50 protein-coding genes (1 of these 50 only partly in view) are annotated in these 57,671 nt (G+C 32.0%); 18 read left to right on the forward strand and 32 right to left on the reverse strand.

Going from position 1 to position 57,671, the window contains the following annotated elements; all coding sequences use genetic code 11:
• The first annotated feature begins 156 nt into the window (after positions 1 to 156).
• Complete coding sequence (gene trpS / locus CD116_RS03320) at positions 157 to 1,146, forward strand: tryptophan--tRNA ligase (RefSeq protein ID WP_047531310.1); 990 nt, start codon at positions 157 to 159, stop codon at positions 1,144 to 1,146.
• Positions 1,147 to 1,263: 117 nt separating this feature from the next.
• Here the strand turns inward: trpS and CD116_RS03325 are convergent, their stop codons facing one another.
• From CD116_RS03325 to opp3b (CD116_RS03370), 10 genes are all read right to left on the reverse strand, one after another.
• The gene (locus tag CD116_RS03325; RefSeq protein WP_047551217.1) at positions 1,264 to 2,886 is read right to left on the reverse strand and encodes a peptide ABC transporter substrate-binding protein; all 1,623 of its coding nucleotides are present in this window, start codon (positions 2,884 to 2,886) and stop codon (positions 1,264 to 1,266) included.
• A gap of 28 nt (positions 2,887 to 2,914) precedes the next feature.
• On the reverse strand, positions 2,915 to 3,844 hold the full coding sequence (locus CD116_RS03330) for an ABC transporter ATP-binding protein (protein WP_269320008.1): 930 nt from the start codon (positions 3,842 to 3,844) through the stop codon (positions 2,915 to 2,917).
• Positions 3,831 to 4,913, reverse strand: coding sequence for an ABC transporter ATP-binding protein (locus CD116_RS03335; RefSeq protein ID WP_047551214.1), 1,083 nt, complete (start codon positions 4,911 to 4,913; stop codon positions 3,831 to 3,833). The genes CD116_RS03330 and CD116_RS03335 overlap by 14 nt, the downstream gene beginning before the upstream one ends.
• Before the next feature lie 12 nt (positions 4,914 to 4,925).
• The gene (gene opp3C / locus CD116_RS03340) at positions 4,926 to 5,945 is read right to left on the reverse strand and encodes an oligopeptide ABC transporter permease (protein ID WP_051981584.1); all 1,020 of its coding nucleotides are present in this window, start codon (positions 5,943 to 5,945) and stop codon (positions 4,926 to 4,928) included.
• On the reverse strand, positions 5,935 to 6,870 hold the full coding sequence (gene opp3b / locus CD116_RS03345) for an oligopeptide ABC transporter permease (RefSeq protein WP_047551211.1): 936 nt from the start codon (positions 6,868 to 6,870) through the stop codon (positions 5,935 to 5,937). The genes opp3C (CD116_RS03340) and opp3b (CD116_RS03345) overlap by 11 nt, the downstream gene beginning before the upstream one ends.
• Before the next feature lie 180 nt (positions 6,871 to 7,050).
• Entirely contained in the window at positions 7,051 to 8,706 is a 1,656-nt protein-coding gene (locus CD116_RS03350) for a peptide ABC transporter substrate-binding protein (RefSeq protein WP_047551208.1), read from the reverse strand.
• A gap of 18 nt (positions 8,707 to 8,724) precedes the next feature.
• Positions 8,725 to 9,666 carry an ABC transporter ATP-binding protein gene (locus CD116_RS03355; RefSeq protein ID WP_047424684.1) on the reverse strand — a complete coding sequence of 314 codons (942 nt, stop codon included), beginning with the start codon at positions 9,664 to 9,666 and terminating at the stop codon, positions 8,725 to 8,727.
• Entirely contained in the window at positions 9,656 to 10,738 is a 1,083-nt protein-coding gene (locus CD116_RS03360) for an ABC transporter ATP-binding protein (RefSeq protein ID WP_047551205.1), read from the reverse strand. The genes CD116_RS03355 and CD116_RS03360 overlap by 11 nt, the downstream gene beginning before the upstream one ends.
• Before the next feature lie 15 nt (positions 10,739 to 10,753).
• Entirely contained in the window at positions 10,754 to 11,824 is a 1,071-nt protein-coding gene (opp3C, locus tag CD116_RS03365) for an oligopeptide ABC transporter permease (protein WP_047551202.1), read from the reverse strand.
• Positions 11,824 to 12,750 carry an oligopeptide ABC transporter permease gene (opp3b, locus tag CD116_RS03370; RefSeq protein ID WP_000521533.1) on the reverse strand — a complete coding sequence of 309 codons (927 nt, stop codon included), beginning with the start codon at positions 12,748 to 12,750 and terminating at the stop codon, positions 11,824 to 11,826. The genes opp3C (CD116_RS03365) and opp3b (CD116_RS03370) overlap by 1 nt, the downstream gene beginning before the upstream one ends.
• 244 nt (positions 12,751 to 12,994) lie before the next feature.
• Here opp3b (CD116_RS03370) and CD116_RS03375 point away from each other — a divergent pair, with 244 nt between their 5' ends.
• Positions 12,995 to 13,366, forward strand: coding sequence for a DUF3899 domain-containing protein (locus CD116_RS03375; protein WP_047531292.1), 372 nt, complete (start codon positions 12,995 to 12,997; stop codon positions 13,364 to 13,366).
• Positions 13,367 to 13,420: 54 nt separating this feature from the next.
• Here the strand turns inward: CD116_RS03375 and fabF are convergent, their stop codons facing one another.
• Together fabF and CD116_RS03385 are read right to left on the reverse strand one after the other, a co-directional pair.
• Positions 13,421 to 14,665, reverse strand: coding sequence for a beta-ketoacyl-ACP synthase II (gene fabF / locus CD116_RS03380; RefSeq protein WP_047424677.1), 1,245 nt, complete (start codon positions 14,663 to 14,665; stop codon positions 13,421 to 13,423).
• Positions 14,666 to 14,676: 11 nt separating this feature from the next.
• Positions 14,677 to 15,618: a beta-ketoacyl-ACP synthase III gene (locus tag CD116_RS03385; RefSeq protein ID WP_047551199.1), complete on the reverse strand. Its 942-nt coding sequence runs from the start codon at positions 15,616 to 15,618 to the stop codon at positions 14,677 to 14,679.
• A 293-nt stretch (positions 15,619 to 15,911) separates the two neighbouring features.
• On the opposite strand from CD116_RS03385, the gene CD116_RS03390 reads away from it, so the two are divergent.
• Positions 15,912 to 16,097 carry a YjzD family protein gene (locus CD116_RS03390; RefSeq protein WP_047424673.1) on the forward strand — a complete coding sequence of 62 codons (186 nt, stop codon included), beginning with the start codon at positions 15,912 to 15,914 and terminating at the stop codon, positions 16,095 to 16,097.
• Between the two features lie 257 nt (positions 16,098 to 16,354).
• Here the strand turns inward: CD116_RS03390 and CD116_RS03395 are convergent, their stop codons facing one another.
• Positions 16,355 to 16,789, reverse strand: coding sequence for an MAP domain-containing protein (locus CD116_RS03395; RefSeq protein ID WP_047551196.1), 435 nt, complete (start codon positions 16,787 to 16,789; stop codon positions 16,355 to 16,357).
• A gap of 312 nt (positions 16,790 to 17,101) precedes the next feature.
• Complete coding sequence (locus CD116_RS03400; protein ID WP_047531286.1) at positions 17,102 to 17,617, reverse strand: YbhB/YbcL family Raf kinase inhibitor-like protein; 516 nt, start codon at positions 17,615 to 17,617, stop codon at positions 17,102 to 17,104.
• Between the two features lie 141 nt (positions 17,618 to 17,758).
• On the opposite strand from CD116_RS03400, the gene CD116_RS03405 reads away from it, so the two are divergent.
• The gene (locus tag CD116_RS03405; RefSeq protein ID WP_047551193.1) at positions 17,759 to 18,628 is read left to right on the forward strand and encodes a LysR family transcriptional regulator; all 870 of its coding nucleotides are present in this window, start codon (positions 17,759 to 17,761) and stop codon (positions 18,626 to 18,628) included.
• A 58-nt stretch (positions 18,629 to 18,686) separates the two neighbouring features.
• Here the strand turns inward: CD116_RS03405 and clpB are convergent, their stop codons facing one another.
• The 3 genes from clpB to CD116_RS03425 form a co-directional block, all read right to left on the reverse strand.
• Entirely contained in the window at positions 18,687 to 21,296 is a 2,610-nt protein-coding gene (clpB, locus tag CD116_RS03410; protein ID WP_047551190.1) for an ATP-dependent chaperone ClpB, read from the reverse strand.
• 203 nt (positions 21,297 to 21,499) lie between these two features.
• Positions 21,500 to 23,314 (reverse strand): acyltransferase family protein, encoded by a 1,815-nt coding sequence (locus tag CD116_RS03420; protein WP_047551187.1) that lies wholly within the window; start codon positions 23,312 to 23,314, stop codon positions 21,500 to 21,502.
• A 546-nt stretch (positions 23,315 to 23,860) separates the two neighbouring features.
• Positions 23,861 to 24,169, reverse strand: coding sequence for a metal-sulfur cluster assembly factor (locus tag CD116_RS03425; RefSeq protein ID WP_031787316.1), 309 nt, complete (start codon positions 24,167 to 24,169; stop codon positions 23,861 to 23,863).
• A gap of 112 nt (positions 24,170 to 24,281) precedes the next feature.
• On the opposite strand from CD116_RS03425, the gene CD116_RS03430 reads away from it, so the two are divergent.
• Positions 24,282 to 25,106: a Cof-type HAD-IIB family hydrolase gene (locus CD116_RS03430; protein WP_047531277.1), complete on the forward strand. Its 825-nt coding sequence runs from the start codon at positions 24,282 to 24,284 to the stop codon at positions 25,104 to 25,106.
• A gap of 51 nt (positions 25,107 to 25,157) precedes the next feature.
• On the forward strand, positions 25,158 to 26,474 hold the full coding sequence (locus CD116_RS03435) for a CoA-disulfide reductase (protein WP_047551184.1): 1,317 nt from the start codon (positions 25,158 to 25,160) through the stop codon (positions 26,472 to 26,474).
• Positions 26,475 to 26,645: 171 nt separating this feature from the next.
• On the opposite strand, the gene CD116_RS03440 is transcribed toward CD116_RS03435, so the two are convergent.
• From CD116_RS03440 to CD116_RS03475, 8 genes are all read right to left on the reverse strand, one after another.
• On the reverse strand, positions 26,646 to 27,035 hold the full coding sequence (locus CD116_RS03440; protein WP_047532351.1) for a YisL family protein: 390 nt from the start codon (positions 27,033 to 27,035) through the stop codon (positions 26,646 to 26,648).
• A 304-nt stretch (positions 27,036 to 27,339) separates the two neighbouring features.
• Complete coding sequence (locus tag CD116_RS03445) at positions 27,340 to 28,242, reverse strand: fumarylacetoacetate hydrolase family protein (protein ID WP_047424645.1); 903 nt, start codon at positions 28,240 to 28,242, stop codon at positions 27,340 to 27,342.
• A gap of 164 nt (positions 28,243 to 28,406) precedes the next feature.
• Complete coding sequence (gene addA / locus CD116_RS03450) at positions 28,407 to 32,060, reverse strand: helicase-exonuclease AddAB subunit AddA (RefSeq protein WP_047551181.1); 3,654 nt, start codon at positions 32,058 to 32,060, stop codon at positions 28,407 to 28,409.
• Complete coding sequence (gene addB, locus CD116_RS03455) at positions 32,061 to 35,534, reverse strand: helicase-exonuclease AddAB subunit AddB (protein ID WP_047551178.1); 3,474 nt, start codon at positions 35,532 to 35,534, stop codon at positions 32,061 to 32,063. It lies immediately after the preceding gene.
• Between the two features lie 164 nt (positions 35,535 to 35,698).
• Positions 35,699 to 36,274, reverse strand: a complete 576-nt coding sequence (lepB, locus tag CD116_RS03460) for a signal peptidase I (protein WP_047551175.1) — start codon at positions 36,272 to 36,274, stop codon at positions 35,699 to 35,701.
• Positions 36,275 to 36,289: 15 nt separating this feature from the next.
• On the reverse strand, positions 36,290 to 36,814 hold the full coding sequence (gene lepB, locus CD116_RS03465) for a signal peptidase I (RefSeq protein WP_047531914.1): 525 nt from the start codon (positions 36,812 to 36,814) through the stop codon (positions 36,290 to 36,292).
• A 4-nt stretch (positions 36,815 to 36,818) separates the two neighbouring features.
• The gene (locus CD116_RS03470; protein ID WP_047551172.1) at positions 36,819 to 37,394 is read right to left on the reverse strand and encodes a TVP38/TMEM64 family protein; all 576 of its coding nucleotides are present in this window, start codon (positions 37,392 to 37,394) and stop codon (positions 36,819 to 36,821) included.
• A gap of 325 nt (positions 37,395 to 37,719) precedes the next feature.
• The gene (locus tag CD116_RS03475) at positions 37,720 to 39,051 is read right to left on the reverse strand and encodes a glucose-6-phosphate isomerase (RefSeq protein WP_047551170.1); all 1,332 of its coding nucleotides are present in this window, start codon (positions 39,049 to 39,051) and stop codon (positions 37,720 to 37,722) included.
• 350 nt (positions 39,052 to 39,401) lie between these two features.
• On the opposite strand from CD116_RS03475, the gene CD116_RS03480 reads away from it, so the two are divergent.
• From CD116_RS03480 to CD116_RS03490, 3 genes are all read left to right on the forward strand, one after another.
• Positions 39,402 to 40,607: an argininosuccinate synthase gene (locus CD116_RS03480; RefSeq protein WP_047424631.1), complete on the forward strand. Its 1,206-nt coding sequence runs from the start codon at positions 39,402 to 39,404 to the stop codon at positions 40,605 to 40,607.
• The gene (gene argH, locus CD116_RS03485; RefSeq protein WP_047531908.1) at positions 40,597 to 41,976 is read left to right on the forward strand and encodes an argininosuccinate lyase; all 1,380 of its coding nucleotides are present in this window, start codon (positions 40,597 to 40,599) and stop codon (positions 41,974 to 41,976) included. Before CD116_RS03480 ends, argH begins: the two co-directional genes overlap by 11 nt.
• A 241-nt stretch (positions 41,977 to 42,217) precedes the next feature.
• The gene (locus CD116_RS03490; RefSeq protein WP_047425362.1) at positions 42,218 to 43,147 is read left to right on the forward strand and encodes a glycerophosphodiester phosphodiesterase; all 930 of its coding nucleotides are present in this window, start codon (positions 42,218 to 42,220) and stop codon (positions 43,145 to 43,147) included.
• A 140-nt stretch (positions 43,148 to 43,287) separates the two neighbouring features.
• Here the strand turns inward: CD116_RS03490 and CD116_RS03495 are convergent, their stop codons facing one another.
• From CD116_RS03495 to CD116_RS03515, 5 genes are all read right to left on the reverse strand, one after another.
• Positions 43,288 to 44,532 carry a Glu/Leu/Phe/Val family dehydrogenase gene (locus tag CD116_RS03495; RefSeq protein WP_047531906.1) on the reverse strand — a complete coding sequence of 415 codons (1,245 nt, stop codon included), beginning with the start codon at positions 44,530 to 44,532 and terminating at the stop codon, positions 43,288 to 43,290.
• Positions 44,533 to 44,640: 108 nt separating this feature from the next.
• Positions 44,641 to 45,831: an ornithine--oxo-acid transaminase gene (locus CD116_RS03500; RefSeq protein ID WP_029549771.1), complete on the reverse strand. Its 1,191-nt coding sequence runs from the start codon at positions 45,829 to 45,831 to the stop codon at positions 44,641 to 44,643.
• 307 nt (positions 45,832 to 46,138) lie between these two features.
• On the reverse strand, positions 46,139 to 47,266 hold the full coding sequence (locus CD116_RS03505) for an NADH-dependent flavin oxidoreductase (RefSeq protein WP_047531902.1): 1,128 nt from the start codon (positions 47,264 to 47,266) through the stop codon (positions 46,139 to 46,141).
• A 344-nt stretch (positions 47,267 to 47,610) separates the two neighbouring features.
• Positions 47,611 to 47,988, reverse strand: coding sequence for a S1 domain-containing post-transcriptional regulator Ygs (ygs, locus tag CD116_RS03510; protein WP_001067295.1), 378 nt, complete (start codon positions 47,986 to 47,988; stop codon positions 47,611 to 47,613).
• A 387-nt stretch (positions 47,989 to 48,375) separates the two neighbouring features.
• Complete coding sequence (locus tag CD116_RS03515) at positions 48,376 to 48,969, reverse strand: peptidylprolyl isomerase (protein WP_047447691.1); 594 nt, start codon at positions 48,967 to 48,969, stop codon at positions 48,376 to 48,378.
• A 63-nt stretch (positions 48,970 to 49,032) separates the two neighbouring features.
• On the opposite strand from CD116_RS03515, the gene CD116_RS03520 reads away from it, so the two are divergent.
• From CD116_RS03520 to CD116_RS03560, 9 genes are all read left to right on the forward strand, one after another.
• The gene (locus tag CD116_RS03520) at positions 49,033 to 49,416 is read left to right on the forward strand and encodes a kinase-associated lipoprotein B (RefSeq protein ID WP_047447693.1); all 384 of its coding nucleotides are present in this window, start codon (positions 49,033 to 49,035) and stop codon (positions 49,414 to 49,416) included.
• Positions 49,417 to 49,546: 130 nt separating this feature from the next.
• On the forward strand, positions 49,547 to 51,952 hold the full coding sequence (gene mnhA1, locus CD116_RS03525) for a Na+/H+ antiporter Mnh1 subunit A (protein WP_047531900.1): 2,406 nt from the start codon (positions 49,547 to 49,549) through the stop codon (positions 51,950 to 51,952).
• Complete coding sequence (mnhB1, locus tag CD116_RS03530; protein WP_047531898.1) at positions 51,945 to 52,373, forward strand: Na+/H+ antiporter Mnh1 subunit B; 429 nt, start codon at positions 51,945 to 51,947, stop codon at positions 52,371 to 52,373. Before mnhA1 ends, mnhB1 begins: the two co-directional genes overlap by 8 nt.
• Complete coding sequence (gene mnhC1, locus CD116_RS03535; RefSeq protein WP_000402803.1) at positions 52,373 to 52,714, forward strand: Na+/H+ antiporter Mnh1 subunit C; 342 nt, start codon at positions 52,373 to 52,375, stop codon at positions 52,712 to 52,714. The genes mnhB1 and mnhC1 overlap by 1 nt, the downstream gene beginning before the upstream one ends.
• Positions 52,707 to 54,203, forward strand: coding sequence for a Na+/H+ antiporter Mnh1 subunit D (gene mnhD1, locus CD116_RS03540; protein WP_047531896.1), 1,497 nt, complete (start codon positions 52,707 to 52,709; stop codon positions 54,201 to 54,203). The genes mnhC1 and mnhD1 overlap by 8 nt, the downstream gene beginning before the upstream one ends.
• Before the next feature lies 1 nt (position 54,204).
• Entirely contained in the window at positions 54,205 to 54,684 is a 480-nt protein-coding gene (gene mnhE1, locus CD116_RS03545; protein WP_047424608.1) for a Na+/H+ antiporter Mnh1 subunit E, read from the forward strand.
• On the forward strand, positions 54,684 to 54,977 hold the full coding sequence (gene mnhF1, locus CD116_RS03550) for a Na+/H+ antiporter Mnh1 subunit F (RefSeq protein WP_001016282.1): 294 nt from the start codon (positions 54,684 to 54,686) through the stop codon (positions 54,975 to 54,977). Before mnhE1 ends, mnhF1 begins: the two co-directional genes overlap by 1 nt.
• The gene (gene mnhG1 / locus CD116_RS03555) at positions 54,955 to 55,311 is read left to right on the forward strand and encodes a Na+/H+ antiporter Mnh1 subunit G (protein WP_000590451.1); all 357 of its coding nucleotides are present in this window, start codon (positions 54,955 to 54,957) and stop codon (positions 55,309 to 55,311) included. Before mnhF1 ends, mnhG1 begins: the two co-directional genes overlap by 23 nt.
• A gap of 261 nt (positions 55,312 to 55,572) precedes the next feature.
• On the forward strand, positions 55,573 to 56,727 hold the full coding sequence (locus CD116_RS03560) for an FAD/NAD(P)-binding protein (RefSeq protein ID WP_047531894.1): 1,155 nt from the start codon (positions 55,573 to 55,575) through the stop codon (positions 56,725 to 56,727).
• A gap of 62 nt (positions 56,728 to 56,789) precedes the next feature.
• Here CD116_RS03560 and CD116_RS03565 read toward each other — a convergent pair whose 3' ends face one another.
• Together CD116_RS03565 and CD116_RS03570 are read right to left on the reverse strand one after the other, a co-directional pair.
• Positions 56,790 to 57,164, reverse strand: coding sequence for a PaaI family thioesterase (locus tag CD116_RS03565; RefSeq protein WP_047531892.1), 375 nt, complete (start codon positions 57,162 to 57,164; stop codon positions 56,790 to 56,792).
• Positions 57,165 to 57,182: 18 nt separating this feature from the next.
• Positions 57,183 to 57,671, reverse strand: partial view of a Na+/H+ antiporter family protein gene (locus CD116_RS03570; protein ID WP_047531890.1) — the 3' end only. Its footprint extends 828 nt past the window's final position; 489 of the gene's 1,317 nt are visible here — the last part of the coding sequence; the start codon falls outside the window, past its right edge — the gene reads right to left on this strand; the stop codon is at positions 57,183 to 57,185.

The following is a 57,671-nucleotide window of genomic DNA, read 5'->3' on the forward strand; positions in this document are numbered from 1 at the left end:
AACCTAATTTTTCAGATAAGTTTCTACACTTAATAAAAAGTTAAGAATCCCTCTGTTAGTAGCAAGTTATACATATATTCTAACACATCTTACATTTTTAAGAAATACTGTTATAATGATAATTATTAAATTATTACTAAGAAAGTAGGCATTTAAATGGAGACATTATTTTCAGGCATTCAACCTAGTGGAATTCCTACTATTGGAAATTATATTGGTGCATTAAAACAATTTGTTGACGTACAAAATGACTATGATTGTTATTTCTGTATCGTAGATCAACATGCAATTACAATGCCACAAGATCGCTTAAAATTACGTAAACAAACTAGACAATTAGCAGCGATTTATTTAGCTTCTGGTATAGATCCAGACAAAGCAACATTGTTCATACAATCTGAAGTCCCTGCACACGTACAAGCAGGATGGATGTTAACTACGATTGCTTCTGTTGGCGAATTAGAACGTATGACTCAATACAAAGATAAAGCTCAGAAAACAGTTGAAGGTATACCAGCTGGTCTATTAACATATCCACCTTTAATGGCAGCTGATATTGTTTTATATAATACAAATATCGTTCCAGTTGGCGACGACCAAAAACAGCATATAGAATTAACTCGTAATCTTGTAGATAGATTTAATAGTCGCTATAATGATGTACTTATTAAACCTGAAATTCGTATGCCTAAAGTTGGCGGCCGTGTAATGAGTTTACAAGACCCAACAAGAAAAATGAGTAAAAGTGATGACAACACTAAAAACTTTATTTCATTACTAGACGAACCTAACGTTGCTGCTAAAAAAATTAAAAGTGCCGTAACTGATTCAGACGGAATTATCAAATTCGATCGCGAAAATAAACCAGGTATTACGAATTTAATTTCAATATATGCTGGATTAACCGATATGCCTATCAAAGATATTGAAGCAAAATACGAAGGTGAAGGTTATGGAAAATTCAAGGGTGATCTTGCTGAGATTGTAAAAGCATTTTTAGTAGAATTCCAAGAAAAATACGAAAGTTTCTATAACTCAGATACACTTGATGATATTTTAGATCAAGGTAGAGACAAAGCCCACAAAGCTTCATTTAAAACAGTTAAGAAAATGGAAAAAGCTATGGGCTTAGGACGTAAGAGATAAAAAACACATAAATACAGAATAAAGCAGCAGTAAGATAACTTCTAATTGAAATTATCTTACTGCTGTTTTTCAAAGTATATACATTTTTAAACACATTTTATTAGTCTTTTCAATTTATTATTTATCTATATACACGTATTTTAAAGTTGTATCTGGACCTACAACATGGTACTGAAGACCTTTTACTTTAGGATTAGTTAAATGTGCCTCACCCTTTTGATAAATTGGAGCTAGGGGTACATCCTTTAACAATAACTCTTCATCTTCTTTCATTCTATTATTTCTCTTACTAACGTTCGCTAATAATTTCCCGTTTATTTCTCCTAAATAATCGTCATATTTTTTATTGCTCCAGTCTGTATTATTTTGGGGATTATCTTTTGTCATTGTCGACAAATAAGTTGTTGGATCAGGATAATCTGCTGCCCATCCGGTTAATGAAGCTTCATATGTCATTTTAAATTCTTCACTCAATCTCTGTTTGAACGGTAGTTGTCTAATTTTCATTTTTACACCAGGTAAATTTTTTTCTATTTGCGCCTTTATATATTCTGCTGATATTTTTGAATCTGGTGTGTCTTCAGTATTCATTGAAAATGTGAAGTTTTTTATATTTAGCTCTTTCTTTGCTTTTTCCCAATATTTCAGTGCTTCCTTCTTATTATACTTTAATGGTGAATTTATACTTGACACATAATCATCACCATTACCTAGTTTTGCGACACCTTTGGCTGTGAATGTATCACTGTATATAGAACCGTCATTTTTAACTGCTTCAACATATCCCTTTTTATCTATTGCTAATGCTATTGCCATACGTAGATCTCTATTTTTAAATTCTTTGACCTTTTTTTGGTTAAATTTTATGAAAAAATTACCTGAAGTTATACGCTTCTGTAAAGCCCTAGAACTCTCATATTTTTTGACTTGATCGGCTAAAATTAATGTATCATCAACAGATCCTGTTTCAAATAATGATGCACCCGCTTGTTTATCTTTCAATATTTTATAATTAACTTTATCTAATTTTACGTTCTTTTTATCCCAATAGAAATTATTCTTAGACAAAAGTATCTTATCTTCCGCTCTCCAAGTATCAACTTTAAACGGCCCATTATAAACTGTATTTTGTGGTTTCAAGCCGTACTTTTCTCCGAACTTTTTAGCAACTTTTTCATTTTGTGGATAAAAATTACTTAAAGCTAACAATTCATTTATGTATGGTATAGGTCTTTTCAACTTTATTTCAAGTTCATATTTACTTAATGCTTTAACGCCTAGCTTTTCAACTGGTAACTTTCCAGCGCTTATACTATCCGCATTTTCAATATCAGACATTATAAATGCATATTCAGAACCTGTTTTTGGATTAACTAATTTTCTCCAAGCATATACAAAATCAGCTGCTGTTACTGGATCTCCATTAGACCATTTAGCGTCATTTCTTAATTTAAAAGTTAAAGTTTTGCCACCATTACTTTTTTTAGGCAGTTCTTTTGCTAAAGCTAATTTCGCTTTATCATTTTTATCAAGTGTAAAAAGCCCCTCGAATACTTGGTTCGATATATCAGCTGAAACTGCATCTGTTATTAAAGTTGTATCTAAGGTACTCATATCTTGTGGTATTACTTTCCTAAAAACTTGTCCTGTATCTGAATATATACCTTCTTTACTACAACCAGAGAGTATCAATACAAAAATAAAAAATAAGAATAAATACTTTAATTTCGAGATCTTCATGATTTAGTTTTCCTCCTTTCTAAAAGCATTAAAGTTGTCGTTGTCTCAAAAGTTCTGCCTGATTTATACTTGTGAATACATAATGGTCTTTTTCTATTTTCCTTAGTTTGCAATCAGAAGTATTATCAAATGAATCCTCGTAAATTTCTCTAACTCTTTCTCTTTCAAACATTGGATCTGGTTGAGGTATTGCAGAAATTAGTGATTTTGTATAATTATGTAATGGATTTTGATATAGTATTTCAGAGCTAGCAATCTCGACTATTTTTCCTTTGTGCATGACTGCAATTCTATCTGAAACATATTTAACCATTGATAAATCATGTGCAATAAATAAAAGTGTGGTCTTTCTTTCTTTTTGTAATTTTTTAATGATATTTATTATTTGGGCTTGTATCGATACGTCCAGAGCTGATATAGGTTCATCTGCAATAATCAAATCTGGTTCCACAGATAGTGCTCTTGCAATTCCAATTCTTTGTCTTTGCCCACCTGAAAATTCATGTGGATAGCGATTTGCATGTTCTTTATTTAGACCCACTAATTCTAATAATTTATAAATTTTTTCATTTCTTTCCGCCTTATTTTCCGCTAATTTATGTATATCTATACCTTCACCTACAATATCCATAACTTTAAGTCTAGGATTTAATGAAGCATAAGGATCTTGAAAAATCATTTGAATCCGTTTGTTTAAGTCGAGGCTATCTCTTCTAGATGTAATTGTGTTAATATCCTTTCCATCAAAGAATATAGTTTCTTCTGGTACATCTAATAATCTAATAATGGACTTTCCAAATGTAGATTTACCACATCCAGATTCTCCTACTATCCCAAGCGCCTCACCTTTATTAATATTAATGCTTACGTCGTCAATTGCTTTTACTTCATTACTTTTATTTTTGTTAAAAATTTTGGTTAAATTTTTAACTTCAACTAGTACATTATTTTTCATCAAATGATACTCCTTCTACTTTTAGCGGTCTCTCAAAGTTATTAGGAAGCTCTTTAAATTTATCTTTAATTATTTTAGGTGGGACAACATTTGGGGCCCTACTATCTAGTAACCACGATTTGACAAAATGTGTTGGTGATATTTGAAACCATGGCGCTTCATATTTAAAATCAACGTATAGAGCATATGTACTCCTTCTAGCAAAAGCGTCACCAATAGGTGGCTTCAACAAATTAGGAGGTGCTCCTGGAATAGCAATCAGTTTTGACTTTGAATTAGACTTTAATGTTGGCATAGATGCAAGTAGTCCCCATGTATACGGATGTTTTGGATAATAAAACAATTCTTCTACTTTTCCTGTCTCTATAATTTCACCACAATACATAACCGATACTTTGTCAGCTATATTTGCAACTACTCCTAAATCATGAGTAATAAAAATAATTGCAGTATTCGTTTTCTTTTGTAGTTTTTTCATTAAATCTATAATTTGCGATTGCATAGTTACATCTAATGCAGTGGTTGGCTCATCTGCAATTAATAATTTTGGCTCGCAGGCTAATGCCATACCAATTATAATCCTTTGACGTTGTCCTCCAGAAAATTGATGTGGGTAATCTTTAAATCTTAATTCAGCATTTTTTATACCTACTAATTCTAAAATTTCTATAGCTTTTACTTTGGCATCCATTCTTTTCATATTTTTATGTATCATTAATGGTTCCATAATCTGTTTACCTACTTGCATAGTAGGATTTAATGATGTCATTGGGTCTTGAAAAATCATGGATATATCTTTCCCTCTAATCTTAGACAACTCTTTTTCATTCTTTTTTACTAAGTCTTCGCCATAAAACAACACTTTTCCGTTTGTGATTTTTCCATTTTCTCCTTGGAAAAGTTTAGTAATTGCTTTAGTTGCAACTGATTTACCTGAACCTGATTCTCCTACAATAGCCAATACTTCACCCTCGTAAATACAATAGTCGATTCCTCTTACTGCATTAACTATGCCATCTTCAACTTCAAATGAAACTTCTAACTTTTTAACTTCTAATACTTTTTTTACCATTGAATCACACCCTTATTTACGCATTTTAGGATCAAACGCATCACGCAAACCATCGCTAAATAAATAGAAGAATAAAATCAACAGGCTTAAAATTGTTGCAGGTATAAATAGTTCATGAGGATAAATCAACAGCATTGACTTACCATCATTAACTAATGATCCAAGTGATGTTTGTGGTGCAGGAACACCAATACCGATAAAACTTAAAAATGCTTCAAAGAATATTGCACTTGGAACTGTGAACATTGAAGTAACAATTATTGCACCTATTGTATTAGGTAATATGTGTTTGAAAATCAACCTTTTATTAGAAGCACCTAATGTTTTAGATGCTTGCACAAATTCTAAATTTTTAAATTTCAAAAATTCTCCTCTTACTACTCTACTCATTGAAATCCACCCAGTTATAGACATAGCTAATATAATCGTCCATATTGATGGTTCAAAAATTAATACGAATAAAATTACTATAATTAAATTAGGAATCGAAGCTATAATTTCAATGAGTCTTTGCATTACAGTATCTACCTTTCCTCCATAAAACCCTGAAATAGCACCAAATAAAACTCCTATAAAAACATCTAAAACCGCAGCAACCACACCAATAAACAAAGATATCCGTGCACCTTCCCAAGTCCTTGTCCATAAATCTCTCCCTAATTGATCTGTACCAAATAAGTAATATTCCTTTGAACCACTCTCTTTATAGGCATCTTTTCCATTAACATCATTACCATTAAAAGGCAGAAATTGAACTTTTTCTAATAAAGGTATTTTAGAAGGTAAATTTCTATCAGTAACATGTTGCTCAGTGCTATTATGTTGAGAAATTATAGGCCCAAATAAAGAAAATAAAATTATGATGATTAATCCAATCATACCTATGACAGCTAATCTATTTCTTCTTAATTGTGTCCAAGCATCTTGCCAAAAACTTTTCCTTTTAATGTTTACAAAATCTTGGTTCAGATTATCTTTTTTGAACTCAAAATCCAATGAAGTCAATTGTTTATTATTTTCATTAATCGGCATAATTATTTCCTCCTTGAATGCGTATTCTTGGATCAATGATTATGTATAATATATCGACTAAAAATATCGACACTATAAAAAAAGTACTGAATAATATAGTTGTAGCCATTATCACTGGAAAATCATTTGTGGCAATAGAACGTACAAATTGATCTCCTAACCCTGGAACTCCAAAAATATTTTCAATAGTTAAAGTACCAGTCAATATACTTGCCATCATTGGTACTATTACTGTTACTAGTGGAATAAGAGCGTTTCTTAAAGCATGTATAAATAACATCCTATTATTAGAGACACCTTTAGCCCTAGCTAATAATATATAATCACTTTTTAATACCTCTAAAAGTTCGGAACGAATATATCTAGTGACCGTTGCAATAACAATTGCAGATAACGAAACGGAAGGTAGAATAATAGTAGAAACCCCTTCCCAACCGGCTACAGGAAACCATCTTAATTTAACTGCAAAAACAAATTGTAATAAAACGGCAAGTACGAAAGAAGGAACAGACACTGCAAATACAGATATAATTGTAGCCAAATAATCTACCCAAGTATTCTGCTTCGCCGCTGAAGCAACTCCTAGAATTAAACCAATTGCTAGCCCTATTATCATTGCTGTAATGCCCATTTCCATAGAAGGGATTAACCTTGGCTTTATAATGTCCCATACTGGTTGATTATGATATTGAAATGAATAACCAAAATCACCTGTAAAAACATTTTTCATATAATTTAAATATTGTATTGGTATAGGAGCATTCAATCCATATTTCTCATTTAAAATAAATTTTTGATTCGGACTTAGTTTGGCATCATTAAAAGGTGAACCTGGCATTAATTTCATTAGAAAAAACGTTATTGTTGCAATAATAAATAATGAAATAATCATATAAAAAATTCTCTTTAAAATGTATTTAATCATCGTAATCTATCCACTCCACTCGACTAAATTTTCAGAATATTAACACTATTATATATCTTTTTTATTTAATATCAATATTTTTTTATTGCTATCCATTAAATACTCAACCATTAATTTCCAAAGTTTTTCTGCAACACAAAAAGACTGGAGATATGTCTCCAGCCTAATTTGTAAATCATATTATTTTTTCTTCTTACCTGTTTCTTTATCTATCGATTTATCTATATACACATTTTTAAGTGAGCTATTCGGTCCAAATTTATGATAAATTAGTCCTTTAACTTGAGGGTTGGTTAAATGTGCGGTACCTTTTTGATAAATCGGTGCAACTGGTGCATCATTTAGGAATATCTCCTCTGCTTTTTTTAAGCTTTCATATCGTTCTGTCGGTTGAAGCGCCAATTCGTTTCTTGCATCTTTTAGTAGTTGATCATACTCTTTACTACTCCAGTCCGTTTTATTTTGTGCATTGCCTGTAGTCATTGTTTCTAAATAAGCCATAGGATCTGGATAATCTGCTGACCATCCACTTAGTGATGCTTGATAATTACCACTTAACTCTAATGAAACTCTTTGCTTAAATGGCAATTGCTTAATTTTTAAAGTAACACCTGGTAAATTTTTCTCAACTTGCGATTTGATATATTCTGCAGATATTTTTGCATCTGGCGTATCTTCTGTGTTCATAGAAAATGTCACTTCATTTTTACCTAATTCTTTTTTAGCTTTTTCCCAATGTGCTCTTGCTTCTTTAGGGTTGTATTTTAACGGTGAATTCATGGTACTCGCATAATCTTTACCATTCGGTGCTTTCGCAATGCCTTTGGCTGTTAGTGTATCGGAAGGAATTGATCCATTGTTTTTAACTGAATCAACATAACCTTTTTTATCTATTGCTTGTGCAATTGCAAGTCTTAACTCTTTATTTTTAAAATCAGGATATTCTTTCTCATTCATTTTCACAAAAAATGTCCCAGAAGTTAACACAAAGTTTAATCCTTTGTTGTCTTTATACTTATTCACTTGATCGGCAGTAATGAGCGCATCATCTACTGATTCAGTATCATACAATGAAGCACCTGCCTGTAAGTCTTTGATAACCTTATAATTCACTTTATCTAACTTTACATTCTTTTTATCCCAATAATACTGATTTTTAGATAATAATATTTTATCTTCTTGTTTCCAATCGTCAACTTTAAACGGACCATTGTATACCGCTCTATCTGCTGCCGTACCATAATTTTCACCATATTTATTGGCAACTTTTTCATTTTGAGGTGCAAATGTATTGAGTGCTAATAATTGATTAATATACGGAACCGGCTTTTCTAATTCAATTTGTAATGTTTCATCATCTAATGCTTTGATACCTAATTGTTCAACAGGTTTCTTACCAGCATTTATATCACTCGCATTTTTAATGTCACCCATAATGTATGCAAATTCAGAACCTGTTTTAGGGTTAACTGTTTTTCTCCAAGCATAAACAAAGTCTTGCGCAGTAACTTTGTCACCATTACTCCATTTAGCATCGCCTCTTAATTTAACTTTTAACGTTTTACCGTCTTTACTTTTTTTCGGAAAAGCTTTCGCTACACCTAACACAGGTTTGTCATCTTTACCTAACGTGTATAATCCCTCAAAAGTTTGTGCTGTCACTTCAAAAGACATTTCTTCCGTTATTAACGATGTATCAAGGGATGTTAAATCTTGTGGTAAAATTTTTCTGAATACTTGACCTTTATCTGAATAAATTCCACCTTCATTAGCACAACCACTTAATGCAATTGTGGCAACCAATATTAAAATCAGCGCTTTCAACTTTCTTGTCATTTCATTTCCCCCTTCCCCTTAATCTTGTGTCACCAGCATATTTTTTCGGAGTCGTGCCGCTTCTTCTTCAGTACTAAAGACAAAATGCTGTGACCTTATTTCATGTAATTGTCTTAAATGATTATTTGCTTCATCATCAATATAACTAAATCGTTTGCGACTACGTTCCGATTCAGGATCTGGTTGAGGAATTGCCGACAATAAAGACTTAGTATAATCATGTAATGGACATTGATAAATATCGTCTGCTGGTCCGATTTCTACAATTTTCCCAAAATGCATGACTGCAATACGATCTGAAATATACTTCACCATTGATAAATCATGCGCTATAAATAAGAACGTAATACCTCTTTCACGCTGTAATTTTAATAACAAATTGACTACTTGAGCTTGAATTGAAACATCCAATGCTGAAATAGGTTCATCTGCTATAATAAATTCTGGTTCAACGGCTAATGCACGGGCAATTCCAATACGTTGGCGTTGTCCGCCTGAGAATTCATGCGGATAACGATTGGCATGTTCTTTACTTAATCCAACAGTTTCAAGTAAATCATAGACACGTTTTTTACGGTCACGCTTATCACTTGCTAAATGATGGATATCTATACCTTCAGCTACTATATCCATTACTTTTAACCTAGGATTTAAAGACGCATATGGGTCTTGAAAAATCATCTGTATCTTTTTATTAAATTTAAGCAAATCTTTACGTTTACGAATCTTTTGTATATCAATACCCTCATACAAAATTTCTCCACTTGTAATATCATTAAGTTTGATAATTGATTTACCAGTTGTAGATTTACCACACCCCGATTCTCCTACTAAACCTAATGTTTCCCCTTTGTATATATCAAACGAAATGTTTTCAATCGCTCTCACTTCGTTTTTCTTTCCTGCGTTAAAATATTGCTTTAAATTTTTAATAGATAATAGCACTTCATCATTTTTCATTGAACGACACCCTTTCTACCTTGAGTGGTTTTTCATAATTATTAGGCATCGGTTTCATACGTTGTTTTACCAGCTCGGGTAGTTCAACTTTAGGTGCACGTGCGTCTAATAACCAAGATTTCACAAAATGTGTCGGTGAAACCTTAAACCACGGTGGTTCTACTTTAAAATCAATATCTAATGCATATTGACTACGTCTTGCAAATGCATCACCTTTAGGTGGGTGTAATAAATCAGGTGGCGCTCCAGGAATCGCTAGTAATGGTGTGTCATTAGTCGTTGATAAATCAGGCATTGATGATAATAGTCCCCATGTGTATGGATGTTTAGGGTCATAAAATATCTCATTAACGTCCCCTGTTTCAACCATTTGACCGCCATACATAACTGCGACTCTATCAGCGATATTAGCAACAACCCCTAAATCATGCGTAATAAAAATAATCGCTGTATCAATTTTTTGTTGTAGTTCTTTCATTAAATCTAAAATTTGCGCCTGCATCGTTACGTCTAATGCAGTCGTTGGTTCATCAGCAATGAGCACTTTAGGTTCACAAGCTAATGCGGTTGCAATAACAATTCTTTGCCTTTGTCCACCAGAAAACTGATGAGGATATGCTTTAAATCGTTTTTCTGCATTTGGTAAACCTACAAGATTTAGTATTTCCAATGCACGCTTTTTTGCTTCTGCTTTACTATAATTTTTATGTTTTATGAGTGGTTCCATTACTTGCTTGCCAATTTGCATTGTTGGATTTAGCGATGTCATTGGATCTTGGAAAATCATAGAAATATCTCTACCACGTAATTTAATTAAGTCATTTTCAGGTTTTTTTGCTAAATCCTCCCCTAAAAATAAAATTTCTCCCTTTTTAATTCTTCCTGTGTCCCCTTGGAATAATTTTGTAATTGCTTTTGTTGTTACAGATTTACCTGAACCTGATTCACCAACAATTGCCAATGTTTCCCCTTTGTTTAAATAAAAATCTACACCTCTCACTGCCTGCACTTCCCCTGCTGTAATATCAAAGGAAACATGCAAATCATTTACTTCTAATATTCTTTCAGTCATATGCTATGCCCCCTTTTATTTACGCATTTTCGGATCAAATGCATCACGTAATCCATCACTAAATAAGTAAAAGAATAGAATTAATAAACTTAAAATCATTGCTGGTATAAATAATTCATGTGGATAAATTAATAACATTGCGCGCCCATCGTTTACTAATGACCCTAACGATGTTTGAGGTGCGGGTACACCTATACCAATGAAACTTAAAAATGCTTCGAAGAAAATAGCACTAGGTACTGTAAACATTGATGTAACCACGATAGCACCTAACGTATTAGGTAAAATATGCTTAAATATCAATTTGAATTTTGAAGCCCCCAATGTTTTCGAAGCCATGACAAACTCTTGATTTTTCAATTTTAAAAATTCTCCACGAACAACTCTGCTCATGCCTAACCAGCCTGTGATAGACATAGCCAATATAATTGTCCAAATGGATGGTTCAAAAATTAATACAAATAAAATTACGACAATTAAATTCGGAATAGATGCTATGACTTCAAGTATCCGTTGCATAATCGTATCGACACGTCCACCGAAGAAACCTGAAATCGCACCATATACAACGCCAATAAAAATATCTAACATCGCTGCAACAACACCGATAAACAATGAAATTTGAGCACCTTTCCATGTTCTTGTCCATAAATCTCGACCCAACTGATCAGTACCAAACCAATAATTTTCTTTAGCATTTGCTGCTTTATAAGCATCCTTGCCATCTGCATCTTTACCATCAAAAGGTAAAAATGGAACTTTGTCTAATACAGGTATTTTTGCCGGAAGATTTCTATGTTGTACATTTTGTTCAGCATAATCATGTTTATTTATAACTGGACCGATAAAAGCAAATATTACAATGATAATTAAACCTATCATACCGACAACAGCTAACTTATTTCGTTTTAACTGAGCCCAAGCATCTTGCCAAAAGTTTTTGCTTTCTCGTTGCATTTCAGGTTCCTGATTCAAATCTAATTCTCTAATAATAAAATCAGATGATGCGATAGCGTCAGAGGTATGCGTCATAACTGCATTAGAATGATCGTCATTAATCGACAAATTATTTTTATTTTCAGCCATTATTTTTTACCTCCTTGAACACGAATTCGTGGATCTATCACACCGTACAAAATATCTACAATAAAAATAGAAACGATAAACAGTGTGCTAAATAATAGTGTGATTGCCATGATTACTGAGAAATCATTTGTTGTAATTGAACGTACGAATTGATCCCCTAATCCAGGAACTCCAAAAATATTTTCAATTGTTAAAGTGCCTGTTAAAATACTTGCTAACATAGGAACGATAATTGTAATAATTGGAATTAAAGCATTTCTAAGTGCATGTCCAAAAAGTACACGCATTGTCGAATTACCTTTAGCTCTCGCTAATAAAATGTAGTCTGAACTTAATACCTCTATCATCTCTGCTCTTATGTATCTGGCGACAGTTGCTAAAACAGCTGCAGATAATGCAAGTGATGGTAATACCGCGGTCGAAAAACCTTCCCATCCAGCTACTGGGAACCATCTTAATTTAACTGCAAATACATATTGTAAAAGTACAGCAAGTACAAAAGATGGTACAGATACTGCAATAACTGAAATAACTGTAGTTGTATAGTCAACCCAAGAATTTTGTTTAGTAGCTGCTGCAACTCCTAAAATAAGTCCCAGTATTACACCGATGAACATTGCTGTAAGTCCCATTTCAAAAGAAGGTAGTAGTCTCGGTTTAATCAAATCCCACACAGGTTGATTATGATACTGGAATGAATTACCAAAATCGCCTGTAACCACATTTTTTAAATAATGTAAATACTGTGTAGCTACAGGATCATTTAATCCATATTTTTCATTTAAAATTTCTTTTTGTTCAGCATTTAATTTTGCATCATTAAACGGAGAACCTGGCATTAATTTCATTAAGAAAAACGTAATTGTGATAATGATAAATAAAGAAATAAGCATATAAATAAATCGCTTAAAAATATATTTCCCCATCTATTCCCCTCCTCTAACAAATTTTCCGATTTCTAAATTTCCATTCCCTTCAAAATTTTCTGAAATCTTAATTAATATTATATATACAATATTTACTATATATCAATGTTTTTTCGCTTTAAACTAATGAAGAATGATTGATTTTAGAATTTCAATAAAGTTGAAGAAATTAAAAAATCATTCCTCAATGTCTCATTTTAATGTAAACTATGCGTAAGAGTGTTCTATAAGTGGGAGTGATCAAATGTTGAAAAAATGGCTTGGAATGGGGCTAATAACCCCAATGTTAACGTTTATTATATGGGTTTTTAATAGCCATACTATCATTACATATTTAAATATATTGTTTTATGTTTCATTAATTATTTTTATTAGCATATTTTTGATTTTACTTGTACAAGAAGGCATTTTTGATGCGACAAGTTATGGTTTTAGAAGATTAAAGTATCAAATGTCATCTTCGAAAAAGAAGAAGTCTATCTCTGATGATCCATTTTTCAACCCACAAGAGGTAAAAAAAGAACATTATTTTGTTTCTACATGGATAATACCTTTATTAGTTATAAATATTTTATATTTTACTATAACGATTGTGCTGTCGCTCATTTTAATATAAAGAAACAGAAAAAATCTTCAGTAACTAAAACAACGTTACTGAAGATTTTTATAATTATGCTTCAAATTTTTTGAATACTAATACTGCGTTATGTCCACCGAATCCTAAGCTATTACTCATTGCATAAGTAATATCAAGGTCTTGCGCTTCGTTTGGAACAATATCCAAATCACATTCTGGGTCTGGTGTTACCGCATGAATTGTCGGTGCGACTTTAGAGTCTTTAATTGAAAGTGCTGAGAAGATAGCTTCAATTCCACCTGTTGCCCCAAGTAAGTGACCAGTCATTGATTTTGTTGAGCTAACTTTTAAATGCTTAGCTGCTTCACCAAATGTATTTTTAATGGCTTTAACTTCATTTAAGTCACCGACTGGTGTACTTGTACCATGTGCATTTAAGTATTGTACATCTTTAGGTTCAATACCAGCATCATCCATAGCTGCTTGCATTGCTCTAGAACCACCTTCACCTTCTGGAGCTGGCGCTGTAATATGATAAGCATCACCTGTAGTACCATAGCCAACTATCTCAGCATAAATATTGGCACCTCTAGCTTGTGCTGAATCTAAAGATTCGATTACTAAAATACCAGCACCTTCACCCATAACAAAACCGTCTCTACCTTCTTGGAATGGACGACATGCAGTTTCAATGTCATCATTTGTAGAAAGCGCTCGACTTGCGCTGAAGCCTGCAATTGCCATATGAGTAATTGGTGCTTCTGTACCACCAGTAATCATTGCATCTGCATCACCGCGTTGCACAATTTTAAATGCTTCTCCGATAGAGTTTGTACCTGTTGCACATGCTGTAACTGTTGCACCATTTGGTCCTTTTGCACCTAAGTCAATTGATACTTGTCCAGTTGCCATATCAGGAATTAACATTGGTACGAAAAATGGACTCACACGTCTTGGACCTTTTTCCATTAATTGTTTATGTGCAATTTCAAACGTTTCCATACCACCGATACCTGAACCAATCCATACACCGATTCGATCTGCAGTATTTTCATTGATATCTAATTGTGCATCTTTCACAGCTTCTCTTGCTGCTACAATTGCGTATTGAGTAAATCTATCCATACGACGTGCTTCTTTTTTGTCGATATGATCTTCAATATTAAAGTTTTTAAGTTCTCCTGCTAAGTGCACGCTATATGGTTCTGTATCGATTCGTGTTATTTTATCAATACCATTAACACCTTTCAATGCATTCTCCCATGTTGTTTTAACATCATTACCTATTGGAGAGAGGGCTCCCATACCAGTAATAACTACTCTTTTATTTTCACTCATTCGTTATCCTCCTATTTTCCCCATTTTATTGTCATTGCGCCCCAAGTTAGGCCACCACCGAATCCAACAAGGACGATTGTATCATCATCTTTAAGTTTACCATTTTTCAATTCTTGATCGATACTTAAAGGTATTGATGCTGCTGACGTATTTCCATATTTATCCACTGAAACACTCATTTTATCTTTAGAAATACCAAGTCGTTCTCTAGCTGATTCCATAATTCTTATATTTGCTTGATGAGGAATAAATAAATCTATATCGTCTGAAGTTAAGTTCGCTTTTTCAACTACACGTGTTGATGCATCACCCATAATTCTGACTGCAAATTTAAATACTTCACGACCATTCATTTTTAATTTTCCAGTTTCTTTATCTAAGTATAAATGTTTACCACCAGTGCCATCAGAGCCCATCTCATAGCTTATGATACCTCTGCCTTCTGAAACTTCACCAATGATAACCGCGCCTGCACCATCTCCAAATAGAACTGCAGTAGAACGGTCAGTTAAATCTGTTATTTTAGATAATTTATCTGCACCGACAACTAATATATTACGATAATCTCCAGATTGAACATATTGTTTAGCTGTAATCATTGAATACATAAACCCAGAACATGCCGCAAGTTGATCCATAGAAGCAACTTTACCTGTTCCTAAACGTTCTTGTAACATATTTGCGACAGTTGGAAATGGCATATCTCCAGTTGCTGTTGCAACAATAATCATATCTATATCTTCGGGCTGAATACCAGCATCTGCGATTGCTTTTACACTTGCTTCATATGCTAAATCTGAAGTATCTTGATCGTCATCTGCCCAATGTCTTTCTTTAATTCCAGTCATCTTAGAAATCCATTCATCAGATGTATCTAAAAATTGCTCAAAATAGGCATTGTCAATTATCTTTTCTGGTGCATATGCACCAAAACCTTTAATACCCACGTTCATAGTTGAACACCTTCTTAATAAAATTTTTAATACCAGGTATTAATTTAACATAGATTAGTTTTTAAACTCAAGTCAGAGGTAGGAATAATGACTAATTAATAAAATTTTAATGCTTTATTATCGTCAATTTTTTGTATGAAATTAGTTTTATTGTACTTAATTTAGAATAGCCATTCAGATAAAGTCTTTTATTAAACTGTATAATGTGGCTAAAATATATGAGATGTTACTATACAAATTTCTAACTTTCACTTAAAATAAAATATATATAATTAAAGTGGAGGTAGAATGACATGAAACACCTCGTAACATTCTTTTGGGCATTATTATTAATGCAAATGGTTAACTTTGTACTTAATAGCCTAGTAGGTGGAAACAGCTTAAATGTAGTGAATCCAATTATCATGGCAGTATTGTTCACGATTTTCACAGCAATTTTTGCTGCAGTAATTAAACCGCCGAAAGATTCATCACAATAACTATTTAGTATAAAATGAAATATGTCTTACTTATTATTAAAGCTGCCTAAATAGAGGTGGCTTTTATTTTTGGTCACTCATGTTTTGTCTTTAGTATATTATAAAGTTTAATAACCCCTAATCCATCATTTTTAAATTTAGAAAAAGCCTTAATACAAAGATATCTTTTCCGAGTAATCTTTGTATTAAGGCAATTGTATTATAATTATTCATTGTTAAATTAAATTGTACATGTTGAATGTGACAATTTTAAGTGATTATTTAGTTTTTACATTAATGTCAATTTGTTTAATTGAATTTGAATCAAACAAGTTTGCAGTGTAACTATCTTTCTTTAAATCCACTTCTTTTTTACTGCCATCTTTCCAAGTAATCGTGTAAATGGCAGATTTTGCATTTTGAATCTTCTCAGGTGTTACCCCACGTTCATCATATAATAATGCTTTAACTTTATTTCCTAAATCTAAATAAGATAATTGGCTATCTTTTGGTAATTTTAAGTATGATTGATTGAAAGCCATGATACCATCTACTGCAATAGTATATGGAATATTTTGCATTTCCTGAGCTTTTTGATTTGCCGGTAGTTTGTCCTTTTCTGCTGCAGATACCTCATTACTTGCCACAGTAGCGCCAGTCGTCGCAATCATCCCCAGTGCCAAAGTTACAGTTATAAATGATTTTAATTTCATATATATTCTCTCTCCTTTGTGAGTAAAAGTATCTTACAAAATCAATATAACACAAATTTAAAAGTTTAAAAAATTATAAGTATTCAAATTGTTTACTTGTTTTTTAAAATAAATTTTAATTAATGTAAAAGCTGTAATTGTTAATACTTTCTATTTTTTCAAACAAATTCACATTACAATAACTAAGTTTACATTTCTTAAATTTAATTATTTCATTACACTATAGCGAAAGTCGTACTTAAAATATAAATTAAAACCCTTGTTTCTTTGTACTTTTAATTGAACAATTTTATATTGATGAGATATTTAGTATTAAATTTTTCTTCCTATAAGGTTAATACTTGTTTGATCAATTTTATGTTGATTTACTTCTTTTAAAAATTCATTCAAGTAGAACCCGTTCTTCAAATTTAAAGAATGATCTAACGCATAAACTGTTAATTCATATTGATGATCTTTATCAGGTGGTGTTGGTCCTACATAGTGATTTTCTATTTCTGAAAAATCTTCAGCCAACAACCCACTAGTAAAGCTATTTTTACCTTGTACATAGTCACCTTTTGTTCTTGATAAATCTGCTTTTATAGAAATTGAATTGCCACTAACATTTACATTAGCTACACTCCAATGAATCCAAGCAAAGCCACACACAGGAATTGCATCATAGTCAATTAAAGACCAAGCAAGATATTTAGTCCCTTCCGGTAATTCAGTTACTTCAAATGGAAATGATTTAATTGGATTCCCGTTAATTGAATCACTCACATCTGCACCTGCTGCGTATTCATATGGTATATTATTCCCTTTAAATTCAGTTTTTATTTTCATGTTGCTCTCTCCTTGTAAAATAAAATATTATTAAACATTCACCCCTTCGATAACCTCTGATATAATATTAATATTATTTTTATTCAATAAAAATTAAATATTTTCTAATGGATCATTAACTTTTTTGAAAGAGGTAAGTTCATGAATTTGGATTGGTACTATACATTTGTCATTTTAGCGAAGACGTTAAACTATCGATTAGCTAGTGAAGAAATTAATCTCACTATACCTTCTATACATAAGCAAATTAAAAATTTAGAACAGCATCTCAATGTGAAACTATTTGAAACTTATAAAAATCAAATTATCTTGACTGAAGATGGACATACATTTCTTCCAATTGCGCAAAGTTTTATTGAACAATATGAAAGTGGCATCAAGCATATCCAACTTAAAAAGACGATGTTTCAATCGAAATTAAATGTTGTCGTATCTTCATATATCGCGACATTCATTATGCCCAAATTTTTAAAATCTTTCTTTAACGAGCATCCGTTTATCGATGTTTCTCTTCATGTCAAAAATGAAAATATTGAAAAAGATATTAATAATCATACGTATGACATCGGGATTAGCAGAAATCAACCTAAACTAAGAGAAGTTCATTCTGAAAAAGTATGCGAAGGTAAAATTGTATTGATTGCTCCCAATAAAGAGAATAATCATCTTCTAACTGAGGCATCTTTATTTGAAAAATACAAAATAATAAGTGATAACCATCCAGAATATTGGTCATCACTTAAAAATAACATTTTTAATATTTATGAAAAAGCACAATTTCTATCTATCAATGATGTGCATACTTCAATTAAATTAATCGAAATGAATCAAGGTATATCATTCCTGCCTATTTATATAACAACAAATAGTGATTACAATATTTCGGTTATTAACACGAAAATTTTACAAGCACCTATATCATTTACATATGTTTACAGCAAAAAAGAAAGTCCGGAAATATTGGCTTTTATTAAATCATTTAAAAAGTATATTGCCAATGAACAATTATAATAAGTTTCAAATCTAAAAAACCAAGAATGCGACTATTCATCACATTCTTGGTTCATTTTTATTCATGAATTTTTTCAACATTAAACGTTAAGTTATTGTCTGAATTTAAATTAATTTTAATAGTTGTACCTTCTGGGAATCCCTCTTTAATCATCATACGTGCTAATGGTGTTTCAATTTGGCGTTGTACAAAACGTTTCAATGGTCTTGCACCGTACTGAGGTTCATAAGCTTCTTGACCTAGCCAAGCTTTAGCATCGTCAGAAACTTCAATTGAGATTCGTTGTTCAAGTAATCTTATATTTAATTGCGTTAAAATTTTGTCTACAATCATACTCATGTCATCGATAGATAATGGTTTAAATAATACGATGTCATCCATACGATTCAAAATTTCTGGTTTGAAATATGCATTTAAACTTGTCATAACAGCTTTTTCTGTTGATTCTGTAATTTCGCCAGTCTCTTTTACGTTTTCTAATAAAACTTGAGATCCAATATTACTTGTCATAATAATAATAGTATTTTTAAAATCAACACTGCGTCCTTTAGAATCAGTTAAACGGCCTTCGTCTAAAATTTGCAATAATACATTAAAGACGTCAGTATGTGCTTTTTCAACCTCATCTAATAAAATAACTGAGTATGGATTACGACGAACCGCTTCAGTTAATTGACCACCTTCATCATGTCCAATATATCCTGGAGGCGCACCAATTAAACGTGATACTGCATGTTTTTCCATATATTCACTCATATCAATACGAATCATATGTTTTTCAGAATCAAATAATGATGCAGCTAATGATTTAGCTAATTCAGTTTTACCTACCCCAGTAGGACCTAGGAATAAGAAACTACCAATAGGTCTATTCGGATCTTTAATACCTGCTCTCGCTCTAACTACTGCATCTGAAACCAGGTCAACTGCTTTATCTTGGCCTACCACACGTTTATGCAAGATATCACTTAAGTGAAGTAATTTTTCGCGCTCTGTTTCAACTAATTTTGAAACTGGTATGCCTGTCCATTGGCTGACAATGTCACCAATTTCTTCGTCTGTCACAACTTCACGAATCATTCGATCTGTATCTTCACCTTGCTCATCTTGGAAGTTATCCTCTAATTCTCTAAGTTCTTTTTCTAATTGAGGAATTGTTCCATATTGTAGTTCCGCAGCTTTTTCTAAATTATTATTTGTTTGTGCATCTTCCAACGCTTGTCTACTTTCATCTAGTTGTGCACGTTTTTCTTGCAACTTAGCTATTTTTTCTTTTTCTGATTCTACACGTGATTGAAGTGCAGCTTGTTTTTCCTTTTCATTGGCAAGCTCTTCTTGTAGTTCTTGTAGTCTTTGTTTGCTTGCATTGTCAGATTCATTTTTAAGTGCGCTTTCTTCAATTTCTAATTGCATTACACGTCTATTAACTTGATCCAATTCAGTTGGGTTTGATCCCATTTCAGTACGAATTGTTGCACATGCTTGGTCAACTAAATCAATCGCTTTATCTGGTAAAAATCGATCAGTGATATAACGATCAGACAATTCAGCGGCAGCAACTAATGCTCTATCTTGAATTCGCACACCGTGATACACTTCATATCGTTCTTTTAAACCACGTAAAATTGAAATTGTATCTTCAACATCAGGCTCACTAACTGCTACTTTTTGGAAACGACGCTCTAATGCTGAATCTTTTTCAATATATTCTCGATATTCATTTAAAGTTGTTGCACCAATACAATGTAACTCTCCACGAGCTAACATTGGTTTTAGCATGTTACCAGCGTCCATGGCACCATCTGTTTTACCAGCACCTACAAGCATATGGATTTCATCAATAAATAATATAATTCTACCATCAGAATCTTTAACTTCTTTTAGGACGGCTTTTAATCTCTCTTCAAACTCACCACGATATTTAGCGCCCGCTACTAATGCGCTTAAATCTAACTCGAAAACAGTTTTATCTAATAAAGATTCTGGAACATCTTTCTTAACTATACGTTGCGCTAATCCTTCAACAATTGCTGTTTTACCAACACCTGGTTCACCAATGAGCACAGGGTTGTTTTTAGTTTTACGACTTAAAATACGAATCGTATTTCGAATTTCTTCATCTCTTCCTATAACAGGATCCATTTTACCTTGTCTAACTTCTTCTACTAAGTCGCGGCCATATTTAGCTAATGCTTCGTAATTAACTTCAGGATTTTGTGATGTCACGTGATTTCCCCCTCTTACTTTTATAATAATTTCTTTGATAACTTCTATTTTATTATTTATATAATGTTTTGTTGTTTGATCAATGTCCATTGCCGCACGTAAAATATGCTCCATTGAAATATATTCATCTTCATATTCTTTCATGTATAATTCAGCTTTAGTTATCAATTGGTTTGCTTGTTGGCTAATATATTGACCATATTGAATATTGTCACCTTCTACAGATGCATAGGTTTTTAGTTTGTCTTCATAAGCTTTGTTTAATTGATCTACCTCGATATTTGCTCGTTCTAATATACTTTTATACAAGCTTTCACTTTCATTTAAGGCAGCGCTTAAAATTGCCTCAATTTCTATATTTTGTAATTTATGTTGCTGACTCAGTTCAACAGCGTGTTGTAAGGTACTTTGTACCGCATAAGTCATTTTATTTATATCCATATTTTTCACCTCTAAATCGTAGAGTTGGTCAAAGTTTCTTTTTGACTTTGACTTTCTTTGACCTTAATTCTATTATAGTCCCTATTTCACAATTTATCAACATTTTCACTTTGCTTTTCTCAAATTTTCACAAATAATTTTTCACCAGTGAAAAAGCCTAGCTAATGTTCATTTATACATTAACTAGACTTACTAAACATATGTTATTTCTTTTTTAGAGCCTTTAAAATTTCATCTTTTAAAGCTAAAACACCTTTATATTCTAAATGTACGCCATCCGGTGCAAAATATTCGCTATGACCTTGAGATCGCTTATGCCAATCAATTAAAGTAACATTTTCTTTTCTTTTGGCGGCGTCAGCTAATAACCTATTTACATTCGCTTCGTATATTCGTGGCACACGCGTGTTAACTAGATAAATTTTTGCCTTACCAAAATGATTAAGTAAATCATCTAATTGCTTTACGGTAAAATCACCATTTGTTCCTAATTCTAAGACAACTTGATCTGATGACTTGTTATATTGCGTATAGTTAGCTTTAACTAATGGTAAGGTTTGATATAATTGACGCCCAACTTTGCCATCAATTCTAGATTTTGGTACAGAATCTTTAAATGATTCTCCAATATCGACCATAACTGAATCACCGATTAAAAGTGGTTTAATATTATGATAAACATCTGATGACGGTTTTTTCTTTTCATCAATTAAACCATCAATATGAATATTTTCTACAGGTGCTATTCTAGCTTGATAATTATCTTCTAAAGATGTATCAAAACTATTCGCTTTTTCACCAATGATATCTTTACCATAGTGATTAAAAGCACCAACTAATATGAGCATAAAAGGTATCAACAAAGTGATAATTAGTACTGTTCTAATAAACTGCGGTATAAAAGTTGGATGCCAATTCAACGAATGTAATCCTTCTTTTCTAAATGGTGTTTCAATATAACGATAAGAAAGTTCTGCTAAAATTATAGTTAATACTATATCTATAGCATACACATATTTTGGTATTTGACCATCAACGTAATAACTATGTATAAAACTAATTACGGGAAAATGCCATAAGTATAAACTATATGATCTTTTACCAATATATACTAAAACCGGATTTGAAAATGCCTTTGCCATCAACGTTGTTGGATGTACAACAGTAGCAATTATAAATAAAGTTACTGTTGAAATTAAATAGAAACCTCCATCGTAAATCCAATTACTCTCATCATTTACAATGATAGATAAACACATTAATGTTATAAATGCCAAAATACCAATAGCGTCTATTGTATATTTTACAGCTTTAGGAGGATCGTTTTTCAACTTAAATGGTGGCCATAGAAATGCTAATAAAACACCCAATAACAATGTTTGTAATCTTGTGTCTGTACCAAAATAAACTCGTGAATGATTAACATGAAAGCTTGAAAGATAAATCATTAATCCCAAAGATAACAAAGAAACTAACCAAAATATAAATCCTATTTTATAACGTTTTTTAATCAATAATAATAGTATAATTAATATTACAGGAAAAAATAAGTAAAACTGTTCTTCTATTGCAAGTGACCATAAATGCTTTAATGGCATAAATGAAAATTGTTCGAAATAATTGACATCTTTTGCAATATACCACCAATTTGATACATAAAAAATGGCAGCAATTATATCATGTTTGACTCTAACAATATTGTCTGGTTTTAATAGTAATGTAGCTGTTCCTACAACCATTAACAGTACAATAACTGCAGGTAATAATCGTTTTAAACGTCGAATCCAAAAGCTTTTCAGTTTTATAATTCCAGTATCTTCAAATTCTTTGAGTAACAAACTTGTTATTAAATAACCTGATATTACAAAAAATGTATCGACTCCTAAAAATCCACCCGTCAACCATTGTTTGTTTAAATGATAAATAATAATGCCTAAAACTGCGATAGCTCTTAAACCATCTAATCCAGGCATGTACCTTAGCTTTTTATGCTGTGTATAATCCTTTGTTTTATTCATTTTGCATTCTTCCCTTTTAAAACTGTTATTCTTGGATGCTTTATAAAAATGTTAAGTGTTGTTTAAAAGAATAGTGAAATGCATATTTAATTTATCGAATCACGTATAAAAAATTGATTAGTAGTAAATTGAGAAAACTTATAATGCTTAATCACTTACTTTACACATTTAATTTCGATTTAGTAATGCAACTCGTCACTTATAAACTATGAAGTATTATGTATTGTAATACAACTGTAATATAAATTCAATTTATTATCAGTTTTTTTTATTAAAAATTCGTTCTGCAAAAAAGTAGTTCGACATCTATTTTGTTATTAATTATTTATGTTCAACACTTCTCAAACATAAAATTTTAATTAAGTACATTTGAGTATAAGTGCATCGCTTTATCTTTTTTCAATAATGGTACGTTTAGGATTTTAAATTGAAATAATCTTTAAGTTCCATTAAAGGATATCTTCACTTTATTTGACTGGCTTAATATTAAAATAAAAAACAGTTAAATGTATTTTCAACATCTAACTGCTCTTATATATTTAAATATTAACTTACACCTAGTGCAATCTTTGCATAGCGAGACATCATATCTTTTGTCCAAGGTGGACTCCAGACGATGTTTACTTCTGTATCTTGAATTTCTGGAAGCTCTGCTAATACAGTTTTAACTTGGTCAATAATTTGAGGTCCCATTGGGCATCCCATCGAAGTTAACGTCATATCAACTGTACATACACCTTCATCATCAACATTTACTTTGTATACTAAACCTAAATTAACGATATCAATACCTAATTCCGGGTCTATTACCATTTCTAATGCACCTAAAATGCTATCTTTTAATGCCTCTTCCATCCTATCACCTCTTTATTGTCATATTATCCCTAATATATCAAATATCCGACAAAACGCCAATAAAATGCTATGATGTATCTATATGAACTAAGCAACTTATGAGGAGAGAGAAATGCAACCACATTTAATATGTCTAGATTTAGACGGAACATTATTAAACGATAACAAAGAAATTTCATCATATACTAAACAAGTATTAAATGAATTACAACAACGTGGACACCAAATTATGATTGCGACTGGCAGACCTTATCGTGCAAGTCAAATGTATTATCATGAATTAAATTTAACGACACCTATTGTTAACTTTAATGGTGCATACGTACATCATCCAAAAGACAAAAACTTTAAAACTGTCCATGAAATATTAGACTTAGGTGTAGCACAAAATATCATTCAAGGGTTACAGCAATATCAAGTGTCTAATATCATTGCAGAAGTAAAAGATTATGTTTTTATTAACAATCATGACCCAAGATTATTTGAAGGATTTTCAATGGGTAATCCTAAAATCCAAACAGGTAATCTTCTTGTCCATTTGAAAGAATCCCCTACCTCAATTTTAATTGAAGCTGAGGAATGTAAAATTCCTGAAATCAAAAATATGCTCACACATTTTTATGCAGACCATATTGAACATCGTCGTTGGGGTGCCCCATTCCCAGTCATTGAAATTGTTAAACTTGGTATTAATAAAGCCAGAGGCATTGAACAAGTCAGACAATTTTTAAATATAGATCGCAATAATATTATTGCGTTCGGTGATGAAGATAATGATATTGAAATGATTGAATATGCTCGCCATGGGGTTGCAATGGAAAATGGTTTACAAGAACTTAAAGATGTAGCAAACAATATTACGTTCAATAATAACGAAGATGGCATTGGTAGATATTTAAATGATTTCTTTAACTTAAACATTAGATATTACTGTTAATTTATGTCTATACATTTTATAATATTTTTAAAAAATAGGAGGTTATTAACAATGCCGAAAATCGTTGTTGTCGGAGCAGTAGCTGGTGGTGCAACATGTGCCAGTCAAATTCGACGTTTAGATAAAGAAAGTGACATTATTATATTTGAAAAAGATAGAGATATGAGTTTTGCAAATTGTGCTTTACCATATGTAATAGGTGAAGTTGTAGAAGATAGACGTTTAGCATTAGCTTACACTCCTGAAAAATTTTATAATCGTAAGCGAATTACAGTTAAAACATATCATGAAGTCATTGCAATCAATGATGAAAAGCAAACTGTATCTGTGTTAAATAGAAAGACCAACGAACAATTTGAAGAATCTTACGATAAACTCATTTTAAGCCCTGGTGCAAGTGCAAATAGCCTTGGCTTTGAAAGTGATATTACATTTACACTTAGAAATTTAGAAGACACTGATGCTATCGATCAATTCATCAAAGCAAATCAAGTTGTTAAAGTATTGGTTGTAGGTGCAGGGTATGTTTCATTAGAAGTTCTTGAAAATCTTTATGAACGTGGTTTACACCCTACTTTAATTCATCGCTCTGATAAGATAAATAAATTAATGGATGCCGACATGAATCAACCTATACTTGATGAATTAGATAAGCGGGAGATTCCATACCGTTTAAATGAGGAAATTGATGCTATCAATGGAAATGAAATTACATTTAAATCAGGAAAAGTTGAACATTACGATATGATTATTGAAGGTGTCGGTACTCACCCCAATTCAAAATTTATCGAAAGTTCAAATATCAAACTTGATCGAAAAGGTTTCATACCGGTAAACGATAAATTTGAAACAAATGTTCCAAACATTTATGCAATAGGCGATATTGCAACATCACATTATCGACATGTCGATCTACCGGCTAGTGTTCCTTTAGCTTGGGGCGCTCACCGTGCAGCAAGTATTGTTGCCGAACAAATTGCTGGAAATGACACTATTGAATTCAAAGGCTTCTTAGGCAACAATATTGTGAAGTTCTTTGATTATACATTTGCGAGTGTCGGCGTTAAACCAAACGAACTAAAGCAATTTGACTATAAAATGGTGGAAGTCACTCAAGGTGCACACGCGAATTATTACCCAGGAAATTCCCCTTTACACTTAAGAGTATATTATGACACTTCAAACCGTCAGATTTTAAGAGCAGCTGCAGTAGGAAAAGAAGGTGCAGATAAACGTATTGATGTACTATCGATGGCAATGATGAACCAGCTAACTGTAGATGAGTTAACTGAGTTTGAAGTGGCTTATGCACCACCATATAGCCACCCTAAAGATTTAATCAATATGATTGGTTACAAAGCTAAATAAATGAATCATGCGATTCAATCTAATCTTAATTGTCTAGGTTAGAATTATGTTGGACTGGTACTACTATCCAGTCCATTTTTTATGTTTAAACATTTTTAGAATCAAAAAAGACATAAGGTCTTGGACTAATATTTGTCCATGCCTTATGTCATATTCTATATATCTTATCAATTAGCCAATGCCGAATAATTTTGATAGTGGCCCTAACGGTAGAATGACACCTAATACCATTGTAATGATAATTAATGCCATTGTTATCCAAAACATTGTGTGACTTTGTTCATGTCTCTTTCTTTTAGCAATCGATACTTCCATCAATCCAACTACTGCAACGCCACATAGCATTTTCAATGTAAGCAACATATGATTTGCCCCGCCATTCATAAATGACTGAATTAATACCCAAAATCCTGAGATTAATGTTAAAAGCATAAATAAGCGTAAAACCATGTGTAGCGGTTTGAAAAATGGTGATCCACCTTGTTTTTTCGAAATATTTAAATATGTAGCGATAAATAAAATAATCGCTAATACCCAACTTAGTATATGTAAATGCAACATATTGATTCCCCCCACTTTAATAATTTTAGTTATTAAATTATAACTTTGTGTGATAAATACCCACTTACCTGTAATTCAATCATGATTTGATTATACATGAATATATATTCTACCACATTTATATAAATGATAGAAATGACATGACATTTTATTGCTAATTAGGAAAATCTATATTTTGTAAAATTAGCGAAATTCATTTATAACTTCTTTTTAATTCTCATACCTCATCTTTTTTAATAATCGAAATGTAATACAAAAAACTAACCAATCCAAATTAGGACTGATTAGCTTTGTTCAAATATATTTATTTAGCAATATATGTTGTTAATGTTCCAATATTATCAATAGTAACTTTAACTTCGTCACCTGGTTGTAAAAATTTAGGTGGTTGCATACCAGCACCAACGCCACCTGGAGTACCAGTTGCAATTATATCTCCTGGGTGTAATGCAACATATTTTGAAATTTCTTCAATTAATTCATCAATTTTAAGGATCATTTCACTTGTATTACCATCTTGACGAATTTCATTATTCACTTTTGTAACGATATTTACATTTTCAGGTAATGGTAATTCATCTTTAGTCACAATATATGGACCCATTGGACAACCACCAGTCAAACTTTTTGATAAAAATGCTTGATCCTGTTCATTTTGTGCCTTACGGTCAGTAATATCATTGATAATTGTATAACCATATACATAGTCTAAAGCAAGTGCTTTTGGAATCTTTTCACCAGACTTACCAATTACGATACCTAATTCGCCTTCATAATCTAATTGATCTGTAATATCTTTATGATTTGGAATTGTCGCATTATCACCAGTTAAAGATGATGCCGCTTTTGTAAATACATATAATCGTTCTACTTCATGGTTTAATTCATTTGCATGATTTTTATAATTTCTACCAAAAGCAATCACATTATTTGGCGGTGTAACTGGCGGTAAAAATTCTATGTCGTTAAATGAAATTTTATAATCTTCAGCTCTGCCGCTATCTTCTGCTGCTACAACTGCTTTTCGTACTTGTTCTTGAAAATCTAAAGTATGATTTTGTTGTAAACCAGCTAACAATGTTTTAGGATGAAAATCTCCTTCTGCAAAGTCAGCAAATACTAATGTTAAATCCCAAACAGCATCTTCACGTTTTACTTTAACGCCATATGAAGTCCTGTCATTATACTTGAATGATAAGAATTTCATTCATTCTCAACTCCTCATCTTTATCTTAATTCACATTATAACTTTTTTCGTTATCAAATAACAAATAAATAAGTAAGACAATTTTGAAAATGAACTGAGATGGTTTTAGCTATAGGATTTTATACATTATCCAAAAAAATTTTTATTATTTTTAAAATTAAAAACTATAGCTGTAATGTTCCAAATTTGAAGAAATATAAATACCCTTTAACTTCTGTTTTTAAAATCGTTTGCAATGTGTTTTGGTAATATTTCATTTGAATTTTATATTTATTTTTCAGTTGTGCACCAATTTCTTCATCTGTCATACCGAGGCGACGATTAAATGCATCTGTTTTATAGTCTACAAAGTAGTGCACACCATTTTTAACAAATATTAAGTCAATCATACCTTGAATAATAGATGCATCTTCATCTGACTGTGGCAATTGATCTACTAATGCTTGATTAACAACAAATGGCAACTCTCTATATACTTGATCAGCCTGAGCAATAGATAAATATAAGTCACTATTAATAAACGACATAATTTCATCCACACGTATATCCTTTTTCGCATCTTGTTCAATAATATGCTTTTCGATTAAACCATCAATATAATCATTTAACTCCTCTTCTGATAAACGTTCCATTTTAAACGGTAAATGTTGCATAACAGTGTGCATTAAAGTTCCTATTTCATTTGCTTTTCTTTTACCTTGTTCACTTAAAAATTTAGGACGTTCATATGTAGAAAAGCCTATGCGATATTGTCTTACTCGTTCATAACTTGTTCCACTTTCTTCTGTTTCCAATTGTCGCTTTAATTCAGATACAGATTGCTTTGAAGGCTTTAAAGTATCTTGTTCATAGGGATATTGATATGACAGCTGATATTTAATTTTAGCTTGGGTGTCTTCATTTCCTTTTGTCATTCCTTTTAATTGAGCTACAGAATGATATTCATCATTTTCTAAAACCGCTTCAGTAGATATGTCTTCAAAATATTCGATAGTAATTTTTACATTTGGGCGACTACTATCTTCAACCTGCATAATATCTTTTTCAAATTTTAAATCATCAGGAAGTGAAGTAGATTGATGTTTCGCTAAAATACCATATATCAGTTGAAACGGATTTGGAGATGTTAGTCGCTCATTGACAGCAATGTGCTTACCAGAAATAGACAATTGCTCTAATTCTTGTAACGATTTATCATTTTTCACTCTACCGATTAAATAAAGTTGCTCTTTAGCACGTGTTAATGCTACATAAATTAAACGCATTTCTTCTGATACAAGTTCTTTTTCGGCAACAGCTTTATATGCAACTGATGCTAAAGATGGAAATGCCATTTCTTTTTCAACATCAAAATAATCCATGCCAAGACCATATTGTTGATTTAAAATCACTGGTTGTTTCAAATCACGTTTATTGAAATCTTTGGAAAGTCCAGAATAAATAACAAATGGAAATTCTAGACCTTTACTACTATGAATCGTCATCATTCGCACAACATTATCATTTGGTCCTACAACATTTTCTTCACCAAAATCTTTACCTCTATCGATAAGTTCATCAATAAATCGAATAAATTGATATAAACCTCTAAAACTAGAATTTTCAAATTCAATCGCTTTATTAAATAGTCCATATAGATTCGCACGACGTCCACGACCACCAATTAACCCACTAAAATATTGAATAACATAATGATCGTTATAAAATAAATCGATTAACTGATATACAGGATGGTCTTGACTATATTGCTGATAACGCTGAATGTCTTTTAAAAATAATTTTAATTTTTCAACTAAAGATTTATCAGCTTCTTCATCTTTAATATAATTCACAATCGATTGATAAAAATAATCATCATTTGGACTTAATATTCTAATTTGTGCTAATTCATCTTCTTTGAACTGATAAATAACGGAACGCATTAAACCCACTAAATAAATATCTTGCAGTGGATTATCTATCGCTCTTAAAAATGACAATACTAAGCGGACTTCTGTTTGTTCAAAGTACCCTTCACGACTATTTACATGAAACGGAATATCTTCATTTTTAAAGGCTTGCTGTAAATTACGAGCTTGTCCAAAACTACGTTCTAAAATGACAATATCTTTATAAGTCGCACTTCGATAACTTTGAGATTTCATATCATAAACCTTTTGATGCTCTAAAATATCTTTAACTTGTTCTACAATAAAGTGCGCTTCTTTTTCACTGCCAGTTAAGTCACTATGTTCTTGATTCGCTTCAACTAATACTTTTAAGTTAACTGGATGGTTCGTTTCATCAAATGGTGCACCATAATACAATTGCGCCGCTGAATCATAATTCACTTCGCCTACTTGTTCATCCATCATGTGCTTAAACAAATAGTTTGTTGTCGCTAATACTTCTTTTCGCGAGCGGAAATTTTGCGATAAATCAATTCGGCGTCCACTATTTTCGCCGTCTATGGTAAATCGTTGATATTTTTCAATAAATAGACTTGGATCTGCTTGTCTAAATTTATAAATGGATTGCTTAACATCACCCACCATAAATAAATTACCGTTATGTTCATCTCCAGTTTTGATACAAGATAATATTTTCTCCTGAACTCTGTTAGTATCTTGGTATTCATCAACTAAGATTTCATGAAAATGTTGACGGTATGATTCTGCAATTTCTGATGGCGTACCATCTTCATTTATTAAAATTTGTAGTGCAAAATGTTCATAATCGGAAAAGTCTAAAATATTTTTACTACGTTTTTTACGGTTGAATTCTGACATCACATCTTTTACAATACGTGCAAGATATTTTACACGTGGCGCTAATTGTTGCATGTCTTCTTTTAAATCATCAGCTTCTCTTGAAAAGTAATCATTTTTAACTTTATCAATTAATGATTTATATTTTTTATAATGAAGTTTAGCATCTTCTAAAGCATCAATCATCATGTCATTTGCTTCTTTAATTTTCGCTGTTACATTAGGTAAACGCGCACCGAAGTCATGCCCTGTTAAATAAGATATATCAATAAATCCACCTTCAAGAACATGCGCCATTAAACGTCTTTCATCTTCTATAATTGCTAAGTGCTTTTCAACCCCATCCATCATGCTAAATAAGTCATATGATTTATTTAGAGCATCATTTGCCGCTGTTAAGAATACTTTCGATAAATCTGTTAATAGTTCAATGAGTTGTGTTTGTCGCTCTTCATTTTGATAAGGCTGTACTAATTGATCTAACCATTGGGAAGGATTTGGATTAGCTACACTAAAGAAATAAAGTTGCTTGATAATTGTCCGAAATTGATCATCACTTCTATCTGAGGATAATTGTTCTGTTAATTCTATAAATGCAGGATCAAGGACATCATAGTGTTGTTCAATCACTTCATCAATTGTTTGCTCCAATAGTAAAATATTTTCTGCTTCGCTACTAGTTCTAAAATTCGGATCAATATTTAACACATCATAATGTTGTTGAATTAATTTTAAACAAAAACTATGTAACGTAGATATTTGCGCTTGATGAATTTTAATGCGTTGATTTTTCAAATGAGCGTTTATAGGATCAGCAATTGAAGCTTCTTGAATACGTTTATCAACACGAAGTTTCATTTCACGTGCACTCAAATTTGTAAAAGTTACAACTAAGAGTCGATCAACATCTACACTATCACGTAAAATCTTTTGAATAATCCGCTCGACTAGTACAGCAGTTTTACCCGACCCAGCCGCTGCAGCAACTAGTATATCTTGCCCTGAAGCATATATACTTTGCCACTGTGTATCTGTCCAAATCACGCCTTGTGGTTTCTCTGGAATTGTCATTTATTGCTCACCCCCAAATTCATCAATGTTTATATTTTGAATCGCCTCTATTGGATTGATTGTTTCATCAACTGAACGGTATCGTTTGCTATCTATCATGCCATCAACATGACATACCGATTGATAACTACAAAATGCACATGGCAATTTTTGTTTATATTTTAATGGTGCAACTTCTGTATGCCCATCCATAATATTTGAAGCAGTTTCTATAAAATTCTCTTTATTATGTTGGATAAATTTATAGATTGTTTCTTCATCTGCAACTTGACTACCTCGTTTACTTAACGAACCATCTTTATTAAAGCCAACAGGTACTATATCTGAAGTGAATTTAGGTTCTAAACGGATGTCCAATGCATCAATAACTGCTTGATCTGCATTCACTAAACCACTGAGCTTAAATTTTTTAATTAAGTCTTGTTCTAATTTATCTTCATCAATATCTGCCCATGATTTAAATTTAATTCTAGGTTCATGAACATGGAAATATAATAATCCCCCTGGTTTCACGATATCTGTTAATCCAAGACGCTGTTTATTTTGTAAAACGATATCCATATATGTCATCATTTGCATTTGCATTCCATAATATACTTTCGTTAAGTCGAGTGTCGCACTTCCTTCAGATGATTTATAGTCAATAATATTAACAAAACTTGTGTCATCTTTTGTATACGTATCGATGCGGTCAATTTGTCCTCTAATATTGATTGGAATACCTTGTGATGTCGTTAATGTTTGTGCTATTAATTCATCGTTTGCTCTTGGTTTCCTTCTAAAACTCGTTTCAAAATATTTGGGCATAAATTTAGAATATGTGCCTTGATATTTTAAAGCACTGAGCGTCGTTTCTACTATTGCGCCAATGCGTCTTGATAAATAACGATAATATGCTGAAGAATTTAACAAATTAAACTGAACTTTAGGTAAAATTTCTTCCAAAGCTTCATTCGTTAATTGTCTAATTTTTTTAAGGTCTAACTGTTTAAAATCACCATTAATACGTTCAGAAATATATTTTAAAACAGAGTGGAAAATGTCACCTAAATCAAAGTTTTGAAGTTCATATTTTGTTCGTTCATTTAATTTCAAACCATGTGAAGCATAATGTTTAAATGGACATTGTTGATAACCTTCAAAACGGGAAACACTGGCATTGATTTCTTTACCATATAAATCTTTTGAAAGTGTTTCACCTAATTGTACAGTTTCATTATCAAAAGTTAATGCTGACATTAAATAATTTAGTCCTTGATTTAAATCATCACTATCGCGAATCACTTGGTATGCATCTAACCAACTATCAGCGACAATTTCATCATCTAACCATGATCGTAACGCTTCAAATAATGCAATTTTCGTTTGCTTAACATGTTGCATTAACGATAGCGGTGCTACTTCGTGATAACGAGGAATGTTAGTAATTTCAAGTTGATTGAATAACGCTTGAATTTGCGTTAAAAACGGACTAATCTCTTTATCATCACCACTTGATCCCATTAAACTATATGAAAATGTTACATCTTGTCTCGCTCTTGTCATAGCAATATAGCAAACAAATGCTTCATCCATCTGTAAAATATCTGATGTAGGGCTCAACTCTACATTTGCTTGTTGTTCAAAATATTTCTTTTCTTCATCAGTAATTAAACTTGATGCAGTTACTGGTTGTGGCATGGTACCATCGTTCATACCTACTAAGTAAACATGTTGCTTATTGTCGACTTTAGCCAAATCCATCGTACCAATACTTACTTGATCTAATGTTTGCGGAATCATGACAAATTCTAATTGTTCTAAACCAATATCAAATACTTCTAAGAAACGATCCATCGACATTGGTTCATCGCCAAATACTAGAACTAAGTCGTCAAGAATTTGAATCAATCCATTCCAAATTTGATCAATTTCTTCTGCTTTTTCATGGTTACCATTTAAGTCAAGTTCATCTCGCTCTGTCATCAGTTGATTTGGCAACTCAAAATATTCCATACTTTCATAAAATGCAGTTGCAAAGCTTCTTACTGTATCTGCTTGCGACATCTGCTTTTCAAAATGCAAAATTTTATCGATTACATCTTGTTTTAATTTAATAACTTGTTCAAATGTGTTACGTTCGTCCTCTGTCAATTTATGGGCTTTTCGTCCCATTTTACTAAAATGTTCAACATTAAATAAACTATCATCTAACCAACGCTTACCATATATCCCTCTTTCCAATACAAAGTTTTCAAGCAAATCTACTAAGTAAGCACTATTTTTAATTTGAGAAGTTAATATATCCGTTTTAAGCAAGCGCAACATTGGATTAACATGCCAATTTGATTGAATAACTTCAATAAGAGAACGAATCATTTCCATGACTGGATGGTGTGTCATCGAACGCTTCGTATCAATGTTAAATGGAATATCATATAGCGGTAATATTGACTCAAATAAATATGCATATGATTCATCGCGATATAAAATTGCAATATCTTGAAACCTTAAGTGCTTATCTCTAATATCGATAATAATACGTCTCGCAATTTCATTAATTTCTTCTCTCATTGTGGCAGATTCTAAAATATCAATATGACCTTGGCATGCCTCTTGATTAATTTGTAGTGCATCAAATTGCAGTTCAAGATGTTTTAAATCTTGATTAGTAAATCGATATTGTCGATTAAAATGTTGACGTTCTAACGGTATATTTAATTCATTTGCAATTTCCTCAATATGACGTAATACTTCTGAAGGCTTTCTAAACATACTAAATTGGTCTTGGTTACCGTCTGTTGTCAATATAATGGTTACACTTTTCGCATGCTCTATTAACCCTTTAATAATTAAATATTCAATCGTTGAAAAGTTATGAAAGCCATCAATATAAATGTCTGCTTTTTTAAGCCATTCCGACTTTGACATACAATCAATAAATTTTTGCAAAGCATCTTCGCCAGTAATAAATTCATTTTGAATGCGTTGTTCGAAATCTCGATATATTAAAGCAATATCTTCTAATTTATGTTTTGTTCTAGTCTGTACATGATTGTCAGTTATAAACTGATCTAAATGATCAGGCGTAACAGCATATTTTTTAAAGTCTTGTATTTGTTCGGCTAACTTTTCACTAAACCCATAATATTTCGCTTGTGATTTGTACAACTTTAAATGCTGTTGCTGTTCTTGAACGATATTATAAATCATCATTTCCATTGCAGCTTTAGACAGTTTTTGTTCACTATAACTACCAACCTCTTGGAAAATACGGTGACTTAAGCGCTCAAAATGCAGTACTTCCGTTCTTAAACTACCATTTAATTCTGAATCGTTAACAAAGGCTTGTTCTAATTGAAATGTACTTTGTGTTGGTGCAATTAAAATGATCGGATCGCCTAGTGGATCTTGTTTCATTTTTTGTTTTATTTCAGTTAACATTTTCGTAGACTTACCTGTTCCTGCTCTTCCTAAATAAGCATGTAATGTCATGACAAACCCTCACTTCCTTTGACACATATTTTAACATAAAGTATTTGTGTTTGATTTATTAATTGTATTCGTTACGTGGAGGATTTCTTTTCACTATTCTCCTCGAAATGAAAACATCGTTTATCAGATTTGAAACCGATAAACGATGTTTTCATTACTAAGTATTAATTTTTAGTGTTCTCAGGATTAAAATTATATTTAAATTCGCTGAAAGGCCAGAATCTAAATGAAACTTTACCAACGATTTGATCTTCATCAATAAGACCAAATGCGCGACTATCTTTACTTACTTCTCTATTATCTCCTAAAACTAAATACTTCCCTTTTGGAATAACATTTGTTTTCGGATTTGCATTCGGTAAATTTTTTACTTGGAAAGTTCCAGTTATATAATCACCTTGTTTATGTTTTATATTGTAGTTTAAGTATGGTTCATCTTGTTTCTTACCATTGACATATAAAGTATCATTTTTATATTCAACTTTATCACCAGGAACACCGATGACACGTTTTACATAATCATCATTTTTGTTTGCATGGAAGACAACTACATTACCTTTTTCCAAACCACCTGTTTTATATCCGATAATGTTTACAGCAACACGTTCGCCATCTTTCAGTGTTGGATCCATTGATTCACCTTTAATCGTATATGGAGTAACAATAAATTTACCAACTATAAATAAAATAACCAAGGCTACTGCAATAGAAATAATCCATTCAAATATTTCTTTTTTCAATTTTGACACCTCTTTTTAAAATTTGAACTGAACAGTCCATTTTGAAAAAGGATAATATCGTAAACTAACATTACCAATAATATCCTTTTTATCGATTAAACCAAATTGTCTTGAATCGTGCTTATTATTATTCTGATCATTTAGCACAACAAAATTGTTTGGCGGAATAATATCACCATCTAATTCTTTAAAATTGCGCAAACTAAAGTCTTTTATTTTTCTGTTTTTGGCATAAGATGCATCTACTGGTCGATCATCACGGTATAGTTGACCGTTACGAAATGCCATTGATTGACCAGGTTTGGCAATAATTCTACTTGTATATATCGTGTTACCACGCCTATATGTAATGATATCACCATTATTTAATTGATTAAATGTGACTTTAATTTTATTTACGATAACACGGTCCCCTTTGTCAAGCGTTGGTGACATTTCACTATTTGGAATGACATGACCAACTATTACAAAAGTTTGTATGAACAGTACAATGATAATAGCAAGTATAACTGAAATCAAACATTTAACAACTTTTTTCACCTTGTCACTCCTTTTTCGAACCCATAAAATGCTGTTCTAGCTTTTTTCCGACAATCCAAAATACAACTAAAGCACACAACATAAATATACCTCGTAATGGATGGGTGAATATTGTAGTAATTTCTTTTCCTAAATACCCTAAAATAATAGTTGAAATTAATTTAGATGATGCTAAAACAATGAAATAATATTTAGGCCTAATATGAGATAGACTCGCTACAAAATTAATTAATGTATTTGGCGTAAAAGGAAAACAAAGTAAAATAAATAATGGTATTAATCCTTGCCGATCAATAAAACTAATTAATCGTTGAACAGCAGTCTTTTGTTTAATACGCTGCATCTTTTCAGTATTTACTAATCGTTTACATATTAAATAGACAGTGAATGTACCAGCAATTAAGCCTAGCCAACTAATCAATATGCCTAAAATAGGTCCATAAGCATGAATATTAATTAAAATATAAAGTGCTAGTGGAAATACTGGGACAATAGCTCTAATATATAGCAAAATAAATCCTGGTATATAGCCAAACTGTCGAAATATCTCAAACCATTCTTCTATTTGATGAAATGACAAATCATCAATCCCTTTCTTTGGCTAAAGATAATTATTCTTTCATTATAAAGATATTTGCAAAGTAAAGAAACATTAACATGTAATCGTGTTAATAAATCAGTCTCTAGTAGTATAACAATATTGTTGTATGACAGATGTTATTTTTTCTTTAATTTTCTCTTAACATCTTGTCACATTAGCTAGTAACCTAGTTCTTGCATATAAACAAAAACGAGGTTGTCATTACATTTTTACATTTGTAATGACAACCTCGGAAATATGCTTTAAATAGTTAACGTCTAGTCCTATCTTTTCAAACATCACTAATCATTTGAAGTAATGTATTTTATAAACGTTCTTCTAATTCTTTTTTCAAGTCTTCAAATCCAGGTTTACCTAATAATGCGAACATATTTTGTTTATATGCTTCTACACCTGGTTGGTTAAATGGATTCACACCTAGTTGGTATCCACTCATTGCACATGCTAATTCGAAGAAGTATACAACATAGCCGAAAGTTTCTTCATCCAATTGTGGAATATTTACTACCATATTAGGAACGCCACCATCAGTATGTGCTAATAATGTACCTTCAAATGCTTTAGTATTTACTTCATCTATTGTCTTACCAGCTAAATAGTTTAATCCATCTAAATCATCACTATCATTTTCAATTGTAATATCATATTTAGGATGATTTACTTTAACAACTGTTTCGAATAAGAAGCGACGGCCTTCTTGTACATATTGACCTAATGAATGTAAGTCAGTTGTGTAGTTGGCACTTGAAGGGTAGATACCTTTGAAGTCTTTACCTTCTGATTCACCAAACAATTGTTTCCACCATTCATTGAAGTATTGCATAGATGGTTCATAGTTAATCAACATTTCTGTTGTATAACCTTTTGCATATAAAATGTTTCGAATTGTTGCATATTGATATGCAATGTTCTCTTCTAATTTATCTGACGATAATTCTTCACGTGCTTTTGCTGCACCAATCATCATAGCTTCGATATTAATTCCAGCTGCAGCAATTGGTAATAAACCTACTGCTGTTAAAACAGAATATCTTCCACCTACATCATCAGGTACGATAAATGTTTCATAACCTTCATTTGTAGCTAACTGTTTTAAAGCACCTTTTTCTTTATCAGTTGTTGCAAAAATACGTTTCTTAGCTTCTTCTTTTCCGTATTTTTCTTCAACTAATTGTTTAAACAATCTAAATGCAACTGCTGGTTCAGTTGTTGTGCCAGATTTAGAAATAATGTTAACAGAGAAATCTTTGTCTGCTAAGTAATCAACTAACTCTTTTGTGTATGTTGATGATAAGTGATTACCAACAAAAACAATTTCTGGATATTCATTGCTGTTTCTAAATGATGACGTTAACATTTCAATTGCAGCACGTGCACCTAAATAAGAACCACCAATACCGATGACTACTAAAACATCAGAATTTTCTTTTATGCGTTTTGAAGCTTCAACAATTCGTGAAAATTCTTCTTTGTCGTAATCAACTGGTAAATCAACCCAGCCTAAGAAGTCGCTTCCAGCACCTGTACCTTCATGAATTGTTTTGTGAATTGATTTTACAATTTCTTGTTGTTGTTTTAATTCGTGTTCACCGAAAAATTCTAACGTTTTACTAAAATCTAATTGAATATGAGTCATCTATAAAAGCCTCCTGTTTCATTTAATACCTTAATTTTACTAAGTTTACGTTTGCGATTCAATTCACAAGTTTGAATTGAAGAAAGAAATTTGATATTTATGTGACTTTCCACACATATTTTCGAGTCATTCTTAAATACCACTCATTTTTACTTAAACATTTTTTATACAAATTACATATATTACCAAAACCTTTTAAACACTGTTATATAGACACATTAAATGATAACGACAAATAAACGAATCTAATTTTATGAATAAATATGTAAAATAATGGTTTTATTTTCATAAAAAGTTTGCTATCATGTGTTCATACGAAATATTCAGATAACTACAATGAGGTGAATTTTATGAAAGAGAAAATTGTTTTAGCATATTCAGGAGGACTAGATACAAGTGTTGCCGTTCAATGGCTTATCGATAAAGGATACGACGTTGTAGCATGTTGTCTAGATGTTGGTGAAGGTAAAGATTTAGATATCGTTTATAAAAAAGCATTAGATATGGGTGCTATCGAATGTCACATCATTGATGCGACTAAAGAATTTAGTGATGAGTATGTAAGTTATGCAATCAAAGGAAATTTAATGTATGAAAATGCATATCCATTAGTTTCAGCATTATCTAGACCACTAATTGCCAAAAAATTAGTAGAAATTGCTGAAAAAACAAATTCTATCGGTATTGCACATGGATGTACTGGTAAAGGGAATGACCAAGTACGTTTTGAAGTTGCTATCAAAGCTTTAAACCCTTCATTAAAAGCATTCGCACCTGTACGTGAGTGGGCTTGGAGTCGTGAAGAAGAAATTGATTATGCAATTAAGCACAACATTCCAGTATCAATCAACCATGATTCACCTTATTCTATTGATCAAAATTTATGGGGTAGAGCCAATGAATGTGGTATTTTAGAAGATCCTTATGCTGCACCACCTGAAGATGCTTTCGATTTAACAAATGCATTAGAAAATACACCAGATACTGCTGATGAAATCATTATAACGTTTGAAAAAGGTATTCCAGTTCAAATTGATGACAAATCATATCAGTTAGATGATTTGATTTTAACGTTAAATGCATTAGCTGGTAAGCATGGTATCGGTAGAATTGATCATGTTGAAAATAGACTTGTTGGTATTAAATCAAGAGAGATTTATGAAACACCTGCTGCCGAAGTCATTTTAAAAGCGCATAAAGCATTAGAAACTATTACTTTGACAAAAGATGTTGCACACTTTAAACCGGTCATTGAGAAGCAATTTGCCGAACAACTATACAACGGTCTTTGGTTCTCACCTTTAACTGATAGCTTAAAATTATTTATTGATAGTACTCAGCAACACGTGACTGGTGATGTCAGAATTAAATTATTTAAAGGGAATGCCATCGTGAATGGTAGAAAATCACCTTACACATTATATGATGAAAAATTAGCTACTTATACAAAAGAAGATGCATTTAATCAAGACGCTGCTGTTGGCTTTATCGATATCTATGGTTTACCTACTCAAGTAAATGCGATGCTACATGGAGGCTATAGTAATGAGCAATAAAGCTTGGGGTGGCAGATTTGAGGCACAACCAGAAGAATGGGTAGATGACTTCAATGCTTCCATTACCTTTGACCAAACGCTTATTGAGCAAGACATTGAAGGCAGTATAGCACATGCAACGATGCTTGCGAATCAAGGCATTATAAGCCAACAAGACAGCGAACAAATAATAAAAGGATTAAAGTCTATTCAAAATGATTATCATCAAGACCAAATTCAATTTAATGCATCATTGGAAGATATTCATTTAAATATTGAACATGAATTAATTAAACGTATCGGTGATACTGGTGGTAAATTGCATACTGGACGTAGTAGAAACGATCAAGTCGCTACAGACATGCATTTATATACTAAGAAACAAGTTCAAGAAATCATTATATTAATTAAGTCATTACAAAATGTAATTGTAGAAATTGCTTCTAATAATATCGATACAATTATGCCAGGATACACTCATTTACAACGTGCACAACCCATTTCATTCGCACATCATATCATGACTTATTTTTGGATGTTACAACGAGATCAACAACGATTTGACGATAGTTTAAAAAGGATAGATATCAATCCATTAGGTGCGGCAGCTTTAAGTGGTACCACATACCCTATCAATCGACATGAGACAACAGAATTATTAAATTTTGGTAGTCTATACGAAAACAGTTTAGATGCAGTCAGTGATAGAGATTATATTATTGAAACATTGCATAATATTTCTTTAACAATGGTTCACTTATCACGTTTTGCAGAAGAAATTATTTTCTGGTCTACAGATGAGGCAAAATTTATTACATTATCAGATGCTTTTTCAACTGGTTCATCTATCATGCCTCAGAAGAAAAATCCTGATATGGCCGAATTAATTAGAGGTAAAGTCGGACGAACAACTGGTCATTTAATGAGCATGCTTATGACTTTAAAAGGCTTACCTTTAGCATATAATAAAGATATGCAAGAAGATAAAGAAGGATTATTCGATGCAGTTCATACAATTAAAGGTTCTTTACGCATCTTTGAGGGTATGATTGAAACGATGACGATTAATAAAGATCGACTAAATCAAACTGTTAAAGAAGATTTTTCAAACGCAACTGAACTTGCAGATTATTTAGTGACTAAAAACATTCCATTTAGAACTGCGCATGAAATTGTTGGAAAAATCGTTTTAGAATGTATACAGCAAGGTCATTATTTATTAGATGTGCCATTAGCAACATATCAACAACATCATTCAAGTATTGAAGTAGATATTTATGATTATTTACAACCTGAAAATTGTTTAAAACGTCGTCAAAGCTACGGTTCAACTGGTCAAGATGCTGTAAAACAGCAAATTGAGGTTGCGAAACAATTATTAAAAGATTAATTACGGTTTTAAATATATTTACTCACTTTGTCATTTCAAATGGCAAGTGGGTATTTTTCTGCATTGATATATAAATTGTGGATTATTTTTTAAAATACCTAAAATATTTGATAATTCTTTTAAATTTATATTACAGTCATGTTATAAATTGTAAAATAAATGTGTAAAGCGTTTTCATAAAGAAAGTTTTATAGTATTTTTAAATTGTCTTACTAAAAATAGAGATGAAAGGACAATGACTATGACAAACTCTTCGAAAAGCTTCACTAAATTTATGGCTGCTTCTGCTGTTTTTACTATGGGATTTTTATCAGTACCTACTGCCGGTGCAGAACAAATGAATCATATCGCAAACAAGCCACAGGCAATAAAATGGCATACAAACCTAACGAATGAACGTTTCACAACAATAGCACATCGTGGAGCTAGTGGTTATGCACCTGAACATACCTTCCAATCATATGATAAGAGTCATAATGAATTAAAAGCTTCTTATATTGAAATTGACTTACAACGTACAAAGGATGGTCACTTAGTTGCCATGCATGATGAAACTGTTAATCGAACGACTAACGGTCATGGTAGAGTTGAGGATTATACACTTGACGAATTAAAACAATTAGATGCTGGTAGCTGGTTCAATAAAAAATATCCAAAATATGCAAAGGCAAGTTATAAAAATGCCAAAGTGCCAACCTTAGATGAAATTTTAGAACGTTATGGTCCAAATGCAAATTATTATATTGAAACAAAATCACCTGAAGTTTATCCAGGTATGGAAGAACAATTATTGGAATCATTGAAAAAACATCACCTTTTAAATAACAATAAATTAAAAAAAGGACATGTCATGATTCAATCATTTTCTGATGCAAGTTTGAAGAAAATTCACAAACAAAATAAGCACGTACCACTTGTAAAATTAGTTGATAAAGGCGAACTGCAACAATTTAACGAACAACGTTTGAAAGAGATACATTCTTATGCTATTGGTATAGGTCCTGACTTTACTGATTTAAACGAACAAAATACACATCATTTAAAAGATTTAGGATTTTTAGTACATCCATATACTGTAAATGAAAAAGCTGATATGCAACGTTTAAATGGATATGGTGTTGATGGCGTGTTTACAAATTTTGCCGACAAATATAATGAAGTTATTAAATAGCACTATTTATATTCAACTAGATATTTAGAATATAAGTCTAGACAAGTTTTTAGGTATTATTACTGAAAAAAGCAGTAAGTTTATTTTCCTAAAGAAAATAACTTACTGCTTTTTTAGAATTCATATTTCAAAGTAAGTATTTATGCCCAGCCACGATATCTTGCCGCTTCTGCTGTACGCTTAATACCTATAATATATGCTGCCAGCCTCATATCAATTTTTCTATTTTGAGATAACTCGTAAATTGTGTCGAATGCAGCCTCTAGTTTTTCACGTAATTTTTCGTTAACTTCTTCTTCTGACCAGTAATAACCTTGGTTATTTTGTACCCATTCGAAGTAAGAAACTGTCACACCACCAGCACTCGCCAATACATCAGGAACTAGTAAAATGCCACGTTCCGTTAAAATACGTGTCGCTTCTGGTGTTGTAGGACCATTAGCTGCCTCAACAACGATAGTCGCTTTGATATCATGCGCATTATCTTCAGTAATTTGGTTTGAAATAGCTGCTGGTACTAAAATGTCACAATCTAATTCAAACAATTCTTTATTTGATATTGTTTCTTCAAACAGATTTGTTACTGTACCAAAACTATCACGACGATCTAATAAATAATCTATGTCTAAACCGTTTGGATCGTGTAATGCACCATATGCATCAGAGATACCTACAATTTTTGCACCTAAATCATATAAGAATTTAGCTAAGAAACTTCCGGCATTACCGAAACCTTGAATAACAACCTTTGCACCTTCAATTTGCATATTACGACGCTTTGCAGCTTGTTCAATCGCAATAACTACACCCAGTGCTGTAGATCTATCACGTCCATGAGAACCACCCAATACAATTGGTTTACCTGTGATGAAACCTGGAGAATTAAATTTATCTAGTGCACTATATTCGTCCATCATCCAAGCCATAATTTGTGAGTTTGTAAATACATCTGGCGCTGGAATATCTTTATTCGGACCAACGAATTGTGAAATTGCTCTAACATATCCGCGTGATAAACGTTCAACTTCATGAATGCTCATTTGACGTGGATCACAAACAATTCCACCTTTACCACCACCATATGGTAAGTTTACAATGCCACATTTCAAAGTCATCCACATTGATAATGCTTTTACTTCTTCTTCATCTACGTCCGGGTGGAAACGTACACCACCTTTTGTTGGTCCGACAGCATCATTATGTTGTGCACGGTAACCAGTGAATGTTTTAACTGTGCCATCATCCATACGAACTGGAATACGTACTTGCAACATTCTTAATGGTTCTTTAATCAAATCATACATACCTTCGTCAAATCCCAATTTATGCAATGCTTCTTTAATAATTCCTTGAGTAGAAGTTACTAAATTATTGTTCTCAGTCATGATCCTTTTCGCCTCTTCTTTACCTAATGATTTCGCTTTCAAACATATTGTAACATAACGTATTTCTTTTTAAAGCCCTTACAAACTGATTGTTACAACTTTTTGACATTATTGAAATACATGTCTAATTTTTTCAAGTGCAAGGTCCAATTCTTCTTTGGTAATAATTAATGGTGGTGCAAAACGAATAACCGTATCATGTGTTTCTTTACATAATAAACCTTCTTCTTTTAAAGCTTCACAATATGGTCTAGCACTTTCATTCAGTTCAACACCAATGAATAATCCACGTCCACGAACTTCTTTAATAGATGGATGATCAATTTGTTTTAATTGTTCTTTAAAATATTCTCCTAATTCTAAAGAGCGTCCTGGTAAATCTTCATCAACAATAACATCCAATGCAGCAATAGATGCAGCACAAGCAAGTGGGTTACCACCAAATGTAGACCCATGTGAACCTGGAGTAAATACATCTAATACTTCTTTATCAGCTAATACAACTGATATTGGGAATACTCCACCACCTAGTGCTTTACCTAAAATGTATACATCTGGTTTCACATTATCCCAATCCGTAGCAAACAATTTTCCTGAACGTCCTAATCCTGCTTGAATTTCATCAGCAATAAATAATACATTATGTTCATCACATAATTCTCTTATTGCTTTTAAATAACCTTCTGGTGGAATATTAATACCTGCCTCACCTTGAATCGGCTCAACTAAAATCGCTGCAGTATTTTCATTTATTGCTGCCTTCAATGCATCTACATCACCAAAATCTACTTTTCTAAATCCATCTAACAACGGACCATATCCACGTTGATATTCTGCTTCAGATGATAACGATACTGGTGCCATCGTACGACCATGGAAATTACCATTAAACGCAATAATTTCTGCTTTATTTGGTTCAATACCCTTCACATCATATGCCCAGCGACGTGCTGCTTTTAAAGCTGTTTCTACTGCTTCAGCCCCTGTATTCATAGGTAATGCTTTATCTTTACCTGCTAATTTACAAATTTTTTCGTACCATTCACCTAAATTATCACTGTGAAAAGCACGTGAAACTAAAGTAACTTTATCAGCTTGATCTTTTAATGCTTGAATAATTTTCGGATGTCTATGACCTTGGTTAACAGCAGAATATGCAGATAACATATCCATATATTTATTGCCTTCAGGATCTTTAACCCATACCCCTTCAGCTTCTGAAATGACAATTGGCAATGGTAAATAATTATGTGCCCCGTAATGATTTGTTAACTCAATAATTTTTTCAGATTTAGTCATCATATCTCCCCTTTTCATCATTTATAACTATTATACATGAAACATTATCCAAATAATTACATTAGTTTTCAAAGCAGATACTTTTTCACCATAAAAGATGAATCAATAACTAAATTTCATTAAATTTGTCTTTTTTGAAAACCCTTACATTAATAATGACATAATTACTTAAGCTATTACAAGCAAAAGAATTGATAATTTTACACTTAGTCAAAAGTATAATTTCTTATGTTAATTTTAATTAATAAAAATTAAAAACCACTAACATATTGCATGCACAATTGTATTAGTGGTAAGTTTGAAAAGCTTATTTACCTTTATGTGGTAATGGGTAAAACCCTTGATTAAATTGATTCCATAAGTTAGGCGTCAAATGATGTTTATCTTCTCTTTCTGGATCAAAATAATTTATAATTTCATCTTCGCGTCCATCTTTAATTTTCTCAATAAATTGATAATCTAAAAGTAATTCACGACCAATTGCTACTAATTCTACACCAACATCTTCAACTGCATCTAAAGCTTCATCAGCAGTGAAAATAGACCCAATGCCAATAAGAGGCATACGCCCATTTATCCATTTATGAATTAGTGGTAACCTTTCTTGGCCAGCATATTTTCCTTCACGTGTTGTCGCATGAGTATCCATCATCGATACATGAATATAGTCAATAGGCATTTGGCTAATTGTTGTAACTAACTCTTCAGTAATTTCCATTGTAATACCTGGGGATTCCGCTTCTTCTGGAGACAACCTATATCCAACAATAAAGTCTTTATTACCATATTGTTCCTTCGCTTTAAGTACTTCTTCAATAACTGCGACCGGAAATTTATATTGGTTCGCCCAGACATCGTTTCTTCTATTGTAATATGGGGATACAAATTGATGAATTAAGTAGTGATTTGCACCATGAATTTCAACGCCATCAAATCCAGCTTCAATTGCTCGTCGTGTTGCCTCGCCAAAATCTTTTATCGTTTGTTCAATTTCTTGAGCTGTCATTTCTCTTGCACTATGCTCATGTTTTTGCCCAAAACTTTTTAAAGAAATCGGACTTGGCGCAATCACATCTCCAGCTGGTGTTAATTCTGGTAATGCTTGTGCGCCACCATGATGAATTTGAACTAATGCTTTAGCTCCGTTTTTCTTCATGACTTTTGCTAATTGTTTTAATCCACCAATATCACTGTCATGTGCAATTGATGGCTGCCCTGGAAATGCCTTTCCTACATCACTAACATTACTTGCTGCATTTATAGATAGACCAACGTCTTGTGAACGTTTTTCAATATAAGGAAGTTCTACATCTGAAATTGTACCGTCATCATTTGAAGAAATGTGTGTTAAAGGGGCTAACACAAAACGATTTCTTAACACTACGCCATTTGGTAATTCTACTTTGTCAAACAATGATTCATATTTACTTTTCATTACTTAATTCCTCCTTAAAAATATTGAATTGACTATAACATGATTTTTTATCGTTCACCAATTATCTGTTTATAAATTGAAACATAAAATTATTATTCTTTTAATTATCATGCTCATTTTTAAAATCTGTTAAAACATTAAAATTACACTCATTTTTAGGCAACAATTTTGGTACTCACTTGTTAGTATATAAAATCACATTTTATCAATATAATTATTTTTAGTATATGCAACAAAAAAGACTAGTACCTATTTAAAAACAATAGATACTAATCTTATTCATTAGTCATAGAAACTTTCATTTCAGACCCTTTGTATGATTGCGGTACGATTTATCTGTTCATTTAGTCGTTTCGAATTGATCGCTTTGACTGTTTAATCCAGATTGGTAAGCGTTCTTTAAGTGTTTGAAACCCATATTTTTCTGTTTCTCTGATTTCATCTAATACTGATTGTTTTTCCTTCTTACGCTCATAATTTTTGAAGTAATCATTATCTTTTAATGATAGATTGAGCTTTCCTTCATCATCTATAGACAAAATTTTAGCTTTAACAATTTGGCCTTCTGATAGAAATTTCTTCAAATTATGAACGTAGTCATCCATAATTTCTGATATATGAATCAGTCCTTCAGTATGATTAGGGGTCTCAACAAACGCACCATAAGGTTGAATACCAGTTACACGCACCTTGATATGTTGGCCAATTTTGTAGTTATTCAACTTAATAACCCCTTATTTCGTTTACTTAACACTATTATCATAGCATAAATAGAAATGGTGGACTAATTAAAACATCAAATCATTCGAATATTATTTTATAAATGAATTAGATATCAGCTTTCTTGTAATTAAAAATCAAATAAAAATAAATTTAAAGGGCGTATTCAACGGTTGTACTTTTAAAAATAAAACTATAACTTAAAATAAAAAGTAACCTCTATATCTCATCATCCAAGCAGATTTATATTAGACGTCTATGCTTGGTTAGATAAATTTTCGAGGTTACTTTATATGTTAGCTTATAAATTTTGATTGATTATTATTAATTCGGTTGTAATATTTTAATATAAACAGAAAACACAAATACTTTATTGTTGAATCATCGTATTATTCTTCAACATCGATTGATTCAATTACAACATCATGAAGTGGTTTGTCTTGTGGTCCCACTTTTGTATTTGCAATATCTTCAAGTGTCGTTTCTCCATCTATTAATTGCCCAAACACTGTATGTTTTTGATCCAACCATGGTGTACCACCATTTTCACCATATGCATCAACAATTGGTTGTGGCCATCCGCCATCAGCAAGCTGACTTAACATATTTTGTGGTACTTCTTTCATTTGTACTATGAAAAACTGTGAACCATTTGTATTTGGACCTGAATTCGCCATTGATAATGCACCGTATAAATTAAATGCATTTAATGAAAATTCATCTTCAAATGAACCACCATAGATACTTTCACCACCCATACCTGTAGCAGTTGGGTCGCCCCCTTGAATCATAAAGTCATTAATGACACGATGGAAAGTTATACCATCATAATAACCATTTTTAGCATGCGTCACAAAATTTTCAACTGTTTTTGGTGCAATATTTGGAAAGAGTTTAAAAGTCATGTCACCTTTATTTGTGTGCATTACAACTTTGATTTCACCTTGTTGTACTTCTTTGTTTAACTGTGGATAGTTAGTCATTTATATTCTCCATTCATGTTATGATACATATATATTAACATACTTTTAAGGGAGGAAAATAGCATGAAGCTGTATCGATTTTCACACAAAACAGGCAGTTATGGTGTCACAATAATTGAAGAAAACGGAGACGATGTTCTTGTTAAAGTTGAACAAGTTATTAAACATCCAAAACAAGGTGATTTACATAATCCTACTGAAACTGAAGGTGTATTCTTCCATGAACGTAAAGCATTAAGTCATTTTGAAAAACGCTTTACTAAACGATCACAATTAAGAGATTTTAATGTTGAAAAATTACGTTACGAAGATTCACTTCAACAAGCAATTACAAATTTAGAATCTAAATTAAAAGCGCAACAAACAAAACATGCTGAAATGTCATTAGCAAGTTTAGCACGTCTAAAAGAAGATTATTCCCTTCAATATAAAGAAAATTTTAAATAAAAATTGACGCGTTTCTTCTTATTTAAATACTTCTGAAAATAAAGCGTAACAAGGAGAGCGGACGTTTTTCAGATGTATATCAATCATGTATAATGAATAACATAAATATTTTTTAAAGGAGGACAACATAGTGAGTTTGTTACATATTGCGGTGATATTACCGTTAATATTCGCACTCATTATTCCTATCCTGTATAAATTTTTCAAACGTATACACTTAGGATGGTTCGTGTTACCTGTACCTATCGTTATATTTATTTATATGCTAACGCTAATTCAAACGACGATGTCAGGTAATACTGTAATGAAAACCTTAAATTGGATGCCTCATTTTGGTATGAACTTTGATTTATACCTTGATGGCTTAGGTTTACTCTTTAGTTTGCTTATTTCTGGAATCGGCAGTTTAGTCGTATTATATTCAATCGGCTACTTAAGTAAGTCAGAACAACTAGGGAATTTTTATTGTTATTTATTACTATTTATGGGTGCGATGTTAGGTGTCGTACTTTCAGATAATGTCATTATTTTGTATTTATTCTGGGAGTTAACATCATTTTCTAGTTTTTTACTTATTTCATTTTGGCGCGAACGACAAGCATCTATATATGGTGCTCAAAAATCGCTCATTATAACAGTGTTCGGTGGCTTATCATTATTAGGTGGTATCATCTTACTCGCTATACCAACACAATCATTTAGTATTCAATATATGATTAAACATGCTGCTGAAATTCAAGATAGTCCATTCTTTATTTTCGCGATGATTTTAATTATGATTGGTGCTTTTACTAAGTCAGCGCAGTTTCCATTTTATATTTGGTTACCAGATGCAATGGAAGCTCCTACACCTGTCAGTGCTTATCTTCACTCAGCGACAATGGTTAAAGCTGGACTATATTTAATTGCTCGAATGACACCAATCTTCGCAGCATCACAAGGTTGGATTTGGACTGTCACTCTTGTCGGTCTAATCACTTTATTCTGGGCTTCGCTAAATGCAACGAAGCAACAAGACTTAAAAGGAATTCTTGCCTTTTCAACAGTATCTCAGCTGGGTATGATTATGGCAATGCTTGGAATCGGTGCCATTAGTTATCACTATCACGGCGATGACAGTAAAATTTATGCTGCTGCATTTACAGCTGCAATATTCCATTTAATCAACCATGCAACTTTTAAAGGTGCCCTATTTATGATTACTGGCGCAGTTGATCATTCTACTGGTACACGTGACGTAAAAAAATTAGGTGGCTTGCTTACAATTATGCCTATCTCATTTACAATAACAGTCATTACAGCACTTAGTATGGCTGGTGTACCACCGTTCAATGGCTTCTTATCAAAAGAATCATTTTTAGAAACAACATTTACAGCAAGTCAAGCGAATTTATTTAGTGTTGATGCTTTAGGCTATTTATTCCCGATCATTGGTATCGTAGGCAGTATCTTCACATTTGTATATTCAATTAAATTTATAATGCATATATTTTTCGGACAATATAAACCTGATCAATTACCTAAAAAAGCACACGAAGTTTCTATTTTAATGCTTTTATCACCAGCTATTCTGGCAATATTAGTAATTATATTCGGATTATTCCCAGGTTTATTAACAAATTCAATCATTGAACCAGCAACTTCAGCAATTAACCATACAGTAATTGATGACGTTGAATTCCATATGTTCCATGGATTAACGCCAGCATTCCTATCAACTCTATTAATTTATATAGTTGGTATATTACTTATCGTGACATTTAGTTACTGGGTAAAACTATTACAACGACAGCCTGGTAAATTAACATTCAATTATTGGTACAACAGAAGCTCACAAGCTATTCCAGGTTACTCTGAAAAAATGACGAATAGTTACGTTACTGATTATTCACGTAATAATTTAGTTATCATTTTTGGTACTTTAATTTTATTAACATTTATCACTGTATTTTCTGTGCCGTTCAATATCAATTTTAAAGATGTAAGCCCTATTAGAATCTTTGAAGTTTGCATCGTTGTTCTATTACTCAGTGCGGCATTTTTAATTCTGTTTGCTAAATCAAGACTATTTAGCATTATTATGTTAAGTGCAGTTGGTTATGCTGTTTCAGTATTGTTTATATTCTTTAAAGCACCTGACTTAGCACTAACACAATTTGTAGTTGAATCGATTTCAACAGCATTATTCTTATTATGTTTCTATCACTTACCAAATTTAAATCGCTATAATGAAAAACGATCATTCCAATTAACTAATGCCTTAATTGCTACAGGCGTTGGATTATCTGTCATTATTATCGGTTTAATTGCATATGGAAATAGACACTTTGAATCAATTTCTAAATTCTATCAAGAGCATGTATATGATTTAGCTCAAGGTAAAAATATGGTTAACGTTATTCTAGTTGATTTCCGTGGTATGGATACGTTGTTCGAATCATCTGTACTTGGTATAGCCGGCTTAGCCGTGTATACCATGATTAAATTACGTAAAAAGCGCCCAACTCAAGATAAAGAGGTGAAAAATCATGAATAGACAACAAAATGATTTAATTTTGCAATTTGCAGCAGTTATCATCTTTTTCATGGTAATGGTCTTTGGTTTTTCACTTTTCTTAGCAGGACATTATACACCTGGTGGCGGTTTCGTTGGTGGATTATTATTTGCAAGTTCACTTGTTATCATTACGATAGCATTTGATATTGAAACGATGCGTAAAATTTTCCCATTAGATTTCAAAATATTAATTGGTATTGGATTAGTATTTTGTATAGGAACCCCTATTGCAAGTTGGTTTTTAGGTAAAAATTTCTTTACACATGTTACTTTTGATATACCACTATTTATCTTAGAACCCGTCCATATGACAACAGCAGTTTTCTTTGATTTTGGAGTTCTATGTGCAGTAGTTGGTACAGTCATGACAATTATTATTTCGATTGGAGAGAACGAATAGTGGAAATTATTATGATTTTTGTTAGTGGTATTCTCACAGCAATTAGTGTCTATCTCGTTTTGTCTAAAAGTCTGATACGAATTGTTATGGGAACAACACTACTCACACATGCAGCAAATTTATTTTTAATAACAATGGGTGGATTAAAACATGGCACAGTTCCAATTTATGAAGCGAACGTAAAAAGCTATGTTGATCCAATCCCTCAAGCACTTATATTAACAGCAATCGTAATTGCCTTTGCGACAACAGCCTTTTTCTTAGTACTAGCTTTTAGAACATATAAAGAATTAGGAACTGACAACGTTGAAAGTATGAAAGGAGTTCCAGAAGATGATTGAAAGTAATATGCTTGTGTTAACGCTTGTTATTCCAGTAATTGCAGCCATATTACTTGTCTTTATTGGAAAACGTCCTATTATAAAGCGTTATGTCGCACTTAGTGGAACATTATTAACTCTAATTGTGGCGATTTTAAATTTAATTAACGTAGTAAAACATGGACCTCTACGCGTAGAGCTAGGTTCTTGGAAAGCACCATATAGTATAGTCTTTGTATTAGACATATTTAGTGCGCTACTTATTATTACTAGTATTTTGATTACAGCAATGGTTATCTTATATTCATTTAAAACAATAGGTATTGAACGCGAAAGATTTTATTATTATTTTTCTGTTCTATTTATGCTAATAGGAATCATTGGTGCATTTACGACTGGTGATATATTCAACTTATTCGTATTCTTTGAAGTATTCTTAATGTCATCTTATTTCTTATTAGTTATCGGATCTACAAAAATACAATTACAAGAAACGATTAAATATGTTCTTGTTAACGTCGTTTCATCATCATTTTTTGTTATGGGTGTGGCGATTTTATATTCAGTAGTAGGAACATTGAACCTAGCAGACATAAGCAATAAATTAGCTAATCTTTCTGCTCATGACAGTGGTTTAGTAAATATAGTATTCATATTATTTATCTTTGTTTTTGCTACTAAAGCTGGTGCTTTTCCAATGTTTGTTTGGTTGCCAAGTGCATATTATGCGCCCCCTATTCCGATTATTGCATTCTTTGGTGCATTGCTGACTAAAGTCGGTGTATATGCGATTGCAAGAACTCTAAGTTTATTCTTTAGTGATAATGTCAGTTTCTCACATTACGTAATTTTATTCTTGGCATTATTAACAATTATTTTTGGTTGTGTAGGTGCGATTGCGTATACAGACATTAAAAAAATCATACTATATAATGTCATGATTGCAGTTGGTGTTATTTTAGTAGGTGTAGCAATGATGACAGAATCAGGCATGATTGGTGCCATATACTATACATTACATGACATGTTAGTAAAGCTTGCATTATTCTTACTAATCGGTATTATGATTAAAATTACAGGCACACCTGACTTAAAACAATTTGGTGGCTTAATTAAACGATATCCTGTACTTGGCTGGTCATTCTTTATTGCCGCTTTAAGTTTAGCTGGTATTCCACCATTAAGTGGATTTTATGGTAAATTTTATATCGTTCAATCGACTTTTGAAAGAGGATTTTATTTAAGTGGTGTCATCGTCTTATTATCAAGTTTAGTCGTATTATATTCTGTCATTCGCATATTCCTACAAGGCTTTTTCGGTCAACCAAAAGGATATGATCTTAATAACAAAGTCGACGTCAAATATTTAACTACGATTGCAATCGTTGCAGTTGTGATAACTGTTTTATATGGATTGTCAGCAGATTACTTATATCCAATGGTAAAAGCTGGTGCAGAAACATTCTACAATCCATCAACCTACGTTAAAGCTGTATTAGGAGGTAAATAACATGGCTGTACAATTAGTATTAAACTTTATTATCGCAGTGTTTTGGTTGTTTGTGACAAATAGTTACACAACAAATAACTTTGTGTTAGGTTTTATCTTTGGCCTAGTTCTTGTTTACCTCTTACACAGAGTATTACCTGGTAGATTTTACGTTATTACTTTGTATCGTATTGTTAAATTAATCATTATTTTCTTAATCGAACTAATTAAAGCGAATTTTGATGTTTTAAAAATTATAATTAAACCTTCAATTAAAAATGAACCAGGATTCTTTGTTTATCACACAGATTTAAAAAAAGATTGGCAAATTGTCTTATTGTCTAATTTAATTACATTGACACCAGGTACTGTCGTTCTTGGTGTAAGTGATGATCGTACAAAGATATACATTCATGCTATCGATTTTTCAACTAAAGAAGAAGAAGTTGAAAGCATTAAATCATCATTAGAAAAAATTGTTAGAGAGGTGGGCGAAATATAATGAACCATAATATTATTATAGTCATTGCACTTATCATTGTTGTTATGTCAATGTTAGCGATGCTTATTCGAGTTGTATTAGGCCCCTCACTCGCAGATCGTGTTGTTGCACTAGATGCAATTGGCCTACAATTAATGGCCGTTATCGCATTATTTAGTATTTTATTAAATATTAAATACATGATTGTCGTAATAATGATGATTGGTATTTTAGCATTTTTAGGTACTGCAGTATTCTCTAAATTTATGGACAAAGGTAAGGTGATTGAACATGATCAAAATCATACTGATTAGTCTTGCACTTATCTTTGTTATCATCGGTGCTTTAATTAGCGCCCTAGCAGCTATAGGATTATTGAGACTTGAAGATGTATATTCACGTGCACATGCTGCCGGAAAAGCATCAACATTAGGTGCAATGTCATTACTATTTGGTACGTTTTTATATTTTATTGCTACTCAAGGTTTTGTAAATATGCAATTAATCGTTGCGATTATCTTTGTATTAATTACAGGTCCTCTTTCAAGTCATATGATTATGAAAGCAGCATATAATATTAAAACGCCTTATACTAAAAAGACTAAAGTCGATGAAATTTCGGAAGACTTAAAAGACACAAAATTATAGATTATATAACAAAGTCATGAATATAAATCAACAACAAACAGCAGTAATATGATTCCAAATTAGGAATGATTTTACTGCTGTTTTCTTTTGACATTGTTACCTCTTTTTCATTGATTTTAGTTTAGTCATACTTCTTTGACTACAACTTCGCCCTATCTACGTATATCTCTTTAATTTAATTGCCTTTCATCTCGTTATGTATTATGATAATAATAATTATAAATCGTAACGATTACGCTTTAAAAAGAGAGAGGTTTTATTATGCATTGGACAATTATCGGCGGTGGCATACAGGGAACTGCAATCGCACAAAAACTATTATCAAGCGGATTAACAACAGACCGATTAACAATCATTGACCCACACGAAACTTTTTGCCAAAGGTTCAACTCATATACAAATCGAATAGAAATGCCTTATTTAAGATCACCGATTGTACATCACGTACATCCACAACCGTTCCATCTAAAACAATTCGCTAAACAGCACCAATATACAAATGCTTTTTATGGTCCTTATCAACGACCTGAATTGACAATGTTTATGGATCATATTGCACATGCTTCTAAACAATATCAATTAGAGGATTGCTTGGTTCAAGGTTTAGTTCAAACTTTAGATAAACAAAAAGACAAATGGCATATCAAGTTAGAAGATGGACAAATTATCACTACAGATTGCGTCGTTATTGCAATAGGCAGTACAAATATTCCGTTTATGCCTGACATTTTAAAAGACAAACAGAATGTAAATCATATCTTCGAGAAAGAACATGATCAAGTAGTATATGATAAGACCGATCATATCGTTGGTAGTGGCATTACTGCTGCACATCTTGCACTTAAATTGTTAAATCATGATGACGATAAAAAGATTCATTTATGGCTAAATAAAGATATTGAAATACATGACTTTGATGCTGATCCTGGTTGGTTAGGTCCGAAAAATATGTCTTCATTTTTAAGTACTAAAAGCATGCCTGAAAGAAATGCCATTGTACAACGTGAACGTCATAAAGGATCAATGCCTCACGAACTGTACTTACGCCTTAAAAAACATATTAAAAATGGTCGTATAAATGTGCATAAAACACCTATCACTCAAATTAGTGGTGGTTTAATTAACACTGAAAATGATTCTGTTCCATATCAACAAATTCTTGTTGCTACTGGTTTTGAACAAAATTTCATGTCACAACCACTTATCCAACAACTAATTCAAAACTATAATGCACCACTCAATGAATGTAACTATCCTGTTATCTCTGAAAAATTAGAATGGTTACCTAACTTATTTGTAGCAGGATGTTTTGCAGATTTAGAATTAGGGCCATTTGGTAGAAATGTCATGGGCGGTCGCAAAGCTTCTGAACGCATCGAACAAGCATTTATTAAACTACAGCAATATAGTGCATAAAAAAACTGCTAGCGAGGGTAAGACATAAAGATTTTGTCCCGTCCTCTTGCTAGCAGTCTTTTTTATTTTAACGGTTTAATAGCAATCGTACCTCTCATAACCGTTATTAATTGTCCTTTATCATTTTTTATTTTAATATCCCATACATGTGTCGTTTTGCCTTGATGAATGATTTCAGCTGTCGCAGTAACGCGACCATCTTTTGCCGAATGAATATGGTTAGCATTCATTTCCATGCCTAATGGAACAAATTGGGTTGTATCTATCAAATTTGCCGATCCTAATGAACATGCTGTTTCACCTAAAGCAATCGAAGCTCCACCATGTAAATATCCAAATGGTTGTTTTACTTTATCAGTCACAGGCATTGAAATAACAACATAACCATCTTCTTGATGTTCAATCACCATTTCAAATGTCTCTAATAAATGCGTCATTCTTTCACCTCTTTATGATTATAGTATCATAGCAGCAATTGTACCGAAAATCATCAACGGTATATTATAAAACAAGAAGTTTGGAATACATGTATCTCGAATATGATCATGTTGTCCATCTACATTTAATCCAGCTGTTGGCCCTAATGTTGAATCACTTGCAGGAGAACCAGAATCACCTAAAGCACTCGCAGTCCCTATTAAAGCAATTAATGCCATTGTATCTAATCCAATCGAGGCACCAAATGGGATAAATAATGATGCAATAATTGGAATAGTTGCGAATGATGAACCTATACCTAATGTCACAATTAAGCCTATGACATACATTACAATAATACTTAATAATTTGTTATCACCGGTAATACTTGTTAATGCTTTAACTAATTCATCTATATCACCAGTTGCATTCATTACCCCAGCAAAACCATTAGCTGTTAAAATAACTACGCCAATATAAGCCATTATTTTGATACCTTCTACAAACTTAGCATCCAATTCGTACCA

Origin of the sequence: Staphylococcus schweitzeri (genome assembly GCF_002902405.1) — a bacterium.
In the GTDB taxonomy this organism is placed as follows: domain Bacteria; phylum Bacillota; class Bacilli; order Staphylococcales; family Staphylococcaceae; genus Staphylococcus; species Staphylococcus schweitzeri.

Bases quoted from the DNA above. Each gene is read 5' to 3' on its own strand.
- trpS (WP_047531310.1), top strand. From the start codon at position 157: ATGGAGACATTATTTTCAGGCATTCAACCTAGTGGAATTCCTACTATT.
- CD116_RS03325 (WP_047551217.1), bottom strand. From the start codon at position 2,886: ATGAAGATCTCGAAATTAAAGTATTTATTCTTATTTTTTATTTTTGTA.
- CD116_RS03335 (WP_047551214.1), bottom strand. From the start codon at position 4,913: ATGGTAAAAAAAGTATTAGAAGTTAAAAAGTTAGAAGTTTCATTTGAA.
- opp3C (WP_051981584.1), bottom strand. From the start codon at position 5,945: ATGCCGATTAATGAAAATAATAAACAATTGACTTCATTGGATTTTGAG.
- opp3b (WP_047551211.1), bottom strand. From the start codon at position 6,870: ATGATTAAATACATTTTAAAGAGAATTTTTTATATGATTATTTCATTA.
- CD116_RS03350 (WP_047551208.1), bottom strand. From the start codon at position 8,706: ATGACAAGAAAGTTGAAAGCGCTGATTTTAATATTGGTTGCCACAATT.
- CD116_RS03355 (WP_047424684.1), bottom strand. From the start codon at position 9,666: ATGAAAAATGATGAAGTGCTATTATCTATTAAAAATTTAAAGCAATAT.
- CD116_RS03360 (WP_047551205.1), bottom strand. From the start codon at position 10,738: ATGACTGAAAGAATATTAGAAGTAAATGATTTGCATGTTTCCTTTGAT.
- opp3C (WP_047551202.1), bottom strand. From the start codon at position 11,824: ATGGCTGAAAATAAAAATAATTTGTCGATTAATGACGATCATTCTAAT.
- opp3b (WP_000521533.1), bottom strand. From the start codon at position 12,750: ATGGGGAAATATATTTTTAAGCGATTTATTTATATGCTTATTTCTTTA.
- CD116_RS03375 (WP_047531292.1), top strand. From the start codon at position 12,995: ATGTTGAAAAAATGGCTTGGAATGGGGCTAATAACCCCAATGTTAACG.
- fabF (WP_047424677.1), bottom strand. From the start codon at position 14,665: ATGAGTGAAAATAAAAGAGTAGTTATTACTGGTATGGGAGCCCTCTCT.
- CD116_RS03385 (WP_047551199.1), bottom strand. From the start codon at position 15,618: ATGAACGTGGGTATTAAAGGTTTTGGTGCATATGCACCAGAAAAGATA.
- CD116_RS03390 (WP_047424673.1), top strand. From the start codon at position 15,912: ATGAAACACCTCGTAACATTCTTTTGGGCATTATTATTAATGCAAATG.
- CD116_RS03395 (WP_047551196.1), bottom strand. From the start codon at position 16,789: ATGAAATTAAAATCATTTATAACTGTAACTTTGGCACTGGGGATGATT.
- CD116_RS03400 (WP_047531286.1), bottom strand. From the start codon at position 17,617: ATGAAAATAAAAACTGAATTTAAAGGGAATAATATACCATATGAATAC.
- CD116_RS03405 (WP_047551193.1), top strand. From the start codon at position 17,759: ATGAATTTGGATTGGTACTATACATTTGTCATTTTAGCGAAGACGTTA.
- clpB (WP_047551190.1), bottom strand. From the start codon at position 21,296: ATGGATATAAATAAAATGACTTATGCGGTACAAAGTACCTTACAACAC.
- CD116_RS03420 (WP_047551187.1), bottom strand. From the start codon at position 23,314: ATGAATAAAACAAAGGATTATACACAGCATAAAAAGCTAAGGTACATG.
- CD116_RS03425 (WP_031787316.1), bottom strand. From the start codon at position 24,169: ATGGAAGAGGCATTAAAAGATAGCATTTTAGGTGCATTAGAAATGGTA.
- CD116_RS03430 (WP_047531277.1), top strand. From the start codon at position 24,282: ATGCAACCACATTTAATATGTCTAGATTTAGACGGAACATTATTAAAC.
- CD116_RS03435 (WP_047551184.1), top strand. From the start codon at position 25,158: ATGCCGAAAATCGTTGTTGTCGGAGCAGTAGCTGGTGGTGCAACATGT.
- CD116_RS03440 (WP_047532351.1), bottom strand. From the start codon at position 27,035: ATGTTGCATTTACATATACTAAGTTGGGTATTAGCGATTATTTTATTT.
- CD116_RS03445 (WP_047424645.1), bottom strand. From the start codon at position 28,242: ATGAAATTCTTATCATTCAAGTATAATGACAGGACTTCATATGGCGTT.
- addA (WP_047551181.1), bottom strand. From the start codon at position 32,060: ATGACAATTCCAGAGAAACCACAAGGCGTGATTTGGACAGATACACAG.
- addB (WP_047551178.1), bottom strand. From the start codon at position 35,534: ATGACATTACATGCTTATTTAGGAAGAGCAGGAACAGGTAAGTCTACG.
- CD116_RS03475 (WP_047551170.1), bottom strand. From the start codon at position 39,051: ATGACTCATATTCAATTAGATTTTAGTAAAACGTTAGAATTTTTCGGT.
- CD116_RS03480 (WP_047424631.1), top strand. From the start codon at position 39,402: ATGAAAGAGAAAATTGTTTTAGCATATTCAGGAGGACTAGATACAAGT.
- argH (WP_047531908.1), top strand. From the start codon at position 40,597: ATGAGCAATAAAGCTTGGGGTGGCAGATTTGAGGCACAACCAGAAGAA.
- CD116_RS03490 (WP_047425362.1), top strand. From the start codon at position 42,218: ATGACAAACTCTTCGAAAAGCTTCACTAAATTTATGGCTGCTTCTGCT.
- CD116_RS03495 (WP_047531906.1), bottom strand. From the start codon at position 44,532: ATGACTGAGAACAATAATTTAGTAACTTCTACTCAAGGAATTATTAAA.
- CD116_RS03500 (WP_029549771.1), bottom strand. From the start codon at position 45,831: ATGACTAAATCTGAAAAAATTATTGAGTTAACAAATCATTACGGGGCA.
- CD116_RS03505 (WP_047531902.1), bottom strand. From the start codon at position 47,266: ATGAAAAGTAAATATGAATCATTGTTTGACAAAGTAGAATTACCAAAT.
- CD116_RS03515 (WP_047447691.1), bottom strand. From the start codon at position 48,969: ATGACTAACTATCCACAGTTAAACAAAGAAGTACAACAAGGTGAAATC.
- CD116_RS03520 (WP_047447693.1), top strand. From the start codon at position 49,033: ATGAAGCTGTATCGATTTTCACACAAAACAGGCAGTTATGGTGTCACA.
- mnhB1 (WP_047531898.1), top strand. From the start codon at position 51,945: ATGAATAGACAACAAAATGATTTAATTTTGCAATTTGCAGCAGTTATC.
- mnhD1 (WP_047531896.1), top strand. From the start codon at position 52,707: ATGATTGAAAGTAATATGCTTGTGTTAACGCTTGTTATTCCAGTAATT.
- mnhE1 (WP_047424608.1), top strand. From the start codon at position 54,205: ATGGCTGTACAATTAGTATTAAACTTTATTATCGCAGTGTTTTGGTTG.
- mnhF1 (WP_001016282.1), top strand. From the start codon at position 54,684: ATGAACCATAATATTATTATAGTCATTGCACTTATCATTGTTGTTATG.
- mnhG1 (WP_000590451.1), top strand. From the start codon at position 54,955: ATGATCAAAATCATACTGATTAGTCTTGCACTTATCTTTGTTATCATC.
- CD116_RS03560 (WP_047531894.1), top strand. From the start codon at position 55,573: ATGCATTGGACAATTATCGGCGGTGGCATACAGGGAACTGCAATCGCA.
- CD116_RS03565 (WP_047531892.1), bottom strand. From the start codon at position 57,164: ATGACGCATTTATTAGAGACATTTGAAATGGTGATTGAACATCAAGAA.